This window comes from Paeniglutamicibacter gangotriensis Lz1y, assembly GCF_000348945.1.
GTDB classification, from domain to species: domain Bacteria; phylum Actinomycetota; class Actinomycetes; order Actinomycetales; family Micrococcaceae; genus Paeniglutamicibacter; species Paeniglutamicibacter gangotriensis.
The window spans coordinates 173,015-230,685 of record NZ_AOCK01000007.1 but is presented as its reverse complement, the minus strand read 5'-3'; the positions used below and the strand labels follow the sequence as shown (position 1 = coordinate 230,685).

At 64.4% G+C, this 57,671-nt stretch carries 48 protein-coding genes, 1 tRNA gene and 1 other RNA gene (2 of these 50 running past the window's edge); 33 read left to right on the top strand and 17 right to left on the bottom strand.

The genetic code is table 11. The features are described 5' to 3' along the window. The 4 genes in view from ADIAG_RS13000 to ADIAG_RS12985 are tightly spaced (at most 18 nt apart) and all read right to left on the bottom strand, a layout consistent with a single transcriptional unit that may run on beyond the window. On the bottom strand, positions 1 to 85 hold the start of the coding sequence (locus ADIAG_RS13000) for a bifunctional 2-methylcitrate synthase/citrate synthase (RefSeq protein ID WP_007271845.1). 1,052 nt of this gene lie to the left of the window's left edge; the window shows 85 of its 1,137 coding nt (coding positions 1-85); it begins with the start codon at positions 83 to 85; its stop codon lies off the left edge, out of view. Positions 86 to 103: 18 nt separating this feature from the next. After that, on the bottom strand, positions 104 to 1,033 hold the full coding sequence (gene prpB, locus ADIAG_RS12995) for a methylisocitrate lyase (protein ID WP_007271844.1): 930 nt from the start codon (positions 1,031 to 1,033) through the stop codon (positions 104 to 106). Beyond that, positions 1,034 to 2,551, bottom strand: a complete 1,518-nt coding sequence (locus tag ADIAG_RS12990; protein WP_007271843.1) for an MmgE/PrpD family protein — start codon at positions 2,549 to 2,551, stop codon at positions 1,034 to 1,036. Continuing rightward, positions 2,548 to 3,198 (bottom strand): GntR family transcriptional regulator, encoded by a 651-nt coding sequence (locus tag ADIAG_RS12985; protein ID WP_043474864.1) that lies wholly within the window; start codon positions 3,196 to 3,198, stop codon positions 2,548 to 2,550. The genes ADIAG_RS12990 and ADIAG_RS12985 overlap by 4 nt, the downstream gene beginning before the upstream one ends. A gap of 160 nt (positions 3,199 to 3,358) precedes the next feature. Between ADIAG_RS12985 and ADIAG_RS12980 the strand changes: the two genes are divergently transcribed. Then, a complete protein-coding gene (locus ADIAG_RS12980; RefSeq protein ID WP_007271841.1) occupies positions 3,359 to 5,260 on the top strand; it encodes an AMP-binding protein in 1,902 nt (633 codons plus the stop codon). 10 nt (positions 5,261 to 5,270) lie between these two features. On the opposite strand, the gene ADIAG_RS12975 is transcribed toward ADIAG_RS12980, so the two are convergent. Continuing rightward, a complete protein-coding gene (locus ADIAG_RS12975) occupies positions 5,271 to 5,981 on the bottom strand; it encodes a response regulator (RefSeq protein ID WP_007271840.1) in 711 nt (236 codons plus the stop codon). Continuing rightward, entirely contained in the window at positions 5,982 to 7,724 is a 1,743-nt protein-coding gene (locus tag ADIAG_RS12970) for a sensor histidine kinase (RefSeq protein ID WP_007271839.1), read from the bottom strand. 234 nt (positions 7,725 to 7,958) lie between these two features. On the opposite strand from ADIAG_RS12970, the gene ADIAG_RS12965 reads away from it, so the two are divergent. From ADIAG_RS12965 to ADIAG_RS12925, 9 genes are all read left to right on the top strand, one after another. Then, positions 7,959 to 9,275, top strand: a complete 1,317-nt coding sequence (locus tag ADIAG_RS12965; RefSeq protein ID WP_007271838.1) for a cation:dicarboxylate symporter family transporter — start codon at positions 7,959 to 7,961, stop codon at positions 9,273 to 9,275. Between the two features lie 211 nt (positions 9,276 to 9,486). Further along, positions 9,487 to 10,383: a ParA family protein gene (locus ADIAG_RS12960; RefSeq protein ID WP_007271837.1), complete on the top strand. Its 897-nt coding sequence runs from the start codon at positions 9,487 to 9,489 to the stop codon at positions 10,381 to 10,383. Continuing rightward, positions 10,383 to 11,297, top strand: a complete 915-nt coding sequence (locus tag ADIAG_RS12955) for a segregation and condensation protein A (protein ID WP_007271836.1) — start codon at positions 10,383 to 10,385, stop codon at positions 11,295 to 11,297. Before ADIAG_RS12960 ends, ADIAG_RS12955 begins: the two co-directional genes overlap by 1 nt. Next, positions 11,294 to 11,965 (top strand): SMC-Scp complex subunit ScpB, encoded by a 672-nt coding sequence (scpB, locus tag ADIAG_RS12950; protein ID WP_007271835.1) that lies wholly within the window; start codon positions 11,294 to 11,296, stop codon positions 11,963 to 11,965. Before ADIAG_RS12955 ends, scpB begins: the two co-directional genes overlap by 4 nt. Positions 11,966 to 11,974: 9 nt before the next feature. Next, a complete protein-coding gene (locus tag ADIAG_RS12945; protein ID WP_007271834.1) occupies positions 11,975 to 13,039 on the top strand; it encodes a pseudouridine synthase in 1,065 nt (354 codons plus the stop codon). Positions 13,040 to 13,043: 4 nt separating this feature from the next. Beyond that, positions 13,044 to 14,147 (top strand): prephenate dehydrogenase, encoded by a 1,104-nt coding sequence (locus tag ADIAG_RS12940; RefSeq protein WP_007271833.1) that lies wholly within the window; start codon positions 13,044 to 13,046, stop codon positions 14,145 to 14,147. Then, on the top strand, positions 14,147 to 14,809 hold the full coding sequence (gene cmk, locus ADIAG_RS12935; protein ID WP_007271832.1) for a (d)CMP kinase: 663 nt from the start codon (positions 14,147 to 14,149) through the stop codon (positions 14,807 to 14,809). Before ADIAG_RS12940 ends, cmk begins: the two co-directional genes overlap by 1 nt. A gap of 156 nt (positions 14,810 to 14,965) precedes the next feature. Then, a complete protein-coding gene (der, locus tag ADIAG_RS12930; RefSeq protein ID WP_007271831.1) occupies positions 14,966 to 16,501 on the top strand; it encodes a ribosome biogenesis GTPase Der in 1,536 nt (511 codons plus the stop codon). Positions 16,502 to 16,585: 84 nt separating this feature from the next. Beyond that, positions 16,586 to 16,659, top strand: a tRNA-Pro gene (locus ADIAG_RS12925). A 389-nt stretch (positions 16,660 to 17,048) separates the two neighbouring features. On the opposite strand, the gene ADIAG_RS12920 is transcribed toward ADIAG_RS12925, so the two are convergent. Beyond that, entirely contained in the window at positions 17,049 to 17,726 is a 678-nt protein-coding gene (locus tag ADIAG_RS12920) for a Sec-independent protein translocase family protein (RefSeq protein ID WP_007271830.1), read from the bottom strand. Between the two features lie 171 nt (positions 17,727 to 17,897). Here ADIAG_RS12920 and ADIAG_RS12915 point away from each other — a divergent pair, with 171 nt between their 5' ends. The 4 genes from ADIAG_RS12915 (at position 17,898) to ADIAG_RS12900 (ending at position 20,425) form a co-directional block, all read left to right on the top strand. After that, positions 17,898 to 18,362, top strand: coding sequence for an FHA domain-containing protein (locus ADIAG_RS12915; protein ID WP_007271829.1), 465 nt, complete (start codon positions 17,898 to 17,900; stop codon positions 18,360 to 18,362). Positions 18,363 to 18,375: 13 nt separating this feature from the next. Continuing rightward, on the top strand, positions 18,376 to 19,125 hold the full coding sequence (gene ftsR, locus ADIAG_RS12910) for a transcriptional regulator FtsR (protein WP_007271828.1): 750 nt from the start codon (positions 18,376 to 18,378) through the stop codon (positions 19,123 to 19,125). Between the two features lie 47 nt (positions 19,126 to 19,172). Beyond that, on the top strand, positions 19,173 to 19,655 hold the full coding sequence (locus tag ADIAG_RS12905) for a bifunctional nuclease family protein (protein WP_007271827.1): 483 nt from the start codon (positions 19,173 to 19,175) through the stop codon (positions 19,653 to 19,655). A gap of 188 nt (positions 19,656 to 19,843) precedes the next feature. Then, on the top strand, positions 19,844 to 20,425 hold the full coding sequence (locus ADIAG_RS12900; RefSeq protein WP_007271826.1) for a MerR family transcriptional regulator: 582 nt from the start codon (positions 19,844 to 19,846) through the stop codon (positions 20,423 to 20,425). A gap of 220 nt (positions 20,426 to 20,645) precedes the next feature. On the opposite strand, the gene ADIAG_RS12895 is transcribed toward ADIAG_RS12900, so the two are convergent. Then, entirely contained in the window at positions 20,646 to 21,464 is an 819-nt protein-coding gene (locus ADIAG_RS12895; RefSeq protein WP_043474970.1) for a ParA family protein, read from the bottom strand. 278 nt (positions 21,465 to 21,742) lie between these two features. Between ADIAG_RS12895 and ADIAG_RS12890 the strand changes: the two genes are divergently transcribed. From ADIAG_RS12890 to ADIAG_RS12880, 3 genes are all read left to right on the top strand, one after another. Then, positions 21,743 to 25,192 (top strand): pyruvate carboxylase, encoded by a 3,450-nt coding sequence (locus tag ADIAG_RS12890; protein WP_007271823.1) that lies wholly within the window; start codon positions 21,743 to 21,745, stop codon positions 25,190 to 25,192. A gap of 206 nt (positions 25,193 to 25,398) precedes the next feature. Then, positions 25,399 to 26,337, top strand: a complete 939-nt coding sequence (locus tag ADIAG_RS12885) for a hypothetical protein (RefSeq protein ID WP_152426156.1) — start codon at positions 25,399 to 25,401, stop codon at positions 26,335 to 26,337. Positions 26,338 to 26,343: 6 nt separating this feature from the next. Continuing rightward, positions 26,344 to 27,756, top strand: a complete 1,413-nt coding sequence (locus ADIAG_RS12880) for a mycothione reductase (protein ID WP_007271821.1) — start codon at positions 26,344 to 26,346, stop codon at positions 27,754 to 27,756. Between the two features lie 169 nt (positions 27,757 to 27,925). Here the strand turns inward: ADIAG_RS12880 and ADIAG_RS12875 are convergent, their stop codons facing one another. The 3 genes from ADIAG_RS12875 to ADIAG_RS12865 all read right to left on the bottom strand — a co-directional run bounded on the left by ADIAG_RS12875 (position 27,926) and on the right by ADIAG_RS12865 (position 31,215). Further along, positions 27,926 to 29,740, bottom strand: coding sequence for an AMP-dependent synthetase/ligase (locus ADIAG_RS12875; RefSeq protein WP_043474968.1), 1,815 nt, complete (start codon positions 29,738 to 29,740; stop codon positions 27,926 to 27,928). A 207-nt stretch (positions 29,741 to 29,947) separates the two neighbouring features. Further along, on the bottom strand, positions 29,948 to 30,451 hold the full coding sequence (locus tag ADIAG_RS12870) for a hypothetical protein (protein WP_007271819.1): 504 nt from the start codon (positions 30,449 to 30,451) through the stop codon (positions 29,948 to 29,950). Then, positions 30,448 to 31,215 carry an alpha/beta hydrolase gene (locus ADIAG_RS12865; protein ID WP_007271818.1) on the bottom strand — a complete coding sequence of 256 codons (768 nt, stop codon included), beginning with the start codon at positions 31,213 to 31,215 and terminating at the stop codon, positions 30,448 to 30,450. Before ADIAG_RS12865 ends, ADIAG_RS12870 begins: the two co-directional genes overlap by 4 nt. A 248-nt stretch (positions 31,216 to 31,463) precedes the next feature. On the opposite strand from ADIAG_RS12865, the gene ADIAG_RS12860 reads away from it, so the two are divergent. Continuing rightward, entirely contained in the window at positions 31,464 to 32,171 is a 708-nt protein-coding gene (locus ADIAG_RS12860; RefSeq protein WP_007271817.1) for a lysophospholipid acyltransferase family protein, read from the top strand. Positions 32,172 to 32,287: 116 nt separating this feature from the next. After that, positions 32,288 to 33,658 carry a class II 3-deoxy-7-phosphoheptulonate synthase gene (locus ADIAG_RS12855; RefSeq protein ID WP_007271816.1) on the top strand — a complete coding sequence of 457 codons (1,371 nt, stop codon included), beginning with the start codon at positions 32,288 to 32,290 and terminating at the stop codon, positions 33,656 to 33,658. A 162-nt stretch (positions 33,659 to 33,820) separates the two neighbouring features. Here the strand turns inward: ADIAG_RS12855 and ADIAG_RS12850 are convergent, their stop codons facing one another. Both ADIAG_RS12850 and ADIAG_RS12845 read right to left on the bottom strand, forming a co-directional pair. Beyond that, a complete protein-coding gene (locus ADIAG_RS12850) occupies positions 33,821 to 36,010 on the bottom strand; it encodes a Stk1 family PASTA domain-containing Ser/Thr kinase (protein WP_007271815.1) in 2,190 nt (729 codons plus the stop codon). A 169-nt stretch (positions 36,011 to 36,179) separates the two neighbouring features. After that, a complete protein-coding gene (locus ADIAG_RS12845) occupies positions 36,180 to 36,428 on the bottom strand; it encodes a WhiB family transcriptional regulator (protein WP_007271814.1) in 249 nt (82 codons plus the stop codon). Between the two features lie 339 nt (positions 36,429 to 36,767). On the opposite strand from ADIAG_RS12845, the gene ADIAG_RS12840 reads away from it, so the two are divergent. Further along, positions 36,768 to 37,181 (top strand): hypothetical protein, encoded by a 414-nt coding sequence (locus ADIAG_RS12840; protein WP_007271813.1) that lies wholly within the window; start codon positions 36,768 to 36,770, stop codon positions 37,179 to 37,181. Between the two features lie 47 nt (positions 37,182 to 37,228). Here ADIAG_RS12840 and ADIAG_RS12835 read toward each other — a convergent pair whose 3' ends face one another. After that, positions 37,229 to 41,359, bottom strand: coding sequence for an FtsK/SpoIIIE domain-containing protein (locus ADIAG_RS12835; protein WP_007271812.1), 4,131 nt, complete (start codon positions 41,357 to 41,359; stop codon positions 37,229 to 37,231). A 406-nt stretch (positions 41,360 to 41,765) separates the two neighbouring features. Here ADIAG_RS12835 and ADIAG_RS12830 point away from each other — a divergent pair, with 406 nt between their 5' ends. The 13 genes from ADIAG_RS12830 (at position 41,766) to ssrA (ending at position 52,605) form a co-directional block, all read left to right on the top strand. Then, the gene (locus ADIAG_RS12830; RefSeq protein WP_007271811.1) at positions 41,766 to 43,013 is read left to right on the top strand and encodes a CpaF family protein; all 1,248 of its coding nucleotides are present in this window, start codon (positions 41,766 to 41,768) and stop codon (positions 43,011 to 43,013) included. After that, positions 43,010 to 43,861, top strand: a complete 852-nt coding sequence (locus ADIAG_RS12825) for a type II secretion system F family protein (RefSeq protein ID WP_007271810.1) — start codon at positions 43,010 to 43,012, stop codon at positions 43,859 to 43,861. The genes ADIAG_RS12830 and ADIAG_RS12825 overlap by 4 nt, the downstream gene beginning before the upstream one ends. Next, complete coding sequence (locus ADIAG_RS12820; RefSeq protein WP_043474855.1) at positions 43,858 to 44,799, top strand: type II secretion system F family protein; 942 nt, start codon at positions 43,858 to 43,860, stop codon at positions 44,797 to 44,799. The genes ADIAG_RS12825 and ADIAG_RS12820 overlap by 4 nt, the downstream gene beginning before the upstream one ends. Before the next feature lie 136 nt (positions 44,800 to 44,935). Further along, positions 44,936 to 45,169, top strand: a complete 234-nt coding sequence (locus tag ADIAG_RS12815; RefSeq protein ID WP_007271808.1) for a hypothetical protein — start codon at positions 44,936 to 44,938, stop codon at positions 45,167 to 45,169. Between the two features lie 9 nt (positions 45,170 to 45,178). Next, positions 45,179 to 45,586, top strand: a complete 408-nt coding sequence (locus ADIAG_RS12810; RefSeq protein WP_007271807.1) for a TadE/TadG family type IV pilus assembly protein — start codon at positions 45,179 to 45,181, stop codon at positions 45,584 to 45,586. Next, a complete protein-coding gene (locus tag ADIAG_RS12805) occupies positions 45,579 to 46,013 on the top strand; it encodes a hypothetical protein (protein ID WP_007271806.1) in 435 nt (144 codons plus the stop codon). Before ADIAG_RS12810 ends, ADIAG_RS12805 begins: the two co-directional genes overlap by 8 nt. Positions 46,014 to 46,119: 106 nt before the next feature. Beyond that, positions 46,120 to 46,524, top strand: coding sequence for a hypothetical protein (locus ADIAG_RS12800; protein WP_043474850.1), 405 nt, complete (start codon positions 46,120 to 46,122; stop codon positions 46,522 to 46,524). A 203-nt stretch (positions 46,525 to 46,727) separates the two neighbouring features. Beyond that, on the top strand, positions 46,728 to 47,843 hold the full coding sequence (gene prfB, locus ADIAG_RS12795) for a peptide chain release factor 2 (protein ID WP_007271804.1): 1,116 nt from the start codon (positions 46,728 to 46,730) through the stop codon (positions 47,841 to 47,843). Positions 47,844 to 48,340: 497 nt separating this feature from the next. Then, entirely contained in the window at positions 48,341 to 49,168 is an 828-nt protein-coding gene (gene ftsE, locus ADIAG_RS12790) for a cell division ATP-binding protein FtsE (protein WP_007271803.1), read from the top strand. Then, positions 49,165 to 50,079 carry a permease-like cell division protein FtsX gene (ftsX, locus tag ADIAG_RS12785; protein WP_007271802.1) on the top strand — a complete coding sequence of 305 codons (915 nt, stop codon included), beginning with the start codon at positions 49,165 to 49,167 and terminating at the stop codon, positions 50,077 to 50,079. The genes ftsE and ftsX overlap by 4 nt, the downstream gene beginning before the upstream one ends. A 79-nt stretch (positions 50,080 to 50,158) precedes the next feature. After that, the gene (locus ADIAG_RS12780) at positions 50,159 to 51,586 is read left to right on the top strand and encodes a M23 family metallopeptidase (protein WP_235045906.1); all 1,428 of its coding nucleotides are present in this window, start codon (positions 50,159 to 50,161) and stop codon (positions 51,584 to 51,586) included. Between the two features lie 56 nt (positions 51,587 to 51,642). Continuing rightward, a complete protein-coding gene (gene smpB, locus ADIAG_RS12775; RefSeq protein ID WP_007271800.1) occupies positions 51,643 to 52,125 on the top strand; it encodes an SsrA-binding protein SmpB in 483 nt (160 codons plus the stop codon). 109 nt (positions 52,126 to 52,234) lie between these two features. Next, positions 52,235 to 52,605, top strand: a transfer-messenger RNA (tmRNA) gene (gene ssrA, locus ADIAG_RS20330). An 87-nt stretch (positions 52,606 to 52,692) separates the two neighbouring features. Here the strand turns inward: ssrA and ADIAG_RS12770 are convergent. The 3 genes from ADIAG_RS12770 to ADIAG_RS12760 form a co-directional block, all read right to left on the bottom strand. Continuing rightward, a complete protein-coding gene (locus ADIAG_RS12770) occupies positions 52,693 to 54,471 on the bottom strand; it encodes an HNH endonuclease signature motif containing protein (protein WP_007271799.1) in 1,779 nt (592 codons plus the stop codon). Between the two features lie 272 nt (positions 54,472 to 54,743). Continuing rightward, positions 54,744 to 55,490: a PspA/IM30 family protein gene (locus tag ADIAG_RS12765; protein ID WP_007271798.1), complete on the bottom strand. Its 747-nt coding sequence runs from the start codon at positions 55,488 to 55,490 to the stop codon at positions 54,744 to 54,746. 119 nt (positions 55,491 to 55,609) lie between these two features. Next, positions 55,610 to 57,671: the 3' portion of a TPM domain-containing protein gene (locus ADIAG_RS12760; RefSeq protein ID WP_007271797.1), read on the bottom strand. Its footprint extends 2 nt past the window's final position; the window shows 2,062 of its 2,064 coding nt (coding positions 3-2,064); the start codon is cut by the window's right edge — 1 of its three bases falls inside, at position 57,671; it ends in the stop codon at positions 55,610 to 55,612.

Sequence of the window (57,671 nt, the reverse complement as noted above, 5' to 3'; positions counted from 1 at the left end):
AATTGGTGTCCGGGTTGACCTTGGAAACGGCCGTGTAGTCAACTACGACCCCGGCCAGGCCCTTCTTGATGTCGGTTTCAGTCATCGCTTCGCTCCTGCTTTCCTACAGATTCGCGTTATTCGAGTGGATATCGAGGTCGGGGACCTGGAAATTGAAGATCCCGGTGTCGAAGCGGTTGTACGCCTCGTAGTCAACCAGCTCGTATAAACGAGCACGCGTCAACATTGAATCTACCCGAGACTCCTGGGTTCCGTCGGCAGCGATGGCATCTAGGACGCGTTCGGCCTCACCCATGGCGCTGCGCAGCAACGTCACCGGGTAGATGACGATGGCCACGCCGGTATCGGCCAGCTGTTGACGGGTGAAGAGATCCGACTTTCCGAACTCGGTCATGTTGGCCAGCACCGGCACGTCCACGGCCTTGCAGACCGCCTCGAACTCGGTGAGGTCCTTCATGGCCTCGGGGAAGATCGCATCGGCGCCGGCATCCACCAGGGCCTTGGCCCGATCGATGACAGCATCCAGGCCCTCGACGCCGCGCACATCGGTGCGCGCCATGATCAGGAAGTTCGGATCTCGGCGGGCATCTGCCGCGGCGGCAATGCGCTTGACCATGGTGTTCAGCTCGACAACGTTCTTGCCGTCCAGGTGGCCGCAGCGCTTCGGGTTGAACTGGTCCTCGATGTGGCAGCCGGCCAGCCCCGCGTGCTCGAGTTCCTGGATGGTGCGGGCCACGTTCATGGGCTCGCCGAAGCCGGTATCGGCATCAACGATGGCCGGCAGGTCGCTCATCCGGGCGATCTGCCCGGCCCGGGTGGCTACCTCGGTGAGCGTGGTCAGCCCAATGTCCGGGAAGCCCAGATCGTTGGCGAGTACCGCGCCGGAGATGTAGACACCGTCAAAGCCCTTTTCCTCGATCAGCTTCGCCGAGAGCGGGTTGAAGGCGCCGGGGAATTGGCGTGCGGTGCCCGGGACGAGCATTTCGCGTAAGGATGCGCGCTTCTGCTCCGGGGTGACGTGCGAGTACAACATTTAGAACAGTCCCTTCGGGGCGGACGCGAGGTCGATGACCCCCGGTGCCGCGGTGATGTTCAGCTGCTCCAGCTCGCCGGCACCCAAGTTTTCCAGGTTTTCGGCCGCGGCGATGAAGCGCTCGATTTCCTCTTCCGCCACCAGATCAGCGGCCAGGGTCCGGAACTTGTTGATGTACTGCTCGCGAGCGAACGGACGTGCGCCCAGCGGGTGTGCGTCGGCCACGGCGATTTCATCGGTGATGACGGTGCCGTCGGTCAGGGTGATCTCCACCGAGCCGCCGAAGGCTTTCTCGGCGATGTCCAGGGAGTGGTAGCGGCGGGTCCACTCGGCGTCTTCCTCGGTGGTCACCTTGTTCCACAGCTCGATGGTGTCAGGGCGGCCGGCGCGCTCGGGGGAGTAGGAATCCACGTGGTGCCAGGAGCCGTCCTGCAGTGCAACGGTGAAGATGTACGGGATCGAGTGATCCAGAGTCTCACGCGATGCCGTCGGGTCGTACTTCTGCGGGTCGTTGGCGCCGGAGCCGATCACGAAGTGGGTGTGGTGCGAGGTCTTGATCAGCACCGATGCGACGTTCTTCGCGTCGACGGCCTCTGGGTGCTCGCGGTGCAGCTTGCGGGCCAGGTCGATCCAGGCCTGTGCCTGGTACTCGGCGGAGTGCTCCTTGGTGTAGGTATCAAGGATCGCGCGCTTGGCCTCGCCGGCTTCTGGCAGCGGCACGGTGTAGGCAGCATCCGGTCCGTCGAGCAGCCAGGCGATGACGCCGTCTTCGCCTTCGTAGATCGGCACCGGGGAGGTCTGTCCGCGCATGGCGCGGTCGGCGGCTTCGACGGCCATCTTGCCGGCGAAGGCTGGGGCGTGAGCCTTCCAGGTGGAGATCTCGCCCTTGCGTGACTGGCGGGTGGCGGTGGTGGTGTGCAGGCCCTGTCCCACGGCCTGGAAGATGGTCTCGACGTCAAGGCCCAGCAGGGTGCCGATGCCGGCTGCTGCTGAGGGGCCCAGGTGGGCGACGTGGTCGATCTTGTGCTCGTGCAGGCAAATGGACTTGACCAGGTCGACCTGGATCTCGTAGCCGGTGGCCAGCCCGCGGATCAGGTCCTTGCCGGAGGCTCCGGTGTGCTGGGCGACGGCCAGGATCGGTGGGATGTTGTCACCCGGGTGGGAGTACTCGGCGGACAGGAAGGTGTCGTGGTAGTCGAGTTCGCGCACTGCCACTCCGTTGGCCCAGGCCGCCCACTCGGGGGAGACCTTCTCGGAAATCCCGAAGACATTGGCGCCGGCTCCGCCGGTGGAGGGTGCGTGGGTCAGAGCCTGGGCGCGGGCTGCGACGATTGGGCCGCGGTTCAGCGAGGCAATGGCTACCGAGGCGTTGTCGATGACGCGGTTGATGATCATCTCGGTGACCTCGGGGCTGACCTCGACAGGGTCCGCGGCGACGACGGCGATCTTGTGCGCGAGCTGATCCTCGCGGGGAAGGTTTTCTTCACTGCGGTACACGCGTACTGGGTGGTTGATCATTGAGGTGTCCTCTTTTCGGATTCGGCATGATTCTTGATGTGTTCGAGACTGTGGTGGAGATGCAACTGGGTGGCCGCAGCGGCGATATCCGGGTTGCGGGCTGCGATGCCTTCGGCGATCGCTGCATGTTCCAGGGCCGATGCCGCCAAGCGGGTGGGGTCGTCCTGGGCCAGTCGGCGGACGCGGGCCAGATGCACGCGCAGGGAGCGCAGTGACTGCTGGATGTAGGGGTTGGCCACTGCCGCATCGATGCTTCGGTCAAGTTCCCCGGCCAACCGATAGTAGGCCTCGCGAGTTTCAGGGGCGGTGGAGCGTCCCGCTTCGAGGAAACGGGCGCGCAGCGCGGCAAAGGTGCCGGGCTCGGCATTGAGCGCTGCGATGCGGGCGGATTCGATTTCAAGGGCCCTGCGCAAGGCAAAGAGGTTATCGACGTGCTCGAGTGAGACATCCGAGACCACCGCGCCGCGTCCGCGCTGCTGCACGGCCAGCCCGTCGGCGACCAGCCGGGCCAGGGCCTCGCGCAGCGGGGTGCGGGAAACCCCCAGCCGTTCAGCCTGCTCAACCTCGCCCAATACGGCACCGGGACGCAACCGCCATTCGACGATGTCGGTCCGCAGCTCCTCGTAGGCTTTGTCGCTTGCTCTCATGCCATCAATTGTATACAGAAATACCAAAATGTCACGACAAAAGGAGGAAATCTTGGAAAGTTGCCTTTCTGTGTATACAAAGGTCTTGAAATCTTGTGTCACTGGTCATAAGCTCGTCTGAACCGAACACTCACGAGACACGAATGGATAAATGGTTCGCATGGCACATTCCTACGCGCAGACCTTTGCCGACTCCACCCAGGACCCTGCGGCCTTTTGGCTCAAGGCCGCCGAGTCGATCGACTGGGAGCAGGAGCCTGTCATCGGACTCGATGCAAGCCGCGCCCCCATCTACTCCTGGTATCCCGATGGGGTGCTCAATGTTTGCCACAACGCGTTGGACCGCCATGTTCAGGCAGGACGCGGGGGCAGCACCGCGCTGATTTACGACTCGGCGGTGCTTGGCATCCAGGAGCGCTACAGCTACGACGAGCTGCTGGAGAAGGTCGCACGCTTTGCCGGGGTGCTGCGCGCCCAGGGTATTGGGATGGGGGACCGGGTGCTGATCTACCTGCCGATGATCCCGCAGGCGCACATTGCCATGCTGGCCTGTGCACGCATCGGCGCGATCCACTCGGTGGTTTTCGGCGGCTTCGCTCCCCGGGAACTTGCCTCCCGGATTGACGATGCCACCCCGACCGCGGTCCTCACCGCCACCGGCGGCGTCGAACCTTCCCGCCGCCTGGAGTACCTGCCGGCCGTCAACGAGGCCATCACCATGGCCACCCACAAGATTCCCACCGTCATCGTCGCCCACCGTGACGACTTCGAGCATTCCTTGGCCGAGTTCCAGAGCCCCGAGACTGCGTGGCACGACTGGGACGAGCTGGCCGATGCCGCCACGGCTGTCGCCCCGGTCCCGGTGCCTTCCACCCACCCGTTGTACATCCTGTACACCTCGGGCACCACCGGCGCGCCCAAGGGTGTGGTGCGCGATTCCGGCGGCTACGCGGTGGCCATGGACTACTCGATGCGCACCGTCTACGGGGTCGGGCCCGGCTCCACCATGCTCACCGCCTCCGATGTGGGCTGGGTGGTGGGGCACTCCTACATCGTTTATGGCCCGCTGATCGCCGGGGCCACCACGGTGCTCTACGAGGGCAAACCGGTGGGCACCCCGGATGCCGGTGCCTTCTGGCGGCTGATCGCCGAACACCGCGTCGATACCTTCTTCACCGCACCGACGGCGCTGCGCGCGATCCGCAAGGCCGACCCGGAAGCGGCACTGCTCGCCGGGCACGACCTCTCCAGCCTGAAGAACTTCTTTGTCGCGGGCGAACGCCTGGATCCGGACACCTACCGGTGGACGGGTCAGAAGCTCGGGGTGCCGGTGATCGATAACTGGTGGCAGACCGAGACTGGCTGGCCGATCGCCTCCAATTGTGTGGGCCTGGAAGCACTCGAGCTCAAGGCCGGTTCCCCCACGGTCCCGGTACCCGGCTACGACGTGCGGATCCTGGACGGTTTCGGCACCGAGCAAGGCCCCAATACCGAAGGCAACATCGCCATCAAGCTGCCGTTGCCCCCGGGCACGCTGGCCACGCTCTGGGGCAACGACCAGCGCTTCGTCGATACATATTTGGCACAGTTCCCGGGCTACTATGCCACCGGGGACTCCGGGTTTCTCGATGAGGACGGCTACCTGTTCGTGATGGGCCGCACCGACGACGTCATCAACGTCTCGGGACACCGGCTCTCCACCGGGGCCATGGAACAGGTACTTGGTTCCCATGCGGCGGTGGCCGAATGCGCGGTCATCGGTGTCGCCGACGCACTGAAGGGTCAGAGCCCGCGCGGCTACGTGGTGCTCAAAACCGGGTCCGGCATCAGCGAGGAGGACTTGCGCACCGAATTGGTGGCCATGATCCGTGCGCACATTGGCCCGGTGGCCGACTTCCGCCAGGTTCAGGTGGTGGACGCCCTGCCCAAGACCCGCTCGGGAAAGATCCTGCGCAAAACCATGCGACAGATCGCCGACGGCAAGCCCTACACGGTGCCGGCCACCATCGAGGACCCCTCGGTGATCGAGGAACTGATCCCGTTCCTGCGCCCTGCTGGCTAAATAGCTGGTCCTAGCGTTTCGGACTCCACCGGTATTCGTACTCCGGACGACCCCGGGTCCCGTGCCGCGGTGCCTTCTCGGCCTGGCCATCATCGGCCAGATGCTCCAAGTAGCGCCGCGCGGTGACCCGGGAGATCTCCAGGACCTCAGAGACCTCGGTGGCCGAGAGCGCTGCGCTCGTCGAGCGCAGCGTCTGGGCAATGGCGCCCAGGGTCTCGGTGATTAGTCCCTTGGGCAGCGGGGCGTGGCCCACCGAGCGCAGTGCGGCAAACGCGTTGTCGATCGATTCCTGTGAGGCCGAGGGCCCGGTGGTGCCCAGATTGAAGCGGAACATCCGGTAATTTTCCAGCTTTTCGGAAAACGCGGCGAAGCCAAAGGGTTTGATCAGGTACTGGGTGACGCCCGCGGAGATCGCGGTGCGCACCACGTTCAGGTCCCGGATTGCGGTGATCGCGATGATGTCCACGGTGTTCCCGCGCCCGCGCACCCTCCGGGCGACATCCAGACCGTGCAGATCCGGCAGATTCATATCCAGCAGCACCAAGTCGATGGGGGTGCCGGCCTCCAGTGCTGTATCCAGAGCCGCGAAGGCTTCCCGTCCGCTGTGCGCGACGGCGTGCACAGCAAATCCCGGTACCCGGTTGGTGAACTTGGCATGTGCCGCGGCGGTGGTGGCCTCATCGTCCACCACAAGCACGCGCAAATCTGGGTGCTGATCCATTTACCGGTGTTTCCTTGGGGTCTGATCATCGGATGGCATCGGGTCGGCGCCTCGGGACACCGGGCCGGCAAGCGGCAGGGTGACGGTGAAGATGGCTCCGGCATCATTATCCACCTCGAGGGACCCGTTCAGGCGCGCCACCGCCTGTCGCACCAGGGCCAGGCCTAGGCCGCGCGACCCGCTGCCGGGGCCCACCGGCTTGGAGGAGGACCCCAGCCGGAAGTATTCATCGAGCAGATCGGGGTCCACCCCAGGCCCTGAATCGGCCACCGAAATCACCACCGAGTCGGTATCTGCGGCAAAATCCGCCCAGACCCGACGCAGCTGAGAGCCGGCCGCTGCATCAAATGCGTTATCCAGCAGGTTCCCGGTGATGGTCACCAAATCCCGGGCATCCAACGCACCGGTGGGCAGGTGCCCGGAAGCACTCATGGTCAGCGTGATCCCGCGCTCGTGCGCCTGGGCGGCCTTGCCCACCAGCAGTGAGGTCAGGTACGGCTCGTCGACGGCCTGCACAAATTCGTCGGTGAGCCGCTGGGATTCCTGCCGGTCGGCCACCGCGAAGTCCAAGGCCTCCCGTTCCCTGCCCAGCTCGATCAGCGTCGCGACGGTATGCAGCCTATTGGCGTGCTCGTGAGTCTGGGCACGCAATGCTTCGGTCAGGGTCCGCATCGATTCCAGTTGCCCGGTCAACGCCTGCACCTCGGTATGGTCGCGCAGCGTGGCCACGGTGCCCAGCGAGGATTCGACCAGGCGCCGGCGCAGCGGCCAGGGCACCCTGGCCTCGGGGCCCGAATCTGGTTGCTCGGCGTTCTGCTGGGAGATGACCAACACCCGGTTGTTGGTCAGGTGGATCTCGTCGGTGGCGCGACGGCCCGAGGCAAAAAGCTCGGCCACGGTCTCGGGCAGCCCGACCTTGTCCACCGGCAGCGGGCGCAGTGAGCCGGCCGGAGGCAGGCCCAGCAACTGGGCTGCTTGGTCGTTGTAGAGCACCAGCCGGCCCTTGGCATCGACCAGCACCAACCCCTCGCGCAGCGAATGCAGGGCGGAAAAATAGTAGGCATAGAGCCGGCGCAGCTCCTCGGGCCCATAGCCCAGGGTGGCCCGGCGCAAGTAGCGGGCCAGCGCGTAGGTGAACACCGCGCCGAGTCCGGCGGCCAGCAGCCCCACCCCGAGCGTTGTCGGTATCTGCGCGGCCTGGGTGACGCTCAACGATTGCAGGGTCACTCCCACCGCGACCATGGCCGTCACGTTTCCTGCGGCGTCACGGATCGGGGCGATGGCACGCACCGAGGGGCCCAAGGTCCCGGCATAGTCCTCCACCAGGCTCTGCCCGGCCAGCGGAGACTCGACGCTGCCGACGTATTGGCGCCCAATCTCTCCGGCGGTCGGGTGGGTGTAGCGGGTGCGATCGGTATCCATGATGGTCACGAAGTCCACCGTGGCGTGCCGCAACACTTCCCCGGTGTAGGGCTGCAATACGGCGGACGGGTCATCACCCTGCACCGCCAAGGTCACAAACGGGTCGTGGGAGAGCGTCTCGGCCACCGAGAGCACCCGCATGGCAGCGAATTCGTGGGCTTGGCTGCGGGCGTTGAGGTAGTTCGCGGTGGAGAGAACCAACACCACCAGCGAAATCAGGGCCAGCTGCGCGACGAAGATGCGGGTGGCCAGCGAATAGGAGGACCTCGGTCCCCGTGCGGCGCCGCGGGACACCGTGGAGCGTGGCGCTGGCTGCGGCATCGGTGGGCCCTCCTTCAGCTTCTCGGTTCGGCGGCGGGCACCCGGGCGGTGCTTCGTCCCGGTGCGTTGTGCTCCGCCCACAAGGGTGGCATGCCCCGGAGGGCGCCATGACCATTATGAACACAAGAGAGATGTCGGTCACTTTCGCACCCACCATAGATGAAGTACACGGGAGCTCGAGCGCCACCAGCACCCGAGTTCCCCGACACAAAAACTTTCAGAAGGAGCCACATCATGACATCGACGCCGGCATCGATCGGAGTCCTGGACCGGGACCCCCACGAAAACCAGGATCCACCGGTCAAAAAGGACCGCACCCACTGGCTGTACATCATGGTCATCGTTGCCGTGGTGGCCGGTGCGACCATCGGCCTGGTGGCCCCGGACCTGGGCAAGGCGCTTAAGCCGTTGGGCACCGGGTTCGTGGCGTTGATCAAAATGATCATCGCCCCGGTGATCTTCTGCACCATCGTGCTGGGCATCGGCTCGATCGCCAAGGCCGCCACGGTCGGCAAGGTCGGCGGACTGGCACTGCTCTACTTCATGACCATGTCCACCTTCGCCCTGGCCATCGGCCTGTTCGTGGGCAACCTGATCCACCCGGGTGCCGGGTTGAAGCTGGAGAAGTACGAAAACGCTGCGGCCAGCGCCGAGAACGGCACCGTGAAGTTCCTGCTGGATTTGATCCCCGGGGACATCCCGGTGCTCCCGACCCTGGTCCTGGCCCTCTTCGTCGGCTTCGCGCTGCAGTCCATGGGCAAGAGCGGGGAACCGGTGCTCGGCGCCATCAAGAGCATCCAGGCAGTGGTCTTCCGCCTGATGATGATGATCATGTGGCTCGCCCCGATCGGCGCCTTCGGTGCCATCGCCGCGGTGGTCGGTGCCACCGGTTGGGCCGCCATCGGCTCCATGGCCATCCTCATGGGCGCCTTCTACGCCACCTGTGCCCTGTTCATCGTCGTGGTCCTGGGGTCGATGCTGCGCGCGGTGACCGGCCTGAACATCTTCGCGCTGATGAAGTACCTGGCCCGCGAATACCTGCTGATCTTCTCCACCTCCTCCTCCGAATCGGCGCTGCCGCGGCTGATCGCCAAGATGGAGCACGCCGGGGTCTCCAAGCCGGTTGTAGGCATCACGGTTCCCACCGGCTACTCCTTCAACCTTGATGGCACCGCGATCTACCTGACCATGAGCGCCCTGTTCGTCTCCACCGCGATGGGCATGCCGATGAGCCTGGGCGAGCAGATCTCCTTGCTGGTCTTTATGATCATCGCCTCCAAGGGGGCCGCGGGAGTCACCGGCGCCGGCCTGGCCACGCTGGCCGCTGGCCTGCAGTCGCACCGCCCGGAACTGCTTGATGGCATGGGCGTGATCGTGGGCATCGACAAGTTCATGTCCGAGGCCCGCGCGCTGACCAACTTCACCGGCAACGCCGTGGCCACCTTGTTGATTGGCAAGTGGACCAAGGAAATCGATATGGACCAGGCCCGTGCGGTACTGGCCGGGGACCGTCCCTTCGACGAGCTGTCGCTGACCGCCAACGAGCACTAGCGCCACCGCACCACCAGCTGAGGAACGCCAGGGCGCCGCACGAGCGGGCGCCCTGGCGTTGGTGTGTGCACCGCCATAGCCCAACATTGGACTTCAACTTCAAGGTAAAGGCTCGCCGTAACGCCGATTGGGCAAAGGCTGGCGCACAACCTATACCCTTGAAACCAGTAGACAACAACATCGCACAACGAACGGAAGCGTGGTTCATACCGTGAGCGAGGAACAGGGCAGCAAGTCGCGAGGCGCGGGCTTACTCAAGGAGCCCACACCGTTGGGACCCACCGGGCGGCCGATGACGATTTTCCCCGAGCCTTTGCCACTGGAATCCCACGGCCCGGCCCGCGTGATTGCCATGGTTAACCAGAAGGGCGGGGTCGGCAAGACCACCTCGACCATCAACCTGGCCGCGGCCCTGGCCGAGTACGGCCGCAAGGTGCTGCTGGTGGACTTCGACCCCCAGGGTGCCCTCTCGGCAGGCTTCGGGACCAACCCGCACGAGCTGGACGTCACCGTGTACAACGTGCTGATGGACCGCAAGACCGGAATTCGCGACGCGATCATCACCACCGACGTCGAGAATGTTGATCTGTTGCCGGCCAACATTGACCTCTCGGCAGCAGAAGTGCAGCTGGTTAACGAGGTGGCACGCGAGCAGGTCTTAGAACGTGCCCTGCGTTCGGTCACCGACGACTACGACATCGTGCTCATCGACTGCCAGCCGTCGCTGGGACTGCTCACCGTCAACGCGTTGACCGCCGCACACGGGGTCATCATCCCGCTGACCGCCGAGTTCTTCGCGCTGCGCGCCGTGGCGCTGCTGGTGGAAACCATCGAGAAGGTCCAGGACCGGCTGAACCCGGCGCTGGCCATCGACGGGGTGCTGGCCACCATGTACGACCCGCGCACCCTGCACGGCCGCGAGGTCGTGGGCCGGTTGGTCGAGGCCTTCGGGGACACCGTCTTTGAGACGGTGATCCGCCGGACCATCAAGTTCGCCGACGCCAACGTCGCGGCCGAACCCATCACGTCCTACGCGACCAATCACCCCGGGGCCGAGGCCTACCGCCAGCTGGCCAAGGAATTGATATCCCGTGGTGGCGCCCCGTAATGACGGCACCCGCCGCTGACACCCTGGCCACCGAGCCGGTTCCCGATGCGGAACCGACCGGTGGCTTTCGGGTTTCGCTGCAGAACTTCACCGGACCCTTCGACCTGCTGCTCTCGCTGATCGCCAAGCGCGAGCTGGACATCACGCAGATCGCCATGGCCGAGGTCACCGACGATTTTATTGCCTACCTCAAGGTGCTCACCGCCCTGCCCGGGTCCAAGTCCCTGGATGAGACCACCGAGTTCCTGGTCATCGCCTCCACCTTGTTGGACTTGAAGGCGGCGCGCCTGCTGCCCAACGCCGACGCCGAGTCCGAGGAGGACATGGCGCTGCTCGAGGCCCGCGACCTGCTTTTTGCCCGGTTGCTGCAATACAAGGCGTTTAAGCACGCCGCCGGCTGGATCGGGACAAAACTACGCGACGAGGCCGAAAGCTACCCGCGCATGGCGGGGCTCGAGGCACACTTCGCCGCGCTGCTACCGGAACTGATGTTCAACACCACCCCGGGCTCACTGGCCCAGCTCGCCGCCGCGGCCCTGGCCCCCAAGACACCTGCCCCCACCGAAGTGGGCATCGCCCACCTGCACGGGGGCAACGTCTCGGTGCGCGAACAGGGACTGATCCTGGCCGAGAAACTGCGTCAACACGGCACACTAGCCTTTGGCGAACTGGTCGCCGACGCCCCCACGCAGCTGGTGGTGGTAGCCCGCTTCCTCGCGCTGCTGGAGATGTACCGGGATCAGGTCGTCGCCTTCACCCAGGACGCACCGCTGGAAGAGTTGCTGGTGCGCTGGCAATCGAGTGAAACCGACTGGGATCCGGCGGCGCTGAGCGAGGAATACGGTCCCGTCCCGGTGCCTGCCGGCGAGAGATCGGACACAACAACGCCCACGGCACCCGCGGAGGGACCATGAACCACAGCCCGAACGATCCCGCCAGCCTGTCCTGGGCAGGTCATCCGCGGGATGACGGGGCTCCGCGCAGCGAGGTGGACGCGTTGCCCGGGGGGCTGTGTGCCGGCATCGAGGCGGTGCTGATGGTCATCGACGAGCCCATCGGCGCGTCGGCCCTGGCACGGGTGCTCCAGGTCGGTGAGGATCGCGTCACAGCGGCCCTGCAAGAGCTGCGGGCACAGTATGATGGTGGGGATACACCACGCGGTTTTGAGCTGCGTGAATTGGCCGGCGGCTGGCGCATCTTCTCTCGACGTGAATTTGCTTCCTTCGTTTCACGCTTCGTCATCGACGGCCAAACGGCAAGACTTACTCAGGCAGCGTTGGAAACCTTGGCTGTGATCGCCTACCGGCAACCGGTCTCCCGCGGCAGGATCGCGGCGATTCGCGGGGTCAATGTCGATTCGGTGGTACGCACCCTTCTGACGCGCGGGCTCATTCATGAAGCGCCCGACGACGGTGATAGTGGTGCCACGTTGTATCAGACCACCACGTACTTTCTGGAAAGATTGGGACTGGGCAGTATCTCCGAGCTGCCCCGGCTCTCCCCGTATCTTCCCGGAGTGGGTGACATTGACGATTACGACGTTGATTCGCCTTGGCAATCGGCGAACCACGACACGACATAAGGACAGATCATGACCCAGGGATCCCGCCCAGGCCGCGGAAACCAGCGCTCCGAAGGCTCCGGCAACGGCCGCGGCCGCGGAGCGTCCGGCGCTGGCCGTTCCAACGACAAGCCGCGCTCGTCCACCCCGCGTTCGGGCTCCGAACGCGGCACCGAGGGATCAACAGGTTCCTGGTCCAAGGCACACGGCGGTCCCAAGCAGGCCAAGAAGTCAGGTGCCCCGGCCAAGAAATACGGTGGACCCAAGGCCTTCGGCAAGGAACGCTTCGGACAGAGCCTGGGCCCGGTTGACGCCGTGCGCACCAAGCCGACCCAGCGCGCCCAAGCGCAGGCAGCCAACTCGGATCTTGAGGGTGTGCGCCTGCAGAAGGTCATGGCCAACGCCGGGGTGGCATCGCGCCGCGTCTGCGAGGAAATGATCGCCAACGGCCGCGTCGAGGTCAACGGCACCCTCATCGTGGAACCCGGTGTGCGCATCGACCCCGAGCGCGACAGGGTACACGTGGACGGCATGCGCCTGCAGCTGAACGCCGCGATGCAGTACTTCGTCTTCAACAAGCCGCGCAACGTCGTCTCCACCATGGAAGATCCCGAGGGTCGCAAATGCGTCGCTGACTTCCTGCGCAAGCAGGGCCAGACACGCCTCTTCCATGTGGGCCGCCTCGACTACCAGACCGAGGGCCTGCTGCTGCTGACCAACGACGGAGAGGCAGCCAACCGGCTGGCCCACCCCTCCTACGAAGTCCCCAAGACCTACCTGGTGCAGGTCCGCGGCACGCTGCCCGCGGGCATCGGCGCGCAAATGAAGAAGGGCATCAAGCTCGAAGACGGGTGGGCCTCGGTCGATTCCTTCCGGATCATCGATTCCACCCCCGGGCACATGCTCGTGGAAGTCATCTTGCACTCGGGCCGCAACCGCATCGTCCGCCGCCTCTTTGATGAGGTCGGATTCCCCGTCACCCGCCTGGTGCGCGTGCAGGTCGGACCCATCCGCCTGGGCGACCAGAAGCAGGGCGCCATCCGTCCGCTGGGCAACCAGGAAGTCGGGCACCTGCTGGCAATGGTGGGGATGTAGCTTCATGCCCACCACGCACCTGGCCGGACCGATCTTGGTTCTTGGCACCGGGCTGCTGGGCACCAGCGTGGGGCTGGGGCTGAGCCAGCGCGGGCTTTCCGTCTGGCTTTCCGACCCCTCTCCCACGGCCCAAACCGTCGCGCAGGACATCGGCGCCGGCACCGTGATAGTGCCCGGGAAACCCTTGGCCCCCGAGCTGGTGGTGGTTGCCGCGCCGCCTGATGTCACCGTCGCCGTCGTCGCCCAAGCCTTGTGCGACTACCCGATGTCCACCGTGGTGGACATCGCCTCGGTCAAGGGCTCAATCCTGGCCGGGGTGCAAAGCGATCCGCGGATCACCGCCGCGCACCTGGCCCGCTACGTGGGCACCCACCCGATGGCTGGGCGCGAACGCTCGGGTCCGGCCTCGGCACGCAGCGGACTGTTCACCTCGATGCCGTGGGTCATCTGCGCGCACTCCGGTTCGCGCGGCGACGCGGTGAAGACCGCCGAGGCCCTGGCCATCGATTTGGGGGCCACGGTCTCACGGATGAACGCGGTCGAGCACGATGATTCCGTCGCGCTGATCTCGCACTTCCCGCAGGTAGCCTCCTCGCTGATCGCCTCGAGGCTGCTCAGCGCCCCGGGGCATTCGCTGGCGCTGGCCGGCAACGGCTTGCGCGACACCACCCGGATCGCGGCCTCGGACCCGAGCCTGTGGATCCAGATCCTCAGCCACAACGCCGGGGCACTGGTCCCGATCCTGCGCGGCATGCGTGAGGACCTGGAACGGCTCATCGGCACCCTGGCCGACCCCACGGCCTCCGGCGCCCTGCTGGACCTCGCCGAGCTGATGGGGGAGGGCAACGCCGGACAGGCGCGCATCCCGGGCAAACACGGCGCCCCGCCGCAGGCCTTCGCCCTGGTCACCGTCGTGGTCAAGGACAAGCCGGGCCAGGTTGCCGCCTTGCTGGCCGATGTCGGGAACGCCGGCATCAACATGGAGGACCTGCGGATGGAACACTCCGCCGGACACCAGGTCGGACTGGTCGACATCTCCGTCATCCCCGGACGCCGGGAAGAATTGATCACAGTGCTCAGCGCACTAGGTTGGAAGGTTGTGCAGTAATGCAGAGAATCACCGTGGCCATCGACGGCCCCTCCGGAAGCGGCAAGTCCTCGGTCTCCAAGGAGGCGGCCCGCCGCCTGAATGCGGCTTACCTGGACACCGGTGCCATGTACCGGGCCGTGACCTGGCATGCACTGGATGCCGGCACGGACCTCGCCGACGCAGCGGCCGTCACCGCAGCGGTGAAGGCAGCTGAGCTGTTCATCTCCACCGACCCGGACGTGGAACGCATCACCATCCACGGCACCGATGTCACCGAGGCCATCCGCGAACCGTTCGTCTCCGCGGCGGTCTCGGCGGTGGCCACCAACCTTCAGGCACGCGCGGAGCTGGTGGCCCGGCAGCGGGCCATCATCAACGAGCATGAGCGGATCGTGGCCGAAGGCCGGGACATCACCACCGTGGTGGCCCCCGACGCCGACGCCCGCATCCTGCTCACCGCATCCGAGGAGGCGCGCCTGCGCCGCCGCGGACTGCAACTGGGCGGAACCCAGAGCGCCGCCGAACTCGAGGCCCAGGTGCTCGCCCGCGACGCCAAGGACTCCACGGTGGTCAACTTCCAGGTTGCCGCCGACGGCGTGGTGACCGTCGACTCCTCGGAGCTCGACTTCGAACAGACCGTGGCGACGGTGCTTGAGGCCATCAAGGCCCAGGCCGCCTAAGACACCACCTGATCCGCCGCCACACGGATCACCCCCCCCTATCCCCACCGGAGGGCAGTTGCGCCAAGGCGCCGCTGCAGCCCCCCGGGGGAGACATGCTTGAATTGATACGGCTTCCGCGTTTGGTGGAGGCACGCAACGCAAAGGAACCACACCATGAGTGAGAGCCTGCTTCCGGACGAGGGCGCCGAATACGTCCCGTTCAACGAGGACAACATCGCCGACCGCCTGGCCGAAATCAGCGACGAGGACGCCGACGCGCGTGCCACCTCCCTGCTGGCAGGTCTTCAGGACTACGACCTGGACTCCGAAGACGCCGAGCTGCTGGCGCACCTGAACGATGACTACGATGACGACGCCGACGAGGTCATCGCCCCGGTGCTGGCCATCATCGGGCGTCCCAACGTGGGCAAGTCCACGCTGGTCAACCGCATCCTGGGCCGCCGCGAAGCGGTCGTGGAGGATGTCCCGGGCGTGACCCGCGACCGCGTCACCTACCAGGCCGAATGGCTGGGCAAGACCTTCACACTGGTGGACACCGGTGGCTGGGAACATGACGCCAAGGGCATCCACGCCCGCGTCGCCGAGCAGGCCGAAATGGCCGCTGACCTGGCCGACGTCATCCTTTTTGTGGTGGACTCGCGCGTCGGGGCCACCGCCACCGACGAGGCAGTGGTCAAGATGCTGCGCCGGAAGAAGAAGCCGGTGCTGCTGGTGGCCAACAAGGTTGACGACGCCAACCAGGAAGCCGACGCCTCCTTCCTCTGGGGCCTGGGCTTCGGCCAGCCCTGGCCGGTCTCGGCCCTGCACGGCCGCGGTGCCGCGGACCTGCTTGACGCCGTGGTAGCCAAGCTGCCCGAGCACTCGGCCTTCGGCGGGATCATCCCGCGTGGCGGCCCGCGCCGCATTGCGCTGGTCGGCCGCCCGAACGTGGGCAAGTCCTCGCTGTTGAACAAGATGGCCGGCTCGGAGCGCGTGGTCGTTGACAACGTCGCTGGCACCACCCGTGACCCGGTTGATGAGCTCGTGGAGCTCGGCGACGAAATCTGGCGCTTCGTGGACACCGCGGGCATCCGCCGCCGCCAGCACATGGCCCAGGGTTCGGACTACTACGCCTCGCTGCGTACCCAGGCCGCCCTGGAAAAGGCCGAGGTCGCCGTCGTGCTGATCGCCGTCGACGAGGTGCTCTCCGAGCAGGATGTGCGCATCTTGCAGATGACCATTGACTCGGGCCGTGCCTTGGTGCTCGCTTTCAACAAGTGGGACCTGATGGACGATGACCGCCGCCGCTACCTCGAGCGCGAGATCGAACAGGACCTCGCCCACGTTGAGTGGGCCCCGCGCGTGAACATCTCGGCCAAGACCGGCTGGCACAAGGACCGGCTCGTTCCGGCCCTGCACACGGCCCTGGAATCGTGGGATAAGCGCATCTCCACCGGCAAGCTCAACACCTTCCTGGGCGAGCTTGTGGGAGCCCATCCGCACCCCCTGCGCGGAGGCAAGCAACCACGTATTCTCTTCGGTACCCAGGTGTCCTCCCGGCCACCGCGTTTTGTTCTGTTCACCACTGGTTTCTTGGATCCGGGGTACCGTCGTTTCATTACCCGCAGGCTTCGTGAGACCTTCGGTTTTGAGGGCACTCCCATTGAAGTGGCGATGCGTGTGCGCGAAAAGCGTCAGCGTTCGAAGTAGCCCCAAAAATGGGGTAGGGTAATCACGGAGCTTTTCGCAGACGGCACCTTCATGAAAATGAGGGAGAACGGCTGCGAAAGCAACCGGGCTATGGCGCAGCTTGGTAGCGCGCCTGACTGGGGGTCAGGAGGCCGTGGGTTCGAATCCCGCTAGCCCGACCGGTTAATACCCCGGCAGAACAACGAAGTAGCGTTGATCTGCCGGGGTTTTTCCATGTCCGGGGACTTTTCCCCACTCCGTCGGGTTTCCACGGATTGCTGTTGGTCTACCGGAACTGAAAGTGCCCAGAAGGTGCCCACCGATTTCGCCGGCTTGTTCGCACGGCCGCACGAGGACCCAGATAGCCATCTAGGGGCCCACGCGTGGGCCGATTCCCGCCAGTAATGCCGTGGAAGCCCGTCAGGACCATGGCATCGCGTCAAGCTCTGTAGCTCCATCTCCGGGGCGAGGACAAAGAAAAAGCGCCCCATCCCAGCGAACCTCCTGCACCGGGGTGGGGGAGTCGTGGAGTCAGGCGCCAGCGGCCGCGTGCGGCCGGCGATGCTAGCTAGTCGGTGGCAGTGGACTGCTCGGGGGATCGGGGCCTTGTGGTCTCGGCGGGAGCCTCTGGGCGATCGGCAACGGCGTCCGGGGACTGCCTCCGCGTTTCGGCCGATGCGTCGCGGGCATCGTCCTGCGTCTTGATTTCCGACTTCAAGGCCTTCATCTTCTTGCCACGAGAACGCCACAGGTGCCAGAACGCTGCGATGCCAACGAAGAGGATCAGGGCCGCTGCCGCACCACCGATGCTCCACGACGGGAACCACGTGGCGCTGATATCAATCATCGAACGAGCCTTGGCCGCGGCGCCGGACGAATTCGCGTAGATGCTCAGGGTCAGCAGGTTCGGAGTAGCGGCCAAGACCGCCACCCCGATGATCACTGCCTTCCAAGGCCACGAAACTTTCTTGTAGCGGGCCTGCCAAGCAACGAACAACGGAATGAAAGTAAATATGAAGCCATAAACCAGGCCAAGGATGATGCCGCTGGTGATTGAACCCTGTGTCTGATTACCGATCCGGGTGGCCCACCAAACCGGCAGGAATAGCCGCACCACCAGGTAGACGATCGCTAAAAGGGCGAGGGCAGCTACACCCAGACCAATGCGACGGCCCCAGCGGGGTTTGGTGTCAGCTTTCTGGGAATCCGCGGCTGCGCGCGGGACGTGGTTCTTGGAATCATCCATAAATGCATCTTCCCATGCCGCACCCAAAACTATGGAGATTTAGATACTCCTCCATGCTCGAAAACCCGTGTGCGGCTAGTAGGCTAATCTGGTGGGAGTGGGATTGTCCTAATATGGGGTGGGACAACGTCTAATTGAGAATTATAAGTAGGAATTTTGGGAGGACCGGAAATGGCTGAAGCTCAGGTGCCTAACCAGCAGCACGAAACGTCTGCGGAGACGACGGGAATTGCTTTGCCTCCCGTGACCCGTGAACCGGTTGTTTTCTACGGCCTGAGCCCCGAAGAGCGTGCCGCTGTTTCCGCTTTGCCCTCAGGATCCGCCCTGTTGATCGCCCACTCGGGGCCGAACCACGGCGCACGCTTCCTGCTTGACCAGGACATGACGCAGGCCGGACGCCACCCGGAGGCAGGGGTCTTCCTCGACGACGTCACCGTATCGCGCAAGCACGCCCAGTTCCTTCGTAGCGCCGAAGGCTTCAAGGTCGTTGATAGCGGTTCGTTGAATGGTACCTACGTCAACAATGACCGCGTTGACTCAGTGCGCTTGACCAACGGCTCGGAAGTTCGCATCGGCAAGTTCCGGCTGACCTTCTACGACGCCCTGCCCAACAACCCGGCAAACACCCGCGACTAAGCAGGACGACGTAGTGAACCAGGCAGCACGAAACCAGCGGCTGGCAGTAGTTTCCAGCGATACCCAGCGCCCCGTTGCGCTCAATATCGGCGAGGTGCTGTCCGAACTCCACGATGAGTTTCCTCAGGTGACGGCGTCGAAGATCCGTTTTCTCGAAGAAAAAGGATTGCTGACCCCACAACGCACCTCGGCCGGGTACCGCAAGTATCTGCCCGATGATGTGGGGCGCCTGCGTTTCATCCTCGGATTGCAACGCGACCAGTACCTGCCGTTGAAGGTCATCAAGGACTACCTGGACGCCGTAGACAGCGGCGAGCGTCCCGATCAGCTGCCCGGGGGCCACACCCTGGCTCCGCGAAGCATCAGCGAGCAGATGACCCAGGACCTGGCCGCACGCACCCGTCCGGTGACCAAGGCAGAACTGCAGGGGCTCTGCGGTGCCAGCCCGGACTTGGTCGACGACCTCCTGGCGTTCGGCATGATAACTCCCGAAAATGATCGCTTTGACGAACATGCGCAGCGCATTGCTGCGGCCTCCGCGGCCCTGGCGGGGCATGGCATCGAGCCGCGTCACCTGCGCGCCTTCCGCGCAGCGGCCGACCGTGAAGTGGGATTGGTTGAACGCGTCGTGGCCCCGCAGATGAGTCGGGGAGATGTGGCCTCACGCGCCCGCGCCGCAGAGACTGCCCGCGAAATCAGCGATGCCTGCATGGCATTGCATGGTGCCCTGGTCAACGGTGCGATTGCTAAATTGGATCATTAGTCCGGCCGCGGTGGCCTGGAGACCGGCCACGGAACAAGGAGCGAACGATGCATGAACTTGAAGTAGTGGGAGTTCGCATAGAACTTCCCTCCAATCAGCCGCTTGTCCTGCTCAAGGAACTCAACTCCGCTCGGCATCTGCCGATCTGGATCGGTGCCCCCGAGGCCTCTGCCATCGCCATGTTCCAACAGGGGCTTGTCCCTCCGCGACCGCTGACCCACGACCTGATGATTTCCACGCTGCAGGCACTGCACGCGCCCTTGGTGCGGGTGGAAATCGTGTCGGTCCTCAACGCCGTCTTCACCGCGGAATTGGTCTTTGCCGATGAGGTTCGGGTCGATGCAAGGTCCTCGGACGCCATCGCCCTGGCACTACGGGCGGAATGCCCGATCCTCTGCGACGAAGGGGTATTGCAGGAAGCCTCCGTGATGGTTTCAGACGACTCCGAGGTCGGCGAGGGCGAAGAAGACCAGGTCCGGGAATTCCGCGAATTCCTCAATGAGGTCGAACCCGAAGATTTCGATAAATAGACGACCGTCCGCGACACGCCTCAAGTTAAGCTTGAAGGTCTTTGACGAAGACCCTTTGTAGTCGTACCGTCGAAGCATAAGTTTCCCTAGGTTTGCCTCGGACGGTATTCGGTTTCACTCGTAACGAAGTCGTTCCATGCCCCGGCAGTCCTCCTTCCCTCGCGGGATGCTTGAGCAAGGAGATTCCAATGAATCCCACGGACGACCAACACGCGACCTCACCGAGGCATGCCGTGTCCCATCAAAATACCCAAGGGCTCCTCTTCACCGAGGACCTGCCGGTGCTTGACGAGGACGCCGGTTACCGAGGCCCGATCGTTTGCAAGGCCGCGGGTATCACCTACCGCCAACTCGATTACTGGGCACGCACCGGACTGGTTGAACCAGCCGTTCGCGAGGCCAAGGGATCTGGTTCCCAACGTCTCTACGGGTTCCGTGACATCTTGGTGCTCAAGGTCGTCAAGCGGCTCCTGGACACGGGTGTGTCCTTGCAGCAGATACGTACAGCCGTCGAACACCTGCGTGAGCGTGGGGTCGAGGACCTCGCCCAGATCACCCTGATGAGCGATGGTGCATCCGTCTACGAATGCACCTCTGCCGACGAGGTCATCGACCTGGTCCAAGGCGGACAGGGCGTCTTCGGCATAGCCGTGGGACGCGTGTGGCGAGAGGTTGAGGGATCCTTGTCGCAGCTGCCCAGCGAACGTGCCAGTAGCTTTCCAGAAGACGAGTTGGCCATGCGCCGGGCCGCGAAGCGCTCGGCTAGCTAAGGATCCAACCGCCCCGAATTTTCGAAAATGGGCCTCTTGCCTCCGCCGCCTTACCGGCATCGGACGCAAGAGGCCCATTCTTTTTGTCTGCGGGCAGAAACCACCACGGCAATGCTCCGGGCCAAGGGCAAACGAACGCCCCTCGGCCCCGGGAATTATCCGCGGGTCCGCGGGGCGGTCCGTAAATAGTAGGTTAGTGGCCTTCCGGCGCGCTTCTTGGCTAGGTGAGAGCGTGCTTCTTCGCGGTTTCGGTGATGTTACGTAGCAACTCGTCGAAGAGGTTCGCGGTTTTCTGTGCGGGGCGACCTGGCCACTGGTGCACCGAATATGCGGCACCCTGGATCTGCTGCCAGTCGGCAAACTCGGGAAGCTCGGGGCTCAGCACCGAGTTGCCGAACATGGAACGCATCTCGGTCAGCCGGAAGCGGTGTTCATCGGATTCCTTGCGCACACGGTTGGCGACCACATCGACACGGCCCAGGCCCGGAGAGTATTCCTTGCGGAACATTTCCAGGGCTCGCTGGGTGCGTTCGGTGCCGGCGACGGAGAACAATGACGGCTCGGCCACCAGCAGGATGCGGTCGCTGGCGGTCCACGCCATCCGGGTCAACCCGTTCAGGGAGGGCGGGCAGTCGATGAGCACCAGTGAGTAGCCGGAAGTCTTGGCCAGCAGCTGAGTCAGTCGGCGCAGGTCTCGGGCCCGCAGGTCGGGACGATCGTAAATCCCGGTATAGGCATCGCCCACTGCAACGTCGAGCACCGGAATTCGGGTCAACGAACGCTTGGATGCGGCCTTGGCCTGCCAAGAGCTGGAAACGATGTTGTCGGACAAATTCGCCCTGCGCGCAGCCTTGAGCATCCTTCCGATGGTCATCTTCCCATCCGCTCTGACACCCAGACCCGTGCTGGCATCTGCATGCGGATCCAAATCGATGACCAGTGTGGGGATACCAGCTGCTAGGGCGGCCGAAGCAAGCCCCAATGTAACGGAGGTCTTCCCTACGCCACCTTTAAGGCTGCTAATGCTCACTACCTGCACGGAACGGACCACGCCCTTTTCTACTGTTAGTTGCTCGCGTCTAATTGTTTGGTTCCCATAACATCATAATCGGGTTCCGTGTTCTTTGCCGCCACGGTCGTCAACGGTCCTTTGACACCACTGTTTCGTACCCCGCGCAATCTTTTGCCGCACGTGCGGCCGATCACGGTAGGGTGTGGATTTGGGGCGCCAGAGCATCGATGCCCACTCCCTTTCAGCCGCGGGTTCATACCCAGAACCCGCATGACTTCATCCTTTTATCATTTGGCAGGAGCGCCATGTTTAAGAAGATCTTGGTAGCCAACCGCGGCGAGATCGCTATTCGCGCCTTCCGCGCCGGCTACGAGCTGGGCGCGAAGACCGTCGCCGTTTACCCGTACGAGGATCGTAATTCGATCCACCGCCAGAAGGCCGATGAGGCCTACCAGATCGGTGAAGAAGGACACCCGGTCAGGGCCTACCTGGATGCCGAAGAAGTCATCCGGGTCGCCAAGGAAGCCGGCGCGGACGCCATCTACCCGGGCTACGGATTCTTGGCCGAGAACCCCGATCTTTCACGCGCAGCGGCGGAAGCTGGCATCAAGTTCATCGGCCCGGCGGCCGAAATCCTTGAAATGGCGGGAAACAAGGTGGAGGCCCTGCGCTCCGCCCGTGCGGCGGGCATTCCCGTCCTGGAGTCTTCGGAGCCCAGCTCCGATGTCGAATACCTCAGCGCAGAAGCCGACAAGATCGGTTTCCCGGTCTTCGTCAAGGCAGTCGCCGGCGGCGGCGGCCGCGGCATGCGCCGCGTGGACACCCGCGACCAACTGGCCGAATCGCTCTCCGCAGCAATGCGCGAAGCCGCAAGCGCTTTTGGCGATGACACGATGTTCGTTGAACAGGCAGTGCTGCGCCCGCGCCACATCGAAGTGCAGATCCTCGCCGATGAGCACGGCAACGTCGTGCACCTCTTTGAGCGTGATTGCTCCTTGCAGCGCCGCCACCAGAAGGTCATCGAGATCGCCCCGGCACCAAACCTGGACGAGTCCATCCGCCAGGCCCTCTACGCCGACGCGGTCAAGTTCGCCAAGGCACTGAACTACCAAAACGCCGGAACCGTGGAGTTCCTGGTGGACACCGTGGGCGAACGCGCCGGACAGCACGTGTTCATCGAGATGAACCCGCGCATCCAGGTCGAGCACACGGTCACCGAGGAAATCACCGATGTCGACCTGGTGCAGGCGCAGATGCGCATTGCCGCCGGCGCGACCCTGGACGAACTCGATATCCGCCAGGACGAGCTGCAGATCCGTGGCGTCGCCCTGCAATCCCGCATCACCACCGAGGACCCGGCCAACGGCTTCCGCCCGGATGTCGGAACCATCACGGTTTACCGTTCCGCCGGCGGTTCGGGGGTGCGCCTCGACGGCGGCACCATCTACACCGGCGCCGAAGTCTCCCCGCACTTCGACTCGATGTTGGTCAAGCTCACCTGCCGTGGCCGCGACTTCTCCACGGCCACGGCCCGCCTGCGGCGTGCCCTGGCCGAATTCCGCATCCGCGGCGTGACCACGAACATCCCGTTCCTGATGAACGTGCTTGACGATCCGACCTTCTTGGCCGGCGAGGCAGCAACAGACTTCATCGACACCCACCCCGAGCTGCTGGCCGGCCGGAAATCACAGGACCGCGGCACCAAGGCGCTCTCGTTCCTGGCCGATGTGACGGTCAACCAGCCCCACGGCGATCGTGTTGACGGCATCGATCCGCGCAAGAAGCTGCCATCCTTCCCCGGGGACAAGGCCTCGCAGCCCGAGCGCAGCCCGTTTGACGGTCCCTCGGACCAGACACCGCCGGCCGGCTGGCGCCAGCGGCTGCTGGAGCTGGGCCCGGAAGGCTTCGCAAAGGCCCTGCGCGCGGAGACCGCTGTCGCGGTCACCGACACCACGTTCCGCGACGCCCACCAGTCGCTGTTGGCCACCCGGGTGCGAACCCGAGACCTGCTGGCCGCGGCACCGGCCTACGCGCATGTGCTGCCGCAGCTGTTCTCCATGGAGGTCTGGGGCGGGGCGACGTACGACGTGTCGCTGCGCTTCCTGGGCGAGGACCCGTGGAAGCGCCTGGCGCTGCTGCGTGCCGAGCTGCCCAACATCCCGTTGCAGATGCTGCTGCGTGGACGCAACACCGTGGGCTACACCCCGTACCCGACCGAGGTCACTGACGCGTTCGTGAAGGAAGCCGCTGCCACAGGCATCGACATCTTCCGGATCTTCGACGCGCTGAACGACGTCTCGCAGATGGCCCCGGCCATCAAGGCGGTGCGTGCCACGGGTACCGCGGTGGCCGAGGTGGCCCTGTGCTACACCGGCAACCTGCTGGACCCCGCCGAGGACCTGTACACGCTGGACTACTACCTGGAGTTGGCGCAGCAGATCGTCGATGCCGGGGCGCACATCCTGGCGATCAAGGACATGGCAGGGCTGTTGCGTCCCGCCGCCGCTGCCAAGCTGGTCACCGCGCTGCGCGAACGCTTCGACCTGCCGGTGCACCTGCACACCCATGATACCGCCGGCGGCCAGCTGGCAACGCTCATGGCCGCAATCGATGCGGGCGTGGACGCCGTGGACGTCGCCGCGGCCTCGATGGCCGGGACCACCTCCCAGCCCTCGTCCTCGGCACTGGTTGCCGCGTTGGAGAACACCGAACGCGACACCGGCATCTCCCTGGATGCTGCCGCTTCCCTGGAACCGTACTGGGAATCGGTGCGTGCCATGTACGCGCCGTTCGAATCCGGGCTTGCCGCCCCGACCGGACGGGTCTACCGGCACGAGATCCCCGGAGGCCAGCTCTCCAACCTGCGTCAGCAGGCCATCGCGTTGGGTCTGGGGGAGCGCTTCGAAGCCATCGAAGACATGTACACCGCGGCCAACCGCATCCTGGGCCGCCTGGTGAAGGTCACCCCGTCCTCCAAGGTGGTCGGCGATTTGGCCCTGGCCATGGTGGGCATGGGCGTGGATCCCGACGAGTTCGCGGCGGACCCGAAGTCCTTCGACATCCCGGACTCGGTCATTCAGTTCCTCTCCGGGGAACTGGGCAACCCTCCGGGCGGCTGGCCCGAGCCCTTCCGCTCCAAGGCGCTGGAAGGCCGCGTTGTGCGTCCGCACGTCGAGGAACTGGCCGCCGAGGACTCAGCCGCGCTGGAAGCCGATTCGGACACCCGCCGCAGCACGCTGAACCGTCTGCTCTTTGCCGGCCCGACCCGTGAATTCGCCGCCACGGTCGAAGCCTACGGGGATGTCTCCACGCTGCACACCCGCGACTACCTCTACGGGCTGGTCAAGGGCCGCGAACATGTGGTCTCGCTGGGCAAGGGCGTGCGCCTGCTGGTGATCCTGCAGTCGATCTCCGAGGCCGACGAGAAGGGCCTGCGCACCGTGACGGTGCTGCTCAACGGCCAGTCCCGTCAGCTGATGGTGCGCGATACCTCGGTCGAATCCACGGTCATTGTCGCGGAGAAGGCCGATTCGGCCGACCCGAACCACATCGCAGCACCGTTTGCCGGTGCGGTCACCCCGCAGGTGGCCGTCGGTGACCGGATCGAGGTCGGTGGCACGGTCGCGAGCATCGAGGCGATGAAGATGGAAGCTGGCATCACCTCTACGGTGGCAGGAACCGTCGCCCGCCTGGCGATCTCCGGCACCGCACAGGTGCAAGGTGGCGATCTGCTGATGGTCATCGATCCGGCATAATACCGGCCACACGGTCAACGAACGGGCAATGGGCCCGGTCGCCACCGCTCTCACGGGCAGGTGGTGGCCGGGTCCATCCGTATTTGCATGTTATTGTGCGAGATGCCCGAGGATGCACCACTGGGCAAGATCTAGGCGGCGGCGCACCGGAGACGGAACGCCCCGGAACGGGGATGAGGAACATGGCCGGCAAACGGACAGGATTCATGGCACGATGGCTCGCGCGTCGGGCCGAGCAAGGTCCCGGGCAGCCCGGAGTAGTGCACCAACCAGTTGACCCGAGTCCGCCGACCCCCGCCCCAGCCGCGGCGCACGATCCAACGTACGAGGTAGCCCCGGACCAAGAACAGGCCGCTGAGCCTGGCGTTGAACTTCCGGCTGCCTCCGCGCCCGGAGCAACGGATGAAGCCACGATTCCCGAGCCGCAGCCCGAGCCACGCTCCGCCGACGAAGCGGAGCCTGTGCCGGTGCCTCCTTCCGAGAATGATCTTGCCAGTGCTGATGCCGCAGGCAACAGCGAAGCGACCGAAGACTCCGTGGCCGGGCCCGATGCGGCTTCGGCCACCTCCGAAGACACCGTGGCCCCCGCAGCTGCCAACGAGCCGGAAACGCTCATCCCCGAGATTCTCACCCCGGAGACAGTAGCCGAGCGCACCGGCATGCCCGATCCTGCAGTCCGGGAACAAAAGGTCATCACGATTGTTTCCCTGGTGCCGCACTCCGGGGCCAAGACCCTCTGCGCGGCGCTGGAAGGCCGTGTCGGTGGGCGGGGGTGGCAGATCCGGACCGCGGGCCCCGGGCTGATGCGCGCGGCGTTTTTAGGAATGCTCACCGACACCGACGCGCTGCTGCTCATCGCCCCCGCGGAAGCGGAAGTCACCCAAGAACTGGGTGAAAGGCTGGAATGGCTCGAGCTCAACAACCGCCCCTCGCTGCCCGAACGCACCATCTTCGTGCTGAATCGGAGCACCGGCGAGGGTGGGCCGGTGCAGCTGCCGGCCGATCTGTCCCGACCCGTGGTCCTGCTGCCCTTTGACCCGGCCCTCAGCCTGCCGCGCACCAGCGAACGGGCGCCACGCCGCGCCGCGCGCCACGCGCTGGCCCACCTCATCGACGAACTCACCACCCTCATCCAGGAGCACTAAATACCTATGGCACACTACGACCTGGCCATCATCGGCTCCGGCTCCGGCAACTCGCTGATCACCGAGTACTGGGACACCCAGAAGGTGGCGATCATCGACGCCGGCATCTTCGGCGGCACCTGCCTGAACGTTGGCTGCATCCCCACCAAGATGTTTGTCTACCCGGGCCAGCTTGCTGCCTCCGTCACCCAGGCCAAGGCCCTGGGGGTGGAGCTGAAGTTCGAGGGCGCCGACTGGGCGGGGATCCGCGACAGGATTTTCGGGCGCATCGATGCCATCTCGGAAGCCGGGAAGAACTACCGCGCCCACGAGCTGGAGAACGTCACGCTCTACACCGAGCACGTCTCCTTCGTCTCCGAGCACGAGCTGCGCACCGCCAGCGGCGAATCCATCACCGCCGACAAGATCGTCATCGCCACCGGTTCGCGCGCCGTCCTTCCCGAGGTCCCGGGCATCAGCCTGCCCGGCGTCCACACCTCGGACACCATCATGCGCCTGGCGGAACTGCCTAAGCGCCTGGTGATCCTGGGCGGTGGCTACATTGCCAGTGAGTTCGCCGCGGTGTTCGCCGCACTGGGCTCCGAGGTCGTGCAAGTGAACCGCTCCGGTGCCTTGATGCGCCAACTGGATGCCGATATCTCCGCCGCCTTCACCACCGCGGCCGCCGCACGTTGGCGCGTGGAACTCGACGCGGACCTGCGCCGGATCAGCGAGCATGACGGTGGGCTGCAGCTGGAATTTGAGCAGGACGGCGCACCCCTGACGCTGGAAGCCGACGTGGTGCTGGTGGCCACGGGGCGCACGCCCAATACCGACGCGTTGGGCGTCGCGCAGCTGGGCTTCGATCTGCGCGAGGACGGATCGCTGGTGGTCGATGACTACCAGCGGGTGCTGGCCGACGGCGAGCCGGTGCCCGGGATCTTCGGGTTGGGCGACGCGGCAAACACCGAGCAGCTCAAGCATGTGGCCAACCGCGAGGCCCGCGTGCTGATCCACAATCTGCAGCATCCCGACGCCATGCGCCCGATGGACCGGCGCTTTGTGCCCGCGGCGGTGTTCACCAACCCGCAGATCGCTTACGTGGGTGCCACCGAGGCCCAAGCGAGGGCCCAGCACGGCGATGCGGTGTGCTCGGTCATCCAGGACTACGGATCCACCGCCTACGGCTGGGCGATGGAGGACGAAGAAGGCATCGTAAAGCTGCTGGCCCACCGCGAGACCGGGTTGCTGCTCGGGGCGCACCTGATGGGGCACGAGGCCGCACTGCTGATCCAGCCGCTGATCCAGGCGATGAGCATGAACCTGGAGGTGAACACCATGGCCCGTGGACCGTTCTGGATCCATCCGGCACTGAGCGAGGTCGTGGAAAACGCGCTGCTGTCACTGCAGATTCCGGCGCGCGACTCCGACCCGCTGTAGGGATTCCCCTCGCGCATCTCGGGCATCCTGGACATCCCGGGTATCCAGGGCATCCCTGAGAGCCGGGATCCGGGCAGCACCGCCAGGGGTCAGTACACACAAAAGTGCCGTGGGGGTGGACACCATCCGGTGTCCACCCCCACGGCACTTTGCTGCCGCTCACCAGGTGCTAGGCGCGGGGCTTGGCTCCCGAGTAGATGTCCTCAAGCACCGACTCGTAGTCCTTGAGCACCTGGCCGCGCTTGATCTTCAGCGACGGGGTCAGGTGGCCCGAGTCCTCGGTGAAGTCGGTGGGCACGATGCGGAACTCCTTGATGGCTTCGGCCCGCGAGACGGTGGTGTTGGCCTTTTGAACCAGCGCGGCGATCGCGTCGCGGACCTGCGGCAGCTCGGAGGCCTGGGCCACGGTGGTGCCGGCAGGTAGCTTGTGGCGCTCCAGCCAGCCCGGCAGCGCCTCGGCATCGAGGGTGACCAGTGCGGCGATGAACGGGCGGGCGTCGCCGACGACCAGACACTGGGAGACCAGCGGATCGGCACGGATCTGGTCCTCGAGCAGCGCCGGGATGACGTTCTTGCCGCTGGCGGTGATGATGATTTCCTTCTTGCGCCCGGTGATGCGCAGGAAGCCCTCGTCGTCCAGCTCGCCGATGTCCCCGGTGCGGAACCAGCCATCGGCAAAGGTTTCCTCGTCCAGATCCGGGCGGTTGTAGTAGCCGCGCATCACACAGAAGCCCTTGGCCAGGATTTCCCCGTCCTGGGCGATCTTCACGGCGTTGCCCGGCAGCGGCCGGCCCACGGAGCCGATCTTCAGCTGGGTCGGGGTGTTCACGGTGATCGGGGCGGTGGTCTCGGTCAGCCCGTAGCCCTCCAGTACCGTGAGGCCGATGCCGTGGAAGAAGTGTCCCAGTCGTTCGCCCAGCGGGGCGCCGCCGGAGACCGCGTGCACGACCTTGCCACCCATCGCCGCACGAATCTTGCCGTACAGCAGCTTATCGAAGAGCATGTGCTTGAGCTTCAGGCCCAGCGGGACCTTACCGTCCTGCTCGGCGCGGGAGAAAGCGATGGCGACGTCCGAACCGGCGTGGAAGATCTTGCCCTTGCCGCCGTCCTCGGCCTTGAGCATCGAGGAGTTGTAGACCTTCTCGAAGACTCGGGGCACCGCGAGGATGAAGTTCGGCTGGAAGGACTGCAGGTCAGGCAGCAGGTTCTTCACATCGGCGGTGTGAGCCACCTTGACCCCGCCGGCCACGGCGAGCACCGAAATATACCTGGCGAAGACGTGGGCCAGCGGCAGGAACATGATGGTGGCTGCTCCCGGGAAGACCACATCGGGAAGCGAAGCAGCGGCGTTGTCGCTGAGCTCCACGAAGTTCGAGTGCGTCAGTTCGCAGCCCTTGGGCCGCCCGGTGGTTCCGGAGGTGTAGATGATGGTGGCCAGCGAGTCCAGTCCTGCCGCGCTTCGACGCTCCTCCAAGACCGCGTCGTCGACGTCCTTTCCGGCGTCGCGTAGCGCATCGAGGCCGTTGCCCTCGATCTGCCAGACGTGGGCTACCTCGTCCAAGCCTTCCTGGTGGGCGGCCTGACGCACGACGTTCTCATGGCGTGGGGCCTCGACCACTGCGGCAACCGCGTGGGAGTCGCCCAGGATCCAGGCGACCTGACTGGGGGAGGAGGTCTCATAGACCGGGACGGTGACGCAGCCGGCGAACCAAATGGCGAAGTCCACCAGGGTCCACTCGTAGCGGGTGCGTGCCATCAGCCCGATGCGTGCCCCCGGTTCGATGCCGGAGGCGATGAAGCCCTTGGCCAGCGCCGAGGCGTCGGCGGCGAACTCCGAGGCGGGGATGTCGATCCACGTTCCGTCCGGGCCCGGCTTGGCCAGCAGCGCCGGATCGGCGGCGGAGCGTGCATGGCGCAGGAGCAGGTCGGTGATGTTGGTTTCTGGTGGGTTCTCCACCAGTGGAGGGATCGAGATTTCCTGCATTTTGCGCTCCTTCGGTTCCGGGTGGGGATTCATGCGCTCCGGCAGGAACATTCCCCGTTGCTCCCCTCATCACCCATCATAGTGGTTCGGGTCACAGTGCGTACTCACTAGTAACTTACGGGTATTCGTCACTCTTCGCAACAATCGCCGCGCCCCGTCTCGGTGCCAGAAGAAAAATCGGTGCCAGCACGCACCCCGTCGCCGGAGTTACACGCGGGCGCCGTCGTCGCCGTCGTGACGATGGCGCGGCAGCCTGGCGAAGAGGAATATTGCCGCAGCAACGGCGATGGCGACCAGGCCCACCCACAGTGGCGCCGGTGCTCGGCGCCAGAAGATCGTCAGCAGCACCAGGGCGATGGGTGCCCCGGCAGCACAGACCCACGCCAGGTTCAGCAGCGGGTTGCCCGATCCCAGGGCCGGTGGAACCTCCGGGATGAACTCCCCATCGTCGGTGTCCTCGGGTGCTTCGTAGTCCCGCGGACCGGTGAGCGCCGGGTGCATCCTAAACAGCTGCGGATCCACCGGCCTCGGTGCGGGGACTGAGGAAGCGTCGGGTGCACCCGGGGTGCCGGGGTTTTCCGGCGTGGGGGAGCCCGGGGTGGCGGGGCTGCGGGGATCGGTCGGGTCCGCCTCGAGGCGGCGCACCAAGTCCTCCCACACGGAATCGTCGGAATCGCCGGATTCGGCCGGCTCGTGAAACGGGTTGGTCATGGCCTGCTGGTGTCCACTTCCTGGAAGAACTCGATGGAACGGGCAAAGATCTCTTGCGCCTCGTAATCAAGCGTGGCCACATGATAGCTGCGCGTCAACCGTTTCACCTCAAGGTGGACACTCTCATCAAGCCCGTCGCGCAGCACCTCCAGACTGGATTCGGGCACCACATGGTCGGCGTCCGAGCGGAAGACGATCACCGGTGCGGTGATGGACCCCAGCGCGGCGATGGTGGATCTGAAGAGTCTGCGCAGCTGGTGCACCCCGGCCACCGGGGTGCGGGCATAGGCATGCTCGTCGCCGCCGGGCTTGGCGATGTCGTTGGAGATTCCCGCCAGGCTGGGCACCACGAAGCGCAGCAACCCGGTGAACCGGGCCAGCGGGGAGGCGATGGTCAACCCGGGATTCACCAGGGCCAGGGCAGCGACCTCATGGGTCGAGGCCAGGTTCAGGGCCAGTGCCCCGCCCATCGACAGCCCGGCAACAAACACGCGTGCGTGGGTCGCGGCAAGTTCTGCATGGGCCTGGCGGACCGCGTCGAGGATCTCGCTGTGCTTGGTGGCGGCGAGATCCTGCCAGCTGGTTCCGTGTCCCGGAAGTAGTGGGACCCGGACCGAGTAGCCTGCCGCGGCAAAGGCGTGCGCCCAGGGCATCATGCCTGCCGGTCCGGCGGTGAACCCATGGATCACCAACACCGCATCCCCGTTGCTGCCCTGATGGGTGTACGGTGCGTTGGGGTCGGCGGATGCTGGTGGTTGTGCCATGTGATGACTGCTCCTGGCTGAAGACGAGATATTGCGGCGAAAGCCGCCCTCGGGAGAACCGCTGTGGTGCGTGTACCGCGTCCAGCGTGACCGATGGCATTGTTTTGCCTACAGTTAGAGCCTAACCGAGAACCATGTTTTCCCCTCCGGGCACGCCCCGTCCCCGCACCCTGGGGCGCCGGAGAATGGGGAGAGCCGATGTACGACGCCCCGCACGATCACCCGGCCCGGAAGGCACAACACGTCACATGTTTTACCAATTCATGAAGCGGTTCATCGTCGGACCGATGGTCAACGTGTTGTTCCGTCCCTGGGTGAAGGGCATCGAAAACATCCCCTCCTCCGGCGGCGCAATCCTGGCCAGCAACCACCTCTCGGTCTCCGACTCGATTTTCCTGCCGGTGGCAGTGGACCGCACCGTGATCTTCCTGGCCAAGATGGACTATTTCACCGGCAAGGGCCCCAAGGGCAGGCTCACCGCCTGGTTCTTCCGCATGATCAATCAGATCCCGATGGACCGTTCCGGCGGGGCCGCCAGTGCCAACTCGCTGGGGGCCGGGGCACAAGCCTTGGTCGACGGATCCCTGCTGGGGATCTACCCCGAGGGCACCCGCAGCCCCGACGGGCGTCTTCATCGTGGCAAGCTCGGCGTCGCCAAGCTGGCCCTGCAGGCGGGAGTGCCGGTGATCCCGGTGGCGATGATCGGCACCGACAAGGTCCAGCCCATCGGCAAACGCATGCCCAACATCCGCCGCGTGGGCATGATCATCGGTGAACCACTGGACTTCTCCCGCTACGCGGGGATGAGCGAGGACCGCTTCGTGCAGCGCTCGGTCACCGACGAGATCATGTACGCGATCATGCGCCTGTCCGGGCAGGAATACGTCGACACCTACGCGGCCACGGTCAAGGCCAAGCTCGATGCCCAACGCCGCGAAGCCGGCAAGAAGAAGTAGTACCCCGGCTTCCGGGACTGTGAACTCGATCGCGTCGTGAGTTACGCCCGGAATGCCGCGGTGAAGGCTAGGCGGTTTACTCTTGAAGGGTGACTCAGCTATCTTCAACTTCCTCAATGCCCGGACGATCCCCGGCCGGCCCCGCAGCCGACCCCGACCTGGACATCTGGCGCACCCTGCCGATTGCCCAGCAGCCGACGTGGAGCGAGCATGCCCACTATGCCGAGTCCATCGCCGAGCTAGGCTCGCGCCCGCCGCTGGTCTTCGCCGGCGAGGTCGACGTATTGCGCGAGCGGCTTGCCGCTGCGGCCCAGGGCAAGGCGTTCCTGTTGCAGGGTGGCGACTGCGCCGAGACCTTCGCCGGGGCGACCGCCGACAAGATCTCCGCACGGGTGAAGACCATCTTGCAGATGGCGGTGGTGCTGACCTACGGCGCCTCGATGCCGGTGATCAAGATGGGACGCATGGCCGGGCAGTTCGCCAAGCCGCGTTCCTCCAACGACGAGACCCGCGATGGGGTGACGCTTCCGGCGTTCCGGGGCGAGATCGTCAACGGCTTCGACTTCACCCCCGAGTCCCGGGCACACGATCCGCGCCGCATGGTCGAGGCCTACAACACCTCCTCCTCCACGCTGAACCTGATCCGCGCCTTCACCCAGGGTGGCTTCGCCGACCTGCGCTCGGTACACTCCTGGAACAAGGGCTTCATGGCCAACCCGGCCCACACCGCCTACGAGCAGCTGGCCGGAGAGATCGACCGCGCCGTGCGGTTCATGGACGCCTGCGGGGCGGACTTCGAGGCGCTGAAGCGCACCGAGTTCTTCGCTTCCCACGAGGCCCTGCTGCTGGACTACGAGCGGGCGCTGACCCGCACCGACTCACGCACCTCGCAGCCCTACGACACCTCGGGTCACTTCCTGTGGATCGGTGAGCGCACGCGCCAGCTCGACGGCGCCCACGTGGACTTCCTGTCCCGGGTGCGCAACCCGATCGGCGTCAAGCTCGGCCCGAACACCACTCCCGAGGACGCCCTGGCGCTCATCGAGAAGCTGGACCCGAACCGCGAGCCGGGCCGCCTGACCTTCATCACTCGCATGGGTGCGAAGAACATCCGCGAGAAGCTGCCGAATCTGGTCCAGAAGGTCACCGAATCCGGGGCGCAGGTCCTCTGGGTCACCGACCCGATGCACGGAAACACCGTGACCAGCGAAAACGGCTACAAGACCCGTAAGTTCGACGACGTCATGGACGAGGTCCGCGGCTTCTTCGAGGTCCACGATTCGTTGGGCACCTACCCCGGCGGCCTGCACGTGGAAATGACCGGCGACGACGTGGCCGAGTGCCTCGGTGGCGCCGATCCGATCCGCCAGGAACAGTTCGACGACCTCTACGAGTCGGTCTGCGATCCGCGACTGAACCACAAGCAGTCCCTGGAAATGGCCTTCCTGGTCTCCGGGGCCTTGGCCAAGCGCGGGATCCAGAGCTAGGGCTCACAGCCCCGTTTATACGTACGAAGGCCAGGTTATTTCCCCCGGTAGCTACTGGGAAAATAACCCGGCCTTCGGCATTTCTGCTCTGCTTCCTCTGCGCCGCGGCGTGAACTTCAGCTATCCCGGGCTTGCCCAGGATGAAAGTGCAGGAGCCCGGTCCTAGACCACCACGAGCTTGATCGTGGAACCCTCCTCGGCGCTTCCGCCGTCGGGGGACTGGGAACGCACGGTGCCGAAGAACCCGCCGAGGAACTCCTCGACCTCGACCTTGAAGCCCAACGCCTCAAGTTCCTTGCGCGCCTCGGCCAGCTGCCTGCCCTGCACGCTGGGAACCTCAATCATCTTCGGACCGCGGGAAACAACATATTCGACCGTTGACCCGCGTTCCAGCTGCCCGCTGGCCGGTTTCTGCGATGAGACCTGCCCGGAGGGCACCGTGGAGCTATATTCCTTGCCGGCGTTCTTCCCCTTCAGCCCCACCTTCTTCAGCGCAGCATCGGCCTGCTTCGCACTCATCGCTGCCAACGAGGGCACCTCGACGGGGGCCGGTCCGAGCGAAACAACCAACGAGACCTTGCTGCCGCGGCGCAGCTTCTCCCCGGATCCGGGGTCTTGGCTGAGCACCACGCCCTTGGCGAGCTCTTCGGAGTGCTTTGTGCTGGTCTTTCCGGCGGCAAGGTTCGCGGTCTTAAGGTCGGCCTGGGCCTCGGCCAGCTTGCGGCCGCTCAGATTCGGGACGGCAAAAAGCTCGGGTCCCTTGGACACCAGGAGGGTCAGACCTTGAAATCGACGGATTGTTTCCCCGGCGGCAGGTTCACTTCCAACCACGAGGCCCCGCTCGATCTTCCCGTCAAACACTTCGCGAGTATCCGCCTGAACTCCGGCATCTCCCAGTTTCCCGACCGCCTGGCTGGCAGTGCTTCCGGTGAGCAGCGGAATCTGGATGTTCGCTCCGGGACCCATGCCGAAGAACAGCGACACCGCGGCAATCAGTGCTGCCAGCAGCACCAGTCCAACACCCAGCAGCCACTTGCGCCGTGTCGGAGTGCGCGGGGCCAGCTCGTGCGTGGGAATCTGCGCGTCTTTCCGCCAGGCGAGCTCAGCGGCCTTGGCCTGCTTCTTGGCCTGCCGGGCGGAGGTCGGGGCCTGTGCGTGCTGATGCGGGGGCACACTCAGCGCCTGGGTGTGGCTGGCGCCGGCCGTCGCTGCGCTCTGGGATCCGTCGAACACCTGGGTGTGATCGCCGCCGGGCAGCACGGTGGTGTGCTCCCCGCCGGCGCCTAGGGCACGGGTCACCTCTTGGGACGGGTCCTCATCGGCAGCCTCGGGACCAGGGCCACCCAAGGCACGGGTAGCATCTTCAGCACCGTCGCTGCGCGCGGCGGCGGAATCGCGGTATTCTTGGGCCTGGGCGAGGGCTTCATGCACGGTGGTGTGCGCGCTGGTGGCCGGCGGGATCAGATCGCGGAGTCCGCCCAGAATCTCCGAACCCAGATCTAGCTGGGCCGGCGGAAGCGAATCGTGGATCTGCTTCAGATCGCTGAGCAGGAAGGACGCATTCTGCGGCCGGTCCTCCGGATCCTTGTTGGTGCAATAGGCCACCAGCTCGTCGAGCTCACTGGAGAGCCCGGGGACGATGGCCGAGGGCGCCGGGACGTCGTCGTTGATGTGCTTGAACGCGAGCCCGTAGGCGCTCTCCGCGGTGAAGGGCTGGCGCCCGGTGAGCAGCTCGTAGGCGATGATGCCCACGGCATAGATGTCGCTGCGCTCATCGGACGGATCGCCCTTGGCCAGCTCGGGGGAGATGTAGGCGGCGGTGCCAAAGAAGTTGGTGGCATTGGTGTGGGCGGAGGCCGCGCGAGCCAGCCCGAAGTCCGCGACCTTGATGCGCCCCTCGTCGGAAATCAACACATTGGCTGGCTTCATGTCGCGGTGCACGATGCCTGCCTCGTGCGCGACGGACAACCCGGTGCAGATCGCTTGGAGCACCACCAGCGCCTGGCGCGGGGTATAGCGGCCGCGGGACTTCAGCGATTGGCTCAGGTTCAGCCCGCGCACGTACTCCATCACCAAGTAGGCGGTGGATCCCGAGACATGGTGGTCGCGGATGCCCACGATGTTGTCGTGGGTCAGACCGGCGGAGATGATCGCTTCGGCTTCGAAACGCTCGAGCACCGCGGGGTCCGAGGCCATATGCGCGTGCAGGATCTTCACCGCGACGGTGCGGTGCAGGCGCACGTCCATGGCCCGGTAGACGGTGGACATGCCGCCGTCGGCGATGCGGGCGTCGAGTCGATAGCGTGCATCGAGAGTCGTGCCTATGCGGGGGTCAGTGTGTGGCGCTGTCACTTATCGATCGTAACCAGTGGTAGATGGTAATGGGAGTGTGCAACACGGGGCGGGGGCTTGTTGCGCCTCGTCCCGCCTTGCCTAGGTGGTGCCCGCCCAGCACATGAGGGGCCGGTTCAATCAAGAACCGACCCCTCATCAAAATGTGCTGTGGGACATCACGTGGAGACTAGGAGGCCCGACGGGCCCTTGCTGCCCGACGCTTCAGCGCCCGACGCTCGTCTTCGCTCATACCGCCCCAGACACCGGCATCTTGGCCGGACTCGATGGCCCAAGCCAAGCAGGTGTCCACAACGGGGCACCGCCGGCAGACACTCTTGGCTTCTTCGATCTGGAGAAGGGCCGGACCCGTGTTCCCTACCGGGAAAAATAGTTCCGGGTCCTTGTCCAGACAAGCCGCGCGGCTACGCCAATCCATGCTTGTTGTTGCTCCTTGGGGGTAGGAAAAGTGAGGGGGTCGACCGGAACAATAACCCGGTCAATAAGCAATGCGTCAAGTAAAAGACATACTCGAACGACTGCCTAACAAGGTTTTCATGTTACGTTCACGTAAACAAGGGTCCTGTGTTGCAAATACCTCCGCTTCCTTGAGTGCTTAGTCACAAGGGCCCGCTTTTTCCTCGGGAGTAACAGGTTTACCCCGTAGCGACAAGGGTCTTTTTAGACTTGTTGGGGGGGCTTTGTCACAGCTTCGCTGCCCTCGCTTTGGCTCCAAGGCATCGGCCCGTACTAGATTTGGGGGGTGAAGAGCCAGCCAATGCCCCAGTCCAGCCGTTCCGCGACCCCTCGCCCGATGTCGGTGCTTTTCATTTCGGCACTGCTGGTCATCGAAGGCTTGGCGGTGCTTGCCTACGCATTCACCTATGCCCTGCAGCTGGGTGAGGCCGGCCCTCTGGGCATGGGCGCGCGGATTTTCATGCTGTTGCTGATCATCGTCGGCGGCGTTTGGCAACTGCTCGTTGCCCACCACTTCTTCCGTGCCCGGGCCTGGACCCGTGCCGCGGCACTGATGTGGCAGATCTTCCAGATCATCCTGGCCATTCCGTACTTCCAGACCGACCCGGCGATGGCCTGGCTCTGGCTAGTGCCCGCAGCACTGATCGTGGTGCTGCTCTTCGACCCGCGTACCACAGCGTTCCTGGGCGACCGGCCGAGATCCGAGAGCTCCTGAACCGAATTGGAGGAACGACCTCCGGACCCGGACAGCGCATCGCAAGGTCACGAAGCGAAGCCGTCGACACACTGAATTTGGCGCAGTGTGCCGCGGTCCAACACCAGCGCCCGCCCCGGGACGCTTTCGCCGGCCGGAGGAAACCTCAATCCGCTGGGGTCGGAATCGGCCCCGAACTGCGGATCCAACACCAGGAATGAGCGTTGGTCGCGCACCGCCGCGGTGAGGCCCAGTTCAAAGAGTAGGCGTGGGCCCGGCTCCGCGCTCAGGACAACCTGTAGTCCGGCCCCCAGAAGTATCTCCACGGCCCGCGAGGCACGAGCCACACGCACATCCGCGCGCTCCACCAGCACCCGTGCGACCCCGGGGTGCAGCTCCAAGAAGTTCTCGGCCTGCACCGGCAACTCGTCGTGCAGCCGCAGGTATACGGTGTGCCCCGGTGCGCTTCCCGTCAGCACCGCCAGATGGGCCAGTAATGCACCCTTCCCCGCCCCCTCATGGCCGAGCACGATGCCGCAGGGACCCGGCGACCAGATGAACTCCCGGTTATCGGGTCCGCAGACCCCCACCCGCAAGCCCGGTGCCAGGCCACCCTCGATCGAATCGGCCAGAAGCAGGTGTGAATCGGCCGCGTCGAGGTCAGCGGGCAGGAGGACACCGGGCAGCGGTACGGAGCGCAGCCAATGATCCGGTGCCGGGCCCGCGGGCAGTGGCAACCTCGCGGCGTCGTCAAGCAACTGGAATTCGGTGCCCCGCTCGGGTTCGTCCGGACCCAACAACACCCCGCGTCCTGCATGCGAGGCGATCCTGCGCAGGCGGGGCCATCCCATGAGCAGTTCGGGGCCGGCGCCGCGCGGAAAGTACCAGCGGGTCTCGCACAGTGAGGCGGCACGGGAACCGGCCAGCTCGCGGTCCCCGCAGATCACCAGCGCACGCCCGGCCTCGGCGGCGGTACGCGCAAAGACGGTGAGCATCGCCTCCAACCGCATCAATGTTCCGGCTTCCAACGACTGGGCCCAGCCACCGAGGCCACAGACGATGAGCAGCACCGGATCGGTGATGCGTGGATCGCCCAGCTGCAGCAGCAACTCGTTAATGCGCCAGGTGTCCCCGGGTCCGAAGTAACCGCGCAGCACCGGATGCCCACGCAACCGGGATTGGGTCCCGTTTCCGTCCAGCAGGAAGGCCGGCATGGTGAAGGATCCCCGGCTGATCGCATGCAGCAACAATTCAGGGATCCGCTCGATGCCCGAAGACGGCAGCCCACAAGCCAGCAACCGCGGGGTGGCGCGCGGATCAAAGACCAGGGCGCTGGCCGAGGATAGCTGCACCCGATCCAGCAAGCCAACGATGCCCCGGCCGGCCGGCAGCTGCCGGGCCACTGACCGCCCAATTCCCGGCAGTTGTGCGGGAAGCGCCGCGGAGAACGGGTTTCCGGCCGGCTCGATCTTCTGGTGGCGTCCAATGACCCGTTGTACCTGGGACGCCAATTCGGCATCCGACCCGGGCTCTGCCGGGTCCCGTCCGGCCGCGCCGCCCTCGTCCGTCAGCAACTCGGTAAACAGGACCTGGGCCAGCGTGCCACCGCGAGCCCTGAGCAGGGCGGGGATGCTGGGCCGTGCATTGACTCGGGCCCGGAACTTCACCGGGGCAGCTCCGCCATGGCGGAAATACGCGATGCCCGGAAGCCCCGGATCGAGCCCGGCAGCCAGCGGTGAACCAATCAGGTCATTGGATTCGGACTCCCCGATGGTGCGCAACGCGATCACCGAGCCGATGTTGGCCCGCAACGGGGCACTGACGGTGCCGGCCGGCCGCTGTGTGCTCAACACCAAATGGATCCCCAACGAACGCCCCACCGTGGCGATGTGGATGACACGTTCCAGGGCATCGGGCAGCTCGCTGGCGAAGACTCGGAACTCATCGATGACCACCACCAGCCGGGGCAACGGAGGATCCTCGGGGGAGCGTGAGCGCAGGTAGTCGCGGTGGTCGGTGGCCGCGTGCCGGGCCAGGAACGTCTCACGCCTGCGTAATTCGTGACCCAGCAGCTCCAGCAGCCGCTCGCCGGCCGCCGCATCCAGATCGGACACGAACAGCTGGACGTGCGGCATCGGCGCCAGCGGTGCCAGCGTCGCTCCGCCCTTAAAGTCCACCAGCATGAACGCCAGTTCGTCGGGTCCAAGCCCTAACCCCAGGCCCAGCACCCAGGACCGCAGCAACTCGGACTTGCCCGACCCGGTGGTCCCTGCGACCAGGAAATGTGGTCCGTCGGCGTCCAGATCCACCCGCAGTGGGCCGGCCTCGGTGTCCCCGACCAGCGCCAGCGCAGCCGGGAAGGTGGACCCGGATGCCGCTGCGGCGCTCGCTTGCTCGTCGTCATCCGGCGCGCCAAGGACGGAGGTGGCCGTCTGGGCGGTGCTCTCGAGGATCCGCTGGATGGCCCGGGCCAGGACCTGCAGGCTGATTCCCTCGGGCTCCACCTTCAGTGTGGTGGCTGTGCTTGAGCCAGCGCCTTGGCCCGCATCCGCACCCCGGCCTCGCTCCCGTGGCCCGCTCCCGCTGGATTCCTGATGCGGCGCAGTGCGCCGGGCCCGGCGCGCGGCACCTGCGGTGGCAGCGTCCACGACCGCAGGGACCCGCAGCAGCCACGGATTCTCCCGGCACCCGGAGGGTTCCAGCAGCACCCGGTGATTGCTGCAGTCCACGCGGATTCCTGCCGGCTGAGCAGGCTCCGGGCCTCCGCAGCATAACCACGTCGTTGCACCGGCAGGCCCCGCCGCCTGTTCGGGCCGCAGAAGGGCGCCGCGCTCGTCGGTGCGCAGGACCATCACGATCGTCGGTGCGCCGTCGGCGGGGATCTGCTGCCCGCCTTCAAGCACCAGGACTCCGCGAAGCATCGCGAACTCGGCCGGTAGGAACCCTGCGGGCCCCACCACGACCACACGCAAGGAACCCTGGTTCAGCAGCGGCAGCCAACGGACCAGCACCGCGCGCAGCACCGGGCCCCATACCTGCGCCGGCCCCGGAAACCACACCGTGGAGCCATCGCCGAGTGATAACGCCACCGGGGAATCGGCAATGATGCCAGGCTCCGGCGGGGTTGCGGCATCGGCCGGCATCCCCGGCGCCGTCGCCTCACCCTCGGCGATCTTCACGTTGCTCCGCCGGCCCGCCCCAGCACGGAGAGCTGAGCCTGAGACCCGGCGCGGTTTAACCTCGGGCGGTTCGGCACCGGAAGTCGTACACAACCACGCGGCAAGCCTCCCGTGCCCGACCACCATCGGCGGCAGGCCAGCCGGATCCACGCCGACTGATGCCGCCAACCCGGCAGCCACCGCACCCACCGGCGGTGCGCCGTCCGCGCGGCGCTTCATATCGGCCACGGTGGCCCGCACCCAGGCCCGCCGAAATACCTTTCGGGCGCGCAGCGCCGCCACCGCCGGCAAGCCACCGGTCAGTACCGACAACGCGCAGAACGCCAGAAAGAACACGCTGTGCGTCAGCAGGAACAGGCCCACCCCGAGACCCAGTGGTGCCAGTGCACCGACGAGCATCGTGGCCAGCCTGCTTCCGGGCTCCGGTGCATCGATCGGCAACTTGTCCCACGGCCAGCGGGAATGCCCGGTCCCGAGTCCTGCCGGCGGGAGCACCCCCAGCAGGCTTTCTCCGGCCCCAAAGACGTCACCAATGAGCAGACGGCGATGCACGATGGGCGTCCGGGCGAACCACAGTCCGTTGGCCGAACCCTCGTCACTGAGCACGATGGAGGTGCCATCAACACGCACCAGCGCGTGACGGCGTGAGAGCAACAGGTCACCAATGGGCAGATCGACGTCGCCGCGGCCCAGCGCCCACACCCCGCGGTGCAGCGGAAGCCGTCCGCCGGGGTCCGGGCCGCGCAAGACCACCAGCACGGCAGGATCTACCCCGTTGACCGTCTGCGACCCGGAGCCCTCACCCATCGGCGCATCACCCAACAGCAACCGACCCTGCAGGGGAAGCCGCGCCATGGATTCCAGCGCGACGGTCCCGGAAAACCAGTGCTGTCCGGGCCAATGCCTAGCCAACGCCGCGGCCAGACCGGCCCCGCTGACCGGCTCGGCGGCCTCCACTTCAAGGAGCACCGCGTGGCCCAGCGAGGGCGATGACAACCGGATGAATAATCCGTGGCCCATGTTCTGCCTGCCTCGGGCCTGGTCCGCCGGGCGCGTCTTTGCGCTCGGTGGACCAAGCCCGTTTGTTTGTCCTGCGCACCGTCGACCCATCAGAGGGATAGATGGGACGATATCGGCACGGATTCCTCGTCCCAATCTAGGGATTTTCGGGTCGTCGCATGTCGCCACGGGTTCCGGCTGTGGACCCGCGTGCCGGCACCGGCGCCGTTTATCCACAGAACCTCTCCGAGCCTTGAAGCGCTGGCAACACGGGCGTATGGTCGCGGTATTGCGACACGAAAATAACTAGATATGCCGCTAGCCTGAAACCACGAGGGCCCCAGCACGACCTTCCATCTGCGCAACTTGCATCTGCTGCGCACGCGACGGCGAACGGCACGGCCCCGGCCAGACCCGGGAGCCGTACATGGGGCGGGGACCTACGATGGCCGACGGACTGGCGATAATTGAGGTTGAGGTACGCGAACTCATCCGCAGGAACGGGCTTGACCCGGCCACGCAACTCGGTGAGGTCCGCCGCCTAGTGGACGAGGTGGTCCACGATTACGACGAACGCTCGCTGCTCGGTGTGCTGCCGGCCTTGGGGGAGCTCGGTCTGGCCCGCCGCCGGATCATGGATGCCGTCGCCGGGCTTGGTGCACTGCAGCCCCTGCTCGATGACCCCGACGTCGAAGAAATTTGGCTCAACGGCCCCGACCAGGTCTTTTGCGCTCGCGGCGGGACCTCGGAGCTGACCTCTATTCGGCTTCCGGAAGCCGAGGTCCCGGCCCTGGTGGAACGGATGCTCAAGTCTTCGGGCCGACGTCTTGACCTTTCCCAACCGTTCGTCGACTGTCAGCTGTCCGACGGTTCCCGGTTGCACGTGGTCATCCCCGACATCACCCGCAAGCATTGGGCGGTGAACATCCGCAAATTCATCGCCCGGGCCAGTCGCCTGCAGCACCTGGTGGAGCTCGGCTCGCTGTCCCGGCAGGCCGCCTACTATCTGGATGTCGCGGTTGGCGCCGGGCTTAACGTGTTGGTCTCCGGGGCCACCCAGGCCGGGAAGACCACGATGCTCAATTGCTTGGCCTCCTCCATCGGCAGCCGCGAACGCGTGGTGACCATCGAGGAGATCTTCGAACTCAAGATCAATCTGCGCGATGTGGTGGGCCTGCAGACCCGGCAGCAAAACTTGGAGGGCCACGGGGAGATCAACATGCGCCGGCTGGTCAAAGAAGCGCTGCGGATGCGCCCTGACCGCCTGATCATCGGGGAGGTGCGCGAAGCCGAAGCCTTGGACATGCTCATCGCCCTGAATTCGGGCATCCCCGGTTTGGCGACGGTGCACGCGAACTCCGCGCACGATGCCGTGACCAAGATCTGCACGTTGCCGTTGCTCGCCGGTGAAAATATTTCCGCGGCATTTGTGGTTCCCACGGTGGCAGCGTGCCTCGACCTGGTGGTGCACTGCCGACGCGATGCCGCAGGACAGCGGTTCATCGGGGAAATCCTGGCGCTGGGGCGCCGGGTGGAAAACGGGGCCATCGAGACCACCACACTGTTCGAACATCACGAGGGGGAGCTGGTGCTGGCTCCAACGGCGGACCTTGCCCACCAGAAGCTCCTCGAAGCAGGAATCGACGTGGCCGAACTGGGACGGCTGGTGGCATGAGCATCTTCCTAGGTCTCACCCTCGGCTTCGGGCTGCTCTTGGTGTTCCGGGCCTTCACCTCGGTGCCGGGCCACGGGATCAAGACCTCCAACGGCCGCATCGAAACCCTGCTGCTTCATGCCGGGCTGGACAAGGTCACCCGCGGCGGATTCATCACCGCATCGATCACCTCCGCGGTCATCGTCGGACTCGTGGTACTGATCCTCACCGGTGCCCCGCTAATTGCGCTGACCTTTGCCGGGTTCGGTGCCGGTGCGCCTTGGATGCTGGTGCGCCACCAGGGAAACAAGCGTGCGGCCAACCTCCGGGAGCAATGGCCTGACGTAGTGGACCACCTGCGCTCTGCGATTCGCGCAGGGATGTCGCTGCCCGAGGCCCTGACTCAGCTGGGGGCACAAGGGCCCGAAGCCCTGCGTCCGGCCTTCTCCGACTTCGGTCTGGACTACCGTGCCACCGCACGTTTCAACGATTCGCTTGAGGGGCTCGCCAAACGTCTGGCCGACCCGGTGGCCGACAAGATCGTTGAGGCGCTGCGCATCACCCGCGAGGTCGGCGGCACGGACTTAGGCGAAATGCTCGGTACCCTCAGCTCCTTCCTGCGCGACTCGGCCCGGACCCGCGGGGAGTTGGAAGCGCGGCAGTCCTGGACGGTGTCCGCAGCCCGGCTGGCCATCGGTGCTCCCTGGGTGATTCTGCTTCTGCTGGCCGGGCAACCGGCGGCGGTGATCGCCTACACCTCGTTCAGCGGCATGCTGGTGCTCATCGGAGGCTTGGTGGTCTCGTTCATCTGTTATCGGACGATGATGCGCATCGGCAGGCTGCCCGAGGAAGAACGGGTGTTCCGATGAGCACCACGATGATCCTGTCGCTGGTTCTGGGTGTGGCACTGGGCAGCGGTTTGTGGCTGGTGCTCGTGCGGATCCCGGCGATGCGCCCGGTCACCTTCGCCCAGCGTGTGGCCCCGCACCTGCGAGCCGGCAGGTCCGGCTCACGCATGCTCGCCGAACCGTTGGCCGCGCAGACCCCCTTCGGGCCGCTGGGTCGCATACTCGCGCCCATGCTGGCCGATGTTGCACGGTTCTCGCAGCGGCTGAACCCCAGCAATGAAGCCATGGGCAGGAGGCTGGCCCGAGCGGGGTTGGGGATCAGCGTGCTTGACTTCCGCGCCCAGCAGCTGCTGTGGTCGGCGGCGTTGACCTTGGTCGGGGCAGCGTTGCTCGCTGCCAACCTCGCGGCCGGGCGGTTCAATCCGATGTTCGCGTTCCTCGTGCTGATTTTCTGTGCTGTCGGTGGCTATCTGCTGCGCGACTGGTACTTGGGGGAGCAGACCACCCGGCGCAGCAAGCGGATCCTGAACCAATTCCCCACGATCGCCGAACTCATGGCCTTGGCCGTTGCCGCTGGGGAAAGCACCGTTGGCTCCATCGAACGAGTAGCGCGCACGTCCAAGGGGGCGCTGAGCGAAGAATTCACGTTGACACTGGCCTATGTGCGCGCCGGAGCCACGTTGGCCGACGCGCTGGCGGAGATGGCTGACCGTATTCAGCTGACGGCCATGACCCGGTTCGTCGACGCAATCACGGTGGCCAGCGAACGGGGTACTCCGATTGCCGCGGTGATGCGCGCTCAAGCCCAAGACGTGCGTGACGCTGCCAAACGCGAACTGATGGAAACCGCCGGCAAAAAAGAAATAGGCATGATGATTCCCATAGTTTTCGGCATCCTCCCCTTGACCATCGTTTTTTCGGTGTTCCCGGGGCTGGCGCTGATCGACATGAACTACTAACGAGGAGGCTACACCACAACACACCTTGGCCCGCGGGAGGGGAGGGCCGGACGAAGTAGGACTTCAACACAGCACTCACACACGTCACGTGCGCCGGACCAACGTCGGGCGGGTAAACCAACAAGGAGAAGGAATTATGAGGATCAAACGGCAGATTGAGTTGTTGTTCCTGGGGGCGGGCATCTGGATCGGGAACTGCACGATAAACCTAGCAGGGCGCATCAAGCGCAACGAACGCGGGGACGTTCCTGGTTGGGTCATGATCACTCTAATGAGTGCGCTCTTAGTCGCGGCCCTGCTGGCAATCGCCGGGCCCCGGCTGGAGGAACTGTTCAACCAAGCGATCGACCGGGTCGCGGGGATGGGCTGACCCGCGGCTATGTTCAGGCATCGCCCACTCTGGCGGCGCATCAAGGTCGATGATCAGCGGGGTTCGGCCGTCGCCGAATTTGTGATGGTCTCCGCGCTGATCATCGCCGTGTTCTTAGGAATTCTGCAGTTAGCCTTCGCCCTGCATGTGCGCAATACGCTCATGGATGCAGCGGCCTCCGGGGCCAGATATGGAACGCTGGCCGACCGGGGACCCGCGGACGGAGTCCAACGCACCCGCGAGCTGATCCGCGGTGCGCTTAGCGATGGCTTCGCATCCAACGTCCAAGCGACCTCGATCAGCGTCGGCGGAACCCCAGGAGTGCGCATCACGGTGCGCGCCGCGGTACCGGTCTTCGGCATGGTCCCGTTTGTCGGCGAATTTGTGGTCCATGGGGAGTCGGTGCGCTATGGCTAAGCCCCCACGCCCCGCCGAGCCGGTGAACCAAGCGGGGTCCTCCATGATCGAATTCATCTTTCTGGTGGTCCTGCTGTTGGTCCCACTGGTTTATCTAGTGGTTGGTGCAGCGCAGATCCAGGCGGCGAGCTATGCGGCCGTGGGCGCGGCCGACCACGCCGCCAAGGTCTTCGTGACCGCCGAAAGCGAAGGAGAGGGCCGGGCCCGGGCCACAGACGCGGTCCAGCGGGCAGCGGCAAGTATGCAGCTGGATGCCGGTCGAGCGCACTTCAGCTACAGCTGCCGCGGTACCTGCCTCTCACCGGGCAGCACCGTGACGGTCCACGTGTCGATCGACACCGTCCTGCCGCTGCTGCCGCAGGGGTGGAGCTGGCGCACCGGCACCGTCGGCTCCGATGCAACCCAGAGGGTCGATCTATATGGCTAGATCCAGGGCGAACATCACCGAACACGACCCGACACATTCCCACTACCAAGGCCGGAGAGCTCAAATGGAAAAACGGCCCGTCAGCGCTGAAGAAACTGGCCAGTCAATGGTACTGATCATCGGGCTGATCGCGGTGTCGCTGCTGGCCATCAGCGTCGTGTTCGCGGCCACAGCAGTGAATATCTCGGCCCACAAGCTCTTGTCGCTGGCCGACGGAGCCGTTGCCGCGGCGGCCGACAACTTCGAACTCACTGCCGGCGGGGACGAGATTGCCACGATCCGCTTGCAACCAGCCGAGGTCAGGCACGCCGCGGAAAAATACCTGTCCGACACCAACGCCCATGCAGGGATCACGGGGCTTCACATCATCAGTGCAGGGGTGGCAGGCGATTCGGTGACGGCGCATGTCCGGCTCGGGGCGGTCGTGCACCCACCGATCATCGGCTGGGTAGTTCCGCGCGGGGTTCCCATCCAAGTCGATGCCTACGCCCGCACCTTGCTTTCGCGATGATCCGTTAAACGGGATCCTGCCCAAACCGAGCAGCTCTTCGACGCCCCGGACGTATCCGGTCTGTGGCGCTCGCCGACGGTCAGCGTTGGCAATGCCGCGCGTGTGGCACCGACCTGCTGGCAGTTCCCGGGCGGCGGATATCGAGACGGTACCCGTGATCCGACGCGTGGCGTGCCCCATATATGTCGTAGGCTGGAACCACCATGGCTTCAACTGACTTTTCTGCCGAAATTAAATCCCTGCGCTCCACCTATGCCTCCATTGAAGAGGTTTCCGATGTTCCGCGCATCCGCACCGACATCGCAATGCTCTCCGAGGAAGCTGGAATGCCCGATCTTTGGGATAACCCGGCCGCCGCACAGGTGGTCACCTCCAAGCTTTCGCACCGCCAGTCGGAACTGGAACGCCTGATGAGCATTCATGACCGTATCGACGACCTAGAGGTCTTGGTCGAGTTGGGGGAAATGGAAGGCGACGCTGACTCCATGGCCGAAGCGGAGACTGAGCTTAAGTCCGTGCGCAAGGCCTTGGCGAATTTGGAAGTTGTCACCCTGCTCTCCGGCGAATTCGATTCTCGAGAGGCCGTGGTCACCATCCGCGCCGGCGCCGGTGGCATCGACGCCGCGGACTTCGCTGAGATGCTCATGCGTATGTACCTGCGCTGGGCTGAGAAACACGGCCATCCGACCCGCGTCATGGACACGTCCTATGCGGAGGAAGCTGGCCTGAAGTCGGCCACCTTCGAGGTCAACTCACCCTATGCCTTCGGCACCTTGTCGGTCGAAGCGGGCACCCACCGCCTCGTGCGGATCTCCCCGTTCGACAACCAGGGACGCCGCCAGACCTCATTTGCGGCTGTCGAAGTCATCCCGCTGATCGAACAGACCGACTCCATCGAGATCCCGGAAAACGAGATCAAGGTTGATGTGTTCCGTTCCTCGGGCCCGGGCGGACAATCAGTGAACACCACAGACTCCGCGGTGCGCATGACCCACATTCCCACCGGAATCGTGGTGTCGATGCAGAACGAGAAGTCGCAGATCCAGAACCGTGCGGCGGCACTTCGCGTCTTGCAGTCCCGGCTGCTGTTGCAGAAAAAGGCTGAGCAGGACGCACAAAAGAAGCAGATGGCAGGGGACGTGAAAGCTTCTTGGGGCGATCAAATGCGTTCTTATGTTTTGAATCCGTATCAGATGGTCAAGGACCTGCGTACGGAGCACGAGGTCGGGAACACCTCGGCTGTGCTCGACGGTGATCTCGATGACTTCATCGATGCAGGGATCCGTTGGCGCGCCGGGCAGCGTCGCCCGCAAGCCTAGACTGCACTGCTTCAGGGGTCAGGAACACATTTCAGATGTGTGCCTGGCCCCTTTTTTGTTTACACTGCTGGCAACCATCATGTCGGTGGTTACTGATGATCCATGGTCATCACCGAGGTGCTCGTTTCAGCAATGGCGGCCCCTAGCTTTCCTAGCTACTGGCGAATTTTGTGGCGACGACGAAAGCCGAACTTTTGCTCTGCCAAACGCTCGGGGCCAGATGCTCACCTGAAGTGGTGGGCCCGTGTCGCTGGCAGTCCGACGATGGTCACCACCGGAAGTGGTCGCCGCGTTAATTGTGTCATTTCCGTGCGTTGTACGGTCAAGCGGGACCACATAGCGGACACTCACCTCGCTCACAGAATCATGACACACCCACTTTTTGTGCCGGATGTGCGGCACCGGGACGGATAGAGTTCAAGGGCTGGCTTTGCAACTTCCCACAACAAAGTCCCGTGCCTGGATCATGCACCGGCGATCCCGCGGGCAGAGCTGCGATGATTAGATTCGAAAACGTCACGATGGTCTATGACCAAAAGTCACGCCTTGGTTCGGAAAATGCGCGCCCTGGCCTCGATGACGTAACCATTGAGATTGACCGCGGTGACTTTGCGTTTCTTGTGGGTGCTTCAGGGTCCGGTAAATCCACGTTCCTTCGGTTGATCCTGCGCGAAATCGTCGCGACGGGCGGTTCGGTGCACGTCGCCGGACAAAACGTTGCACGTATCCCGTCATGGCGCGTGCCGAAACTGCGTCGAGGCATCGGCGTGGTGTTCCAAGACTTCCGTCTCCTGCCGCAAAAGAACGTTTTTGAAAACGTAGCTTTTGCCATGCAGGTGGTGGGGGAGAGCCGCAGCGCCATCCGTGACCACGTTCCCCAAGTACTCAAGCTTGTGGGGCTCGAGGGCAAGGAAAAACGCCAGCCAGATGAGCTCTCTGGCGGAGAACAGCAACGTGTGGCCATCGCCCGTGCCATTGCCAATAAACCCCAGATTCTGTTGGCCGATGAACCTACAGGAAACCTTGACCCGGCGACAAGCGTCGGAATCATGAACGTCCTGGACCGGATCAACCAAAACGGCACCACGGTGCTGATGGCCACCCACGATGACGGCATCGTGAACTCCATGCGGCGTCGTGTTGTCGAACTGTCCCTCGGAAAAATCATGCGCGACGAAGTCGCCGGCGAGTACACCTCGATGATCCCCGTGATCAATCAGGACGGCACGCGCGAATTGCGCCAGGCGAATCACGGGACGTGGCAAAAACCACCGGCCGGCAGCCAGGCCTTTGCACCGTTTGACACTGAGGATGACATGCCATGAAACTAGGATTCATTCTCGGCGAAGTAGGCACTGGCCTCCGCCGAAACCTCTCCATGGTGGTATCCGTGGTGTTGGTTACCTTCATCTCTTTGACCTTTGTGGGCACAGCCGCCCTCATGCAAATGCAGATCACCCAGATGAAGGGCTACTGGTACGACAAGGTCCAAGTAGCCATCTATCTTTGCGGTGAACACAATGAGAGCTCCAACTGCACCGAGGGCGCCGTAACTGAAGGTCAGCGAGGCGAAATCGAGTCGATGCTCGGCTCCTCCGCCGTCAAGCCCTACGTGGATAACTTCGAATATGAGTCCAAAGAACAGGCACTCGCTCACTTCCAAGAACAGTTTGAAAACTCTTCGATGAGCGAAACCGTGACTGCGGAGCAGCTGCCCGAATCATTCCGTGTTTCGCTGGTCGATCCGGAAAAGTATCAGATCATCAAGGAACTGTTCTCGTCCACGGACGGTGTGGACGTCGTGGTTGACCAACGGGAACTGTTGGAAAAGATCTTCTCGATCATCAATATCGCCTCCTTTGTAGCCATCGGAATCGCAGGGGTGATGATCTTGTGTGCCGTGTTGCTTGTCGGCACCACCATCCGTCTATCTGCGTATCTGCGCCGCAGAGAGACCGGGATCATGCGCTTGGTGGGCGCCTCCAAATCGTCGCTTCAGCTCCCCTTCGTCCTCGAAGGGATCATTGCTGCGCTCGTTGGAGCGCTGTTGGCTTCAGGAGTGCTGTGGGCGGCCGTCAGATTCTTAGTCGATGAAAAGCTGGCTATCGAATATAAGGACACCGCCTTCATCTCCACGGGTGAAGTACTCATTGTCGCGCCGTGGCTAATCTTGCTGGGTGTGGTTTTGGCTGGTGTATCGTCGTTGGTAACCTTGCGACGCTACTTGAAGGTTTAGTGCGTCGCTTCTTCATGCAAAATACGTTTTCACGGGAATTCAAAGGACACTTATGTTAGCCAAAGCAGTATGGTGCCGAATGGCGCGTTCAGGGGCTGTGGGTGCGCTTACGATCGCACTTCTGGTTTCCGGAGGCGTCGGTGCCCACGCCGACGAGCTAGATGACCGAAAGATCGAGGTTGAGCAAAACCTTGATCACCTGAATGAAGACATGGAAGTCCTTGACGATGACATCAAGGAAACCGATTCGAAGCTTCGCGGCTTGCAGGCACAACTGCCAGCGGCGGAACAGGCCCTGGCAGATGCACAAGGTCGTGTGAGCAGAGCAGCCGATGAAGCAGCGGATTTGGCCCGACGCGTCCAGGTGGCCCGCGAAACCCGTGACCAGCTGAACGTCAAGATTGCCGAAGGCAAGGTGAAGCTGGAAGATTCCAAACAGATCATCGGCCAGATCGCGACGGAAGCCTACAAACGCGGCGGTGTTTCTTCCGATCTTTCCTTGCTGCTGAACGCCAGCGCCGACGGAAACTTGGCGGCCGGAATGGATTTGGCCGATCAGGCCATGCGCTCACAAAACGCAGCGCTTGATTCCCTCTCTGAGCAGTCCGCCACCGATGCCAATGCGCAACTGCGACTTGCTGCCGTGGAAGAAGAAATCACCGACCTCAAGTCGGCAGCAGATGCTGCCCTGGTCCGCGAGCAAGTCGCCCGCGATGACGCCGAGGAAAAGAAGCAGTCGCTTGACGGCATCATTTCCCAAACGGACGCACTCAGTGCCGAGCTCTTGGCCCAGCGTCCGCGGATTCAGGAAAAGCTTCGGGTGAAAGAGGCTGAACAGGTCCAGATCAATGGTCAGATCAAGGAACGCCAGGAACGGCTGATCCGTGAGGAAGCCGAGCGCAAGGCCAAGGCAGCGGCTGCCGAACGCAAACGAATTGCCGAAGAAAAAGCTAAGTGGGAGCGTGAGGAAGCCGCCCGGGCCAAGGAAGCCAGGGAAGAGGCCGCACGACAGAAGAAGAAGAACTCCTACGTCAAACCCAAGTACGTGGCGCCGGCACCGCAGGCAGCGCCGCAGGAGCGAAGCTCGTGGGGGCTGATTCGGCCCGTAAGCGGTGGGCGACAGACCTCCGGCTTTGGGTGGCGCCCAACGCCTGCCGGAACTATTGACTACGGTGGTCGCGGTGGTTACGTCCACGCTGGTGTCGACTGGGGGTTCGGCGGACAATGCGGGTCGCCGGTGAAGGCTTCGGCGGACGGCGAAGTCTGGATGGCTGGTTGGGGAGGTTCCTCCGGTAACAAGGTCACCGTCAGCCATGGAGTGGTCAAGGGCAAGGCCCTTGCGACGAACTACCACCACATGCAGCGTGTCGTGGTCAATGTCGGCCAACACGTCAAGCAGGGGCAGGTTGTCGGTTATGTCGGAACCACCGGCAACTCCACCGGCTGCCACATGCACTTTGAAACGATTATCAATGGTGCGGCCGTGAACCCATTGGGACTTCTCTAGCGGTAAGCTATAAGCTCGCCAAGTGAAGAAACCATTTGCGGAGAGGAATTGCCACCATGGCTAAGAAAGACCCGCAAGAGCGGATCATTGCCAGCAACCGCAAGGCTCGCCACGACTATGAGATCCTCGATACTTACGAGGCTGGCATGGTGCTCAGCGGGACCGAAGTGAAGTCGCTGCGTGAAGGTAAGGCCTCTCTAGTCGATGGGTTCGGCCAGTTTTACCGCAATGAGCTGTACCTCGAGCATGTTTACATCCCGGAGTACCTCAACGGTTCATGGACGAATCATGCAGCGCGCCGACGCCGCAAGCTTTTGCTACACCGGCAGGAACTTCTAAAGATCGAACGAAAGATCAACGAAGCTGGCCTGACCATCGTGCCACTGAGCTTGTATTTCAAGAACGGTCGCGCAAAAGTCGAGATCGGCGTTGCACGGGGCAAGAGGGAATACGACAAGCGCCAGACACTGCGTGAAAAGCAGGACAACAGGGAAGCACTGCGCTCCATGAGAGAGCGGAACCGCGGGGTTCAGGAGTAAATATTTGAGGCCCGGGGAATAGACTTGGCGTGAATGTGCGCTAGACTAGATATGCGCGGTTAATCTGCGTGGTTGGGGCAACGCAAGTTGCCCGTTGACAACAAAATACGGGGATGATCGGTTTCGACGGTGTGAGTCGCGACAAGTGAAGCGGGCCGAGGATGCAAAGTTATCTCGTAAACGCTCTTTGCAAAACAATAAGTGCCGACTCAAAGCGCACTGACTTCGCTCTCGCTGCCTAAGCAGCCAGAGTAGTCCGTTAGCCAGGGGATGCTATCGCCCCTGTTCCTAACGTCATTTAGATAGCCACTGCGGGAAGTTAGTGTTACCGGAACGACCTGCATAATTTAGGTAACTGTGCCTGGATCAGCCGCTTGTTTGCATGACGGCTGGGGCAGAGAAAATCCAACGCAAACTGCGCCCGGAGAAGACCTGGCAACACCACATCGGACGGGAGTTCAATTCTCCCCATCTCCACAATGAAGGCCCTACAGTTCTCCGGAACTGTAGGGCCTTTCTTGCGTCCTGAAACAGACGGGATTTTGGGCAGATCGCAGAATCCGAGCACTAGAACAACGTGGGCTTGGTTTGGCGAGCGTGTTGCCAATAATCATTGCGACGCGGAAGCTGCTCCGGGTCCAGATACTTCGGCAACAAGACCGCCGGCAGACCATCGACATCTCGAACCAACGTGATTTTTCCCGAATGGAAATCATGGTGGTGCGCGCTACACCCCGGGCCGGCGTTTTCCGCACTTGTCACCCCTCCGTCTTGCCATGAGTCGACATGACAGATCTCGCAATGCTCCGGAGGTACGGTGCAACCAGGGACCAGGCATCCTCCGTCCCTGGCCAGGATTGCTAATCGGAGGTAGTCGGGTACAAATCGTTGTTCACGACCGAGGTCGAGGATTTGGCTTTTGCCATTGAACACCATGGGAATCACACCTGCGTCGCATAACAGTCGTCTGAGCTCTCCAACACTGACTTCCAGGCCGTGTGCACTGATTCCTGCCCGTTGGGCAAGCCCCAGAAGTGTTTCGAGCTGGCAATGGACGACGAGTGTTGCCTTGGCGATAGCGGTAGCGCCGTTGGCGCTACCGCTGATGTGCCGTAAAGCGTTGAGGATGGATTGCAGGTGTCTGCGGGCGGGCGTCAATCCGTCGACTGGCCCGAAGGCTTCGTCCTCCAACGTCACGGTGTTAGTTTCCGCAGGCACCGTACCCGGTTGGGCTGCAGGTTTTGCGCCGGCCGCCGTTCCCACATCCGTGTAGACCGCGCGCGGACGTTCAGCCTCCGGGGTGTCCGGGTTGGCAGCCCACTGAGGAATTGGCGGAGCCGTGGTTGGTTCCATTCTCTGGCCATCCGAGGCGGGGGCGCCGTTGGAACCGGTCGCGGCGTTACGGCCCAAGGTATCCCGGTTGCCGGCGGTGGTCCGCGCATTGTCGGCAGCGGCGAAGTGTGACAGGAAGATTTCAGCTTCCACGTTGAGCATGCACAGGCTGAAGTACGAGAAGTGTTCGGTGCGGCGGGTCAGAAGGATTCCGGTCTTCGCGCTGATCTCCTCGGCAGTGGGCTCCCCGGGGGAGCTCTGCTCTAAGGACTGCTGCCACGCAGTGATCAGCTTGCCGGTGGCTTGCGGGCCCTGGGTCTTCAAGGATTCCCGGACCTTCTCCTGCAGGGACGTGGAGAGTTGTTTGGCCTCGGGTTGCTTCTTGATCACCGGGGCGACCTTGTCCAGCTTTCTGGCCGCCTGCATCACGTGCTTGGGATCGATGGTTCCTGCTTGCGCATCCGTCGACAGCTCCGGGTAGCGCGCGGGGTGCTTGATTCCATGTTCATCGACGTGCTTGAGCAGCGCGGTGGTGGCCTTGACCCGGTCCCGGGCCTCAAAATAGCTGATGCCCAGCAGGTGTTGCAGGAAGTCGGCGGTGTCCCGGTGGGGCAGGCGCCCGGTCGGTGGGACGGGCGGGTCTTCCGGCAGCAGGGTGTCTCCGCGCATGAACGGTGCGGGATCAGCGATCACCGCGGTGAGCTCCTCCATGGTCTGGATCGGCAATTCGTGCGCCAGGGTGCGTTGGGCGCCCTGGGCCACGAGCACCTGGGCGTAGGCGGTGCGGCGGTGGGCCAACTCGACGATCAAGGCCAGGGTTGCGGCCTCGGTGGGAGATGTGGTCTCGGCGGCAAGTTCGGTGGTGGCGGAGATGAAGAATTCTTCGGCATCGAGCAGCTTGCGCAACAGATCGGCCCGGGACCGCTGACGGCCGGGCTTCGGATTCCGACCGGTGTGTGCACGGCCAAGACCCGAGCTCTGGGGGAACTGCTCGGTGTTCATGACATACAGCATGGCCGACCTGCCCCTAACGATGCCAGAGGGTAGAGAAATCTGTGGATAACCCTGCTGCGGGCTGTCCCGGGGAGCATCCATCGGCCCCTGGGGAATCCTCGACGGGTGCAGGAAGTCCGCGCATGGCATCGGTGGGGGAGCGCGTGTACGGGGCGTGGGGGAAAAGCGAAACGGACCCGCGAACCGCAGAAATACTTCACTGCAGGTTCTCAGGTCCGTCCCGTGCTTGCGGGAGGCCGGTGGCTGCCCGCAAGCGGTGGTGGTGCGGCTGGCTACTCGTCTGCGCCAGTGGTGATCGACGGGGCGCTCTTGGGCCCCTTCAGAGCGGCCAGGCGGGCCTCGATCTCGGTCTGCTCGCCCAAGTCCTCGAGCGAGTTGAACTGGGCGTCGAGCGACGAAGATGCCAGCTCGGCGGCGCCGCGCACGCGGGCTTCTTCGCGACGGATCTTTTCCTCGAAGCGGCTGACCTCGCTGGTGGGATCCATGAAGTCGATGGCCTTCACGGCCTCCTGCACCTGGTTCTGGGCCTGGGCCGACTTGGCGCGGGCCACCAGCTCGTCGCGCTTAGAAACCAGTTCATGGCGCTTGGACTTCATCGCATCCAGGCCGGTCTTCAGCTTCTCCACGATCTCGCGCTGCGAGCTGATACTCGGTTCGGCGGACTTTGCCTCCGACTCGGACTGCATCTGTCGCTGAATGGCTACCTTGGCCAGCGAATCGAACTTGTCGGCGTTTGCCGTGTCCCCTGAAGCACGGAACTCGTCGGCCTTGCCCGAAGCGGCCAGAGCTTTGTTGCCCCAATCGGCGCTGGCTTGCTTATCCTCCGTGTAGTCCTCTTCGATCATGCGCAGGTTGCCGATGGTCTGCGCCACCGCGGTTTCTGCTTCGGCGATGTTATCGGTGTAGTCACGGACCATCTGGTCGAGCATCTTCTGCGGATCCTCCGCAGAGTCGAGCATGGCGTTGATGTTGGCCTTGGCCAGCTGGGAGACACGACCAAAAATAGACTGCTTTGCCACGGTGAGACCTTTCGTTGACTGACTTATCGAGCATCTGTTGACGCGTTTCCGTGGGCCGGAAGCACGGTACTGAAATCTAGGTACGGCACGCAGCTGGTGCCGTGGATGGATTGATTTGGTTAGAAGTTGCCGCCGGCTCCGCCTCCGAAGCCGCCACCACCGCCGCCACCGAAGCCGCCACCTCCACCGCCGCCGAAGCCGCCGAAGCCGCCTCCGCCAAAGATGCCGCCGGAGCCCCCGGAGTTTGAGCCGCCGCGCAGGATCGAGTCGATGAGGATGCCGCCGAGGATGGCGCCGCCGAGCCCGCCGCCGCCGCTACCGCCACCGAACCCTCCGCCCATGCCTCCGCCGAAACCGTCCACATCGCTCTCCGCCTCGCGAGCGGCCTGATCGGCAAGGGCCGAGGCATGCTCGGCAAAGGCCAGTGCGTTGAGCGGGTCGGAGGAAGCCATGCGCAGGGCCTCGTCGAGGTTGCGTTTGGCCTCGGCCAGCCGGGTGCGTGCCCTGGAGCCGACGCCGCCGCGCCGGGCGCGAATGAAGTCGTCGGTACCGCTGATTTTCATCTGGGCGGTGCGCAGTGCCGATTGCAGCTGGTCCGCGGCGCGACGGTTGCGTTCTTGTGCATCGCGGATCTGGTTCAGCTGCTCATTGAGCGGACGCAGGCCCGCATCGACCTCGGTCAGCAAGGCTGCCGGATCCACCTTGCCGCCGCTGACCTGGGCCTGGACCGAGGACAGCGCTGTCTCCAGGGCCGCGACGGGACCGGCAAGTTCCGGGTTGGAACCGTTGGCTACCAGGGCGCGGCCCTGGGCCAGATCCTGGGCTGCCGAGGAGACCAGTGCTTCGAGATCGGCCCGGGCCTTGTCTAGATCGGCGCTGGCGTGCGCTACGGCGTCGAGCAAGACCGTGGCCTGGTGCACCGCGTCTTCCCCGGCACGGACCGCCACGGCGGCCTCTGCGGTGTTGGCTTCGGCGATCTTCGCCTCGGCGGTGAGCACCGCGGTATTGGCGAAGTCCAGCCGGTCGGTGGCCTCGGCGATGTTGCCCTTGACCTGATTCAAGGCGCTCTCGGTGTAGCGGGCGCCGAGCTCGGTCAATTGGGCCTGGACCGAGCCGACACGCTGGCGCAGCGGATCGATCTGGGTCTTCAGGGCCGCAGCGGCTTCCGGGGCATTCTTTTCCAGCTCGCGCAGCGAGGCGAACTCCTCGGTGTGCGTCTCGAGGGTCTCGTTGACCGCCTCACAGCGGCGAATGATCTCCCCGAGCCAGGAGCGCTGCTCTTCCTCGGTGTCCGGGATGTGGTCGTCGAGTTGCTGCTGCAGCTTGAAGGACTCATTCATGTGGGTCTTGGCGGTCTCAATGTCCTCGGCGAAGGGCTTGACCGCTTCCTCGCCGTACTGTGCCTGAGCGAAGCCGACCTCTTGTTCGGAGGAGCGGATCGCGTCGTCGGCGGCAATCAGCAGGCTGCCGGCCTGGGTGCGCAGTTCCGGGATGCTCAGTGAAGCCAGCGGGTCCAGGGGCTTGCCATCCGGGCCAGTGGCCACCGGTGGGACGTAGTCCGGGAGCTTCTTGCGACGGGTCAGGGCCCAGGCGGTGGCACCGCCGGCGAGTACCACGCCGCCGACCAGCAGCCAGCCGGCCCCGCCGCCGGAGGAATCCGAGGAGTCGGAACCGGAGGAAGCCTCGCCGCCGGTGGGGCTCTTACCTTCGGAGACGTTCTGGATGCCGGTGACGGCACCCAGTGCCGCGGCGGCCCACTCTTGGTCGGACAGCTCGGGCTTGACCATCTTATTGAAGATGTCTTGGTCGAATTCGTGCAGTTCGCTGTTGTCGTTGGATACGAACTTGGCGTTGCGCGTCTCCACGGCAACGGCCAGTACCGTGTCGCTGGTGCCCATGTTCTTGGACTGGGCGACCTGCTGCACCCAGGCCGTGGGATCGGAGGGGCTGGAGAAGGAATCGACGTAGATGACGAAGAGTGACTGGCCGGTGTCTCGCTGGAGCTGCTTCACCGCGGCTTCGACCTCTGAGGCATCCGAACCCAGGGCGTTGGCCTGGTCCAGGACGAATTCGCCCGGGGGAATGTTCACCGGGCCGGTCGCCAGCGCAGGGGGTGCAAACATGAACATGGACAGGATTCCTGCGGAGGCAACAAATGCCATCCGCCGGGGGAGCGACTTC

Bases quoted from the DNA above. Each gene is read 5' to 3' on its own strand.
- ADIAG_RS12915 (WP_007271829.1), top strand. From the start codon at position 17,898: ATGGCTGAAGCTCAGGTGCCTAACCAGCAGCACGAAACGTCTGCGGAG.
- ADIAG_RS12830 (WP_007271811.1), top strand. From the start codon at position 41,766: ATGGGGCGGGGACCTACGATGGCCGACGGACTGGCGATAATTGAGGTT.
- ADIAG_RS12985 (WP_043474864.1), bottom strand. From the start codon at position 3,198: ATGAGAGCAAGCGACAAAGCCTACGAGGAGCTGCGGACCGACATCGTC.
- ADIAG_RS12970 (WP_007271839.1), bottom strand. From the start codon at position 7,724: ATGCCGCAGCCAGCGCCACGCTCCACGGTGTCCCGCGGCGCCGCACGG.
- ADIAG_RS12820 (WP_043474855.1), top strand. From the start codon at position 43,858: ATGAGCACCACGATGATCCTGTCGCTGGTTCTGGGTGTGGCACTGGGC.
- smpB (WP_007271800.1), top strand. From the start codon at position 51,643: ATGGCTAAGAAAGACCCGCAAGAGCGGATCATTGCCAGCAACCGCAAG.
- ADIAG_RS12865 (WP_007271818.1), bottom strand. From the start codon at position 31,215: ATGGCACAACCACCAGCATCCGCCGACCCCAACGCACCGTACACCCAT.
- prfB (WP_007271804.1), top strand. From the start codon at position 46,728: ATGGCTTCAACTGACTTTTCTGCCGAAATTAAATCCCTGCGCTCCACC.
- ADIAG_RS12975 (WP_007271840.1), bottom strand. From the start codon at position 5,981: ATGGATCAGCACCCAGATTTGCGCGTGCTTGTGGTGGACGATGAGGCC.
- ADIAG_RS12780 (WP_235045906.1), top strand. From the start codon at position 50,159: ATGGCGCGTTCAGGGGCTGTGGGTGCGCTTACGATCGCACTTCTGGTT.
- ADIAG_RS12860 (WP_007271817.1), top strand. From the start codon at position 31,464: ATGTTTTACCAATTCATGAAGCGGTTCATCGTCGGACCGATGGTCAAC.
- der (WP_007271831.1), top strand. From the start codon at position 14,966: ATGAGTGAGAGCCTGCTTCCGGACGAGGGCGCCGAATACGTCCCGTTC.
- prpB (WP_007271844.1), bottom strand. From the start codon at position 1,033: ATGTTGTACTCGCACGTCACCCCGGAGCAGAAGCGCGCATCCTTACGC.
- ADIAG_RS12945 (WP_007271834.1), top strand. From the start codon at position 11,975: ATGACCCAGGGATCCCGCCCAGGCCGCGGAAACCAGCGCTCCGAAGGC.
- ADIAG_RS12805 (WP_007271806.1), top strand. From the start codon at position 45,579: ATGGCTAAGCCCCCACGCCCCGCCGAGCCGGTGAACCAAGCGGGGTCC.
- scpB (WP_007271835.1), top strand. From the start codon at position 11,294: ATGAACCACAGCCCGAACGATCCCGCCAGCCTGTCCTGGGCAGGTCAT.
- ADIAG_RS12900 (WP_007271826.1), top strand. From the start codon at position 19,844: ATGAATCCCACGGACGACCAACACGCGACCTCACCGAGGCATGCCGTG.
- ADIAG_RS12770 (WP_007271799.1), bottom strand. From the start codon at position 54,471: ATGCTGTATGTCATGAACACCGAGCAGTTCCCCCAGAGCTCGGGTCTT.
- ADIAG_RS12825 (WP_007271810.1), top strand. From the start codon at position 43,010: ATGAGCATCTTCCTAGGTCTCACCCTCGGCTTCGGGCTGCTCTTGGTG.
- ADIAG_RS12885 (WP_152426156.1), top strand. From the start codon at position 25,399: ATGGCACGATGGCTCGCGCGTCGGGCCGAGCAAGGTCCCGGGCAGCCC.
- ADIAG_RS12815 (WP_007271808.1), top strand. From the start codon at position 44,936: ATGAGGATCAAACGGCAGATTGAGTTGTTGTTCCTGGGGGCGGGCATC.
- ADIAG_RS12845 (WP_007271814.1), bottom strand. From the start codon at position 36,428: ATGGATTGGCGTAGCCGCGCGGCTTGTCTGGACAAGGACCCGGAACTA.
- ADIAG_RS12965 (WP_007271838.1), top strand. From the start codon at position 7,959: ATGACATCGACGCCGGCATCGATCGGAGTCCTGGACCGGGACCCCCAC.
- ADIAG_RS12940 (WP_007271833.1), top strand. From the start codon at position 13,044: ATGCCCACCACGCACCTGGCCGGACCGATCTTGGTTCTTGGCACCGGG.
- ADIAG_RS12835 (WP_007271812.1), bottom strand. From the start codon at position 41,359: ATGGGCCACGGATTATTCATCCGGTTGTCATCGCCCTCGCTGGGCCAC.
- ADIAG_RS12990 (WP_007271843.1), bottom strand. From the start codon at position 2,551: ATGATCAACCACCCAGTACGCGTGTACCGCAGTGAAGAAAACCTTCCC.
- ADIAG_RS12810 (WP_007271807.1), top strand. From the start codon at position 45,179: ATGTTCAGGCATCGCCCACTCTGGCGGCGCATCAAGGTCGATGATCAG.
- ADIAG_RS12955 (WP_007271836.1), top strand. From the start codon at position 10,383: ATGACGGCACCCGCCGCTGACACCCTGGCCACCGAGCCGGTTCCCGAT.
- ADIAG_RS12880 (WP_007271821.1), top strand. From the start codon at position 26,344: ATGGCACACTACGACCTGGCCATCATCGGCTCCGGCTCCGGCAACTCG.
- ADIAG_RS12905 (WP_007271827.1), top strand. From the start codon at position 19,173: ATGCATGAACTTGAAGTAGTGGGAGTTCGCATAGAACTTCCCTCCAAT.
- ADIAG_RS12980 (WP_007271841.1), top strand. From the start codon at position 3,359: ATGGCACATTCCTACGCGCAGACCTTTGCCGACTCCACCCAGGACCCT.
- ftsX (WP_007271802.1), top strand. From the start codon at position 49,165: ATGAAACTAGGATTCATTCTCGGCGAAGTAGGCACTGGCCTCCGCCGA.
- ADIAG_RS12870 (WP_007271819.1), bottom strand. From the start codon at position 30,451: ATGACCAACCCGTTTCACGAGCCGGCCGAATCCGGCGATTCCGACGAT.
- ADIAG_RS12920 (WP_007271830.1), bottom strand. From the start codon at position 17,726: ATGGATGATTCCAAGAACCACGTCCCGCGCGCAGCCGCGGATTCCCAG.
- ADIAG_RS12840 (WP_007271813.1), top strand. From the start codon at position 36,768: ATGCCCCAGTCCAGCCGTTCCGCGACCCCTCGCCCGATGTCGGTGCTT.
- cmk (WP_007271832.1), top strand. From the start codon at position 14,147: ATGCAGAGAATCACCGTGGCCATCGACGGCCCCTCCGGAAGCGGCAAG.
- ADIAG_RS12800 (WP_043474850.1), top strand. From the start codon at position 46,120: ATGGTACTGATCATCGGGCTGATCGCGGTGTCGCTGCTGGCCATCAGC.
- ADIAG_RS12855 (WP_007271816.1), top strand. From the start codon at position 32,288: ATGCCCGGACGATCCCCGGCCGGCCCCGCAGCCGACCCCGACCTGGAC.
- ADIAG_RS12890 (WP_007271823.1), top strand. From the start codon at position 21,743: ATGTTTAAGAAGATCTTGGTAGCCAACCGCGGCGAGATCGCTATTCGC.
- ftsE (WP_007271803.1), top strand. From the start codon at position 48,341: ATGATTAGATTCGAAAACGTCACGATGGTCTATGACCAAAAGTCACGC.
- ADIAG_RS12875 (WP_043474968.1), bottom strand. From the start codon at position 29,740: ATGCAGGAAATCTCGATCCCTCCACTGGTGGAGAACCCACCAGAAACC.